This window comes from Rhodococcus sp. P4_E4 (assembly GCF_056401575.1).
Window position 1 is genome coordinate 1 of the sequence record NZ_JBFUJB010000008.1, and the last position, 54,966, is coordinate 54,966.

The following is a 54,966-nucleotide window of genomic DNA, read 5'->3' on the forward strand; positions in this document are numbered from 1 at the left end:
AGCCCACGACGACTGAGCCGACCACGACGRCTGAGCCCACGACGACTGAGCCCACGACGACGRCTGAGCCCACGACAACTGAGGCCTCGACCAACCCTTCGGCGTCGCAACGTCCGAGCAGCAGCGCTTCCCCTGCGACCAACGCAACTTCGCAGACTGAGAGTTCATCTAGCGAAGCAGCCTCCGAGACGACGCAGTCCCCTTCCGAGTCGCAGTCGAGTTCCGAGCCATCCTCGGAGGCCGCGGTTCCACCGGCTGGACCGTCTGATCCGCAGGGGCCGTCAGCAGGCGGCGGAGCACCTGCACCCTCTGCCGGTGGACCGGCGAACGCTGCGCCGGGCGCAGTCGCAGCACCGTCCGCGCCCGAGGTTCTGGCCGCACCGGCACCCGTAGCTCCCCAGGTACCGTCGAACGCTCCGAACGTCGCGAGTCCCAGTGAGAACCCGCAGGCATTCCCGACGGCGTTCACTCAAGGCCTTCCGCCGATTCTCAACGCTGCCGCCGTCGCAGGCGGTGTGGGCGGAATGGCAGTCGTAGCGGCGGGTGCGGGAGCAATGACTTTTCGCGGAGCATCGTTGCAGAAGGCACGTTTGGCTGCCGCACGTGCCGAATTCCTGGCACCCGGATCACAGGGAGGTGCGTGAGTCGTGCCGGACAGACGTTCACATCGCCGCGTTCTGGCCGCGGTGGATGCCGTATGTGACGCAGCAGCGTCGTCGGAGGCTGTGTCACTGCTTACGGTGGTACAGACAGTCGCCCGCGAGCGTGGGCGCCCGATCGAGATCGATCTGGAAACCCCGCTCGCCACCGGAGTGTGCGGTCAGCGCCGGGCCTACGACGACCACGACGTCATCGTTTTGGCTCCCGGACTACCCAATGTCGAGCGGACTCTGGCACATGAGTTGGGGCACATAGTGTTTCGTCACGAAGGTGCCGAGATCGCCGAGGCGACGCTCGAGGTCAGTGACGATTTGATTGCATACATGTTGAGTCAACGTTCTCTGCGGCGCAACGAACCCGTGCCGATGGATGACATCGCGGAGTGGGAAGCCGAGACGTTCGCGTCGATGTTGATCATGCGTCTGCGAACGATGAGTGGCCGTGGGACACCGCTGTCGGTGTTGCGGTACGACGAGGCGATCGGATGATCTTTTGGGCTGTGGCCCTTCTCGTCTGGGTTGCAGCCGGCGCGAGACTGGGTCGAGTTGTCGCGCGCACCGCGACGCCGTTGCGAATGTCGATGGTCTTCGCAGGCTTCTCGGTCGCATTGTCGTCGACGGTCATGGTGCCGGCGGTGTGGGACATCGTCGATCGAATTGCGCCGGAGCAACATGCCGCAGCGATGATCGTCATCGTCTTGTGGACCGCGTTGTCTGCGGCCAGCGCAGTCGGCGCCGTGTCTGCCTGGCCGGTGATGTCGCGTCCAGCCATGCGCGGTCTCGCCACGGTGCTGTACTCGGTGGGGCTGCTGGTGGCGATCGCGGTTTTCTTCGGATACCCAGCGCCGGCTCTGATCTTTATCATCGTCGCTCTGTCCCTTGTCATTTCGACGGGGCTACGGCACGTTGCCTGGGCGCCGTTGGGGCGCGGAATCGCATTGATCGTGACAGGTTCGTCGGTCTTGCTTGTCGTGGTCGTCGTGATGCTGGTCGAATCGATCGGTGGCACCAGCGCACTCGAATCGGATATCTGGACGGGCGCAGGGGTGTGGTTCATCGCTGCCTCGAGTGTTCTGATAGCGCTCGGCATCACGTGGGTGCTTCTCGAGACCTGGTTACGTGCCCGACGAGATCTGTACCGGCTGCGGCGGATGCACGCGCTTCTCGTCAAGCGATTCCCCGAGGTTGTCGACGCGGACAGTGCCGGAAGTACGTCAGTACTCCGGGCATCGGACATGATCGCTCAGATCATGGATGCGATGTACATACAGTCCGGCGCCGGGATGTTCGACGTCGGTGGTCAGGAACCGCCCCGGGCAGTTACCGCCCATGCAGGAATACTTGCGGGGTGGATCGCGGATCCATTGGCCTCGGATGTGTTGGACACCAGATGGATTGCGCCGCCGGAGCGGATGTCGGCGCGCCGATGGGTCCTACTGTTGGCGAAGGAACTCGATGAAACGACAAAAGTAGGTCGACGTTCGTAGTCGACCTACTCCATGTCAATTCAGTGCTTCAGCACATTTGCATCAGCGTGACGCGTCGGGCGGAACCTCTGGCAAACCCTCACTCGCACGCAGCTTTTCAGCCATCGTGGTGAGCAGATTCTGCGATTCTTCCGACAGGTCGAATGCGCGGCTCGAGAGGCGGCGAAGGCCGTAACCTTGGAGCTGCGAGAGCAGTTCGAGGTCGTGATCGATCTTGGCAGCGTAGATGTCGTTGAAGAAGTAGTCGGGCTTCACCTTGAAGAACCGGGCGAACGCAGCGACTGTCTCGTCCGAGGGGTTGGTGCGCTGTCCCGAGCGGAGCTGCGAGATGTACGGCTTGGAGATCTGATGGCCGTCTTCGATGAGCGCTGCCGCAACCTCGGCGTTGGTGTGGGGTTTGCGCCCCGGAGGATGAACACTGTCGAACAGTTTGTTCAATCGTTCTGCAAAGTCAGCCATTGTGAACCGCCCCGTAATCCTCTCTAGCTAGCAATTGTCCGTTCAGTGAATCCTACGGTATCACGCGGATAACCGATCGGTAGCTCACCGTAGTCTGTTTAGTGGACCAGTTGTCAAATGTGTCCGAGATTCGATTCGTTCGGCCATTGAGTGCTCAGCTATGTCTCAGCGCACATTGAGTATCGGCCGCACGAAGATTGTGCAGCTACGGTCGCGCTATTCGAACCTTCCATTACTTGGTTAATGTGCCCAGTATCAAACCTTTTACCCGTTTTGGCGATATTAGCTAAGCGTTAGCCTGGTTTTTCATATGTGTTCCGAAAGGAAAACCGCAGTTCAGTGACGGTGTGGAGTGATGCGGTTGCAATTATGGCGACTGTTCGCGATGTTGCTCGAATCACTTCGGGGTTGAACCTTGAACGGTTTGCCGGAATGCAATCTGCGCTAGCTAAACCCCCTGCGTAGGTGCAGAATTGTGATATGAAACACACGATGAGCGATGACGAACTGCGCCGCGCGATCCGTGAAATCCAGGATCGAGCCCACGACGCACGCAAGCGTGGGGACGATGTAGCGGCGGAAGAACTCGACCGTACGGTCAGGGGCTATCAAGAGCAGATGGCTCAGCGTCTGTAGCTGTCGGTGGGTTCGGCGGCTGCCGCCGAGGTCGTGGGTTCTGGCATGCTCACGGCCGCAATGCGTGTTTCGGGGCGGCCGCACAACGCGTGCGTAGACTTTCCCGCATGTCCACAGTACGAGTGCGGGGGAGTGTCGATCCATGTCAGTAAGGTCGCTCGAGGGTAAGAAATGCCTGATCACCGGCGCTGGTAGTGGGATAGGACGCGCAACTGCACTGCGGGCATCCGAGGCCGGAGCCGAATTGTTTCTCACTGATATCAACGACCGTGGATTGCAAGAGACTGCCGCAATGGTTGGTGCCGGAGGCGGCACGGTCAGTTTGGCCAAGGCACTCGATATCTCGGATTACGACGAGGTTGTGAAATTCGGTACCGAGATTCACACTCAATTCTCTCCGATGGATGTCGTCATGAATATCGCCGGCATTTCAGCGTGGGGAACTATCGAGAACCTCGAGCATCGGCACTGGAAGTCGATGGTTGACGTCAACCTGATGGGACCGATCCATGTCATGGAGACGTTCGTTCCGCCCATGATCCGCGCTGGCAAGGGTGGGCACCTGGTCAATGTGTCTTCGGCCGCTGGGCTCTTGGCACTGCCGTGGCATGCCGCTTACAGTGCGAGCAAGTTCGGCCTTCGTGGGGTCTCCGAGGTGCTGCGATTCGATCTGAAGCGGCACGGAATCGGCGTCAGTCTGGTTGTGCCTGGTGGGGTGAAGACGCCTTTGGTGGGAACCGTGGAGATCGCGGGTATCGACCGGGATGACCCGCGGGTCAAAAAGCTCACGCACCGGTTCGAGAAGCGCGCGGTCTCCCCGGAGAAGGTGGCCTCGTGCATTCTGCGGGGAATCGAGAAGAACACGTACCTCGTGTATACGTCCAATGACATTCGATTCGGATACTGGTGGGCCCGCAAATTCGCCCCGCCTTACGAGTTCGTGATGCAAAAAGCGAACGACCAGTTCAGTAAATTGCTCAAGCGATGAGCATTAACTCCGACGGGACTTTTATCTAGTCAAATAGGGACCAAAGTCATGCCGAAGAGTTTTCACTTCGATATCGAATTCAAATATCCGATCGACGACGTGCATCGAACTTTGACTGACCCGAGTTATTGGAAAGTCCGACTCGGAGACCTTTATGCCACCTCGGACATCGAAGTTGGAGACGGATCGATCGAAGTATCCGTGTCCGAGGAAATCGACTCTGCCTCCCTCCCGACCCTGGTCGCCAAGGTTGCGCCGAGTCGACTGGGTCTGACACGGGTCGACCACTGGGGGCCTCTGTCTGACGGGAAGGCCGCAGGGTCGGTCACCGGAATCGCGCACGGACTGCCGATACGAATCGAGACGACGCTGGACCTTACCGCCGCCGAGTCCTGCACGCGACTGGTCGTCGACGGGACGGCCGAAGTGAAGATGCCGATTATCGGCGGCCAGATCGAGAAGTTGCTGAAGAAGACCGTCGAGGACTTGCTGGGGCGCGATCGGGACGCTGTCGAGTCATTTCTCGCCTGAGTCGGCGCCGAAATCCACCTCCAGAACGCGTGCACCTGGGCCGGCGGCAGCGAGTTGATCGTGAGGGTTTGCGAGGGCGCATCCCTCCAGTGAGAGACACCCGCAACCTATGCAACCGGTGAGATTGTCGCGTAGTCGTTCCAGTTGCTCGATGCGGAGATCGAGGTGGCGCCGCCATCCGGTCGACAACCGTTCCCAATCTGCGCGGTTCGGGGTACGGCCTTCAGGAAGTGTGCCGAGGGCTTCCCGGATTTCCGACAGCGGAATGCCGACGCGTTGCGAGATTCTGATGAAGGCGACGCGTCGAAGCGTGTCTCGTTGGTATCGACGCTGGTTGCCGCTGGTCCGACGACTGACGATGAGGCCTTCTCGTTCGTAGAAATGCAGGGCCGAGACGGCGACACCGCTGCGCTCGGAGAGCTGGCCGGGCGTAAGTTCCTTGGCTTTCCACGACGGCATCTCCATGGCGACTACCGGTCCGTCGCCCGGTGGAGGGTGGCGTGGAGATGATGCGTCAGCGGGGTGTCACCGTGCGCCATCCACAAGTCGTAGGTCAGGGTGTCGCCTTGGACGCGCATGACTCGCCGGACGTCGTGAACCGGTTTTGCGTCGGGCGATGCTGCGAGCGTGAGACGGGTCAAGGCGAGAGTGCCTTCGGAGTCGACGGTGCCGCGATGGATCTCCACAAATCCGGTGGGCTGGCTGACCAGCAGTTCGAGCTCACCACCAGGTGTCGGGCGCAGGTATCCCGATTCCATGTGAAGTGGTCGGCCGTCGGGGAGCCCTCGAGTGCGCGACGAGTAGGTGACAAACGGTTTCGGAGTCGGAGCGAACTCGATCTCCTCGGAGTACTCGAAGTCGTCGATGGTGGGGAAATGTCCGGCTCCAGCGCCGACCCAGCGCCCGGTGAACCTGTCGATTCCGGCGCCGCCCAGCGCCGCCTGATCCGTGCTACTCATTGCGTGGTCCTCTCGCCTGCGTCGGATCAGACGTTACGCGGGAAGATATGGCAGCTGCTCATCCCTGCTGGGTGGGGCCTACGGGATTAGTGTTCACTCATGAACGCTTCTGGCTCCGTCCCCCTCGGTGTCGATTCCGAGGTGGGCCGATTGCGATCGGTCATTCTTCATCGTCCGGGCGACGAGTTGAAACGATTGACTCCGCGCAACAACGACGAGCTGCTGTTCGACGCGTTGCCGTGGGTGGACCGCGCGCAGGAAGAACACGATCAGTTTGCGACCGTCCTTCGTGAGCGCGGCGTCGAGGTACTGCTTTTGTCCGATCTCCTCACCGAGGCGCTCGAGGTCAGTGGCGCAGCGAGGATCCAGGGAATCGCGGCCGCCGTCGACGCACGCAAGATCGGCCACGCGCTCGGGCAACACCTGGCTGCGTACCTGCGAAAGGTAGAGCCGAAGGAGCTGTCGTCGATCCTTACTGCCGGAATGACGTTCGACGAGCTGCCGATCGACGCCGGCTCGACCTCGTTGGTGCGCAGGATGCATCACGGCGGTGACTTCGTGATCGACCCGCTGCCCAACTTGCTCTTCACCCGCGATTCGTCGTTCTGGGTCGGGCCACGGGTCATCATCACGTCCTTGGCGTTGTCAGCGCGAGCTCGCGAATCCTCGATCACGGATCTCGTCTACGCGCATCACCCCCGATTCAAAGGCGTGCGCCGCGCGTACGAGTCGCACACGGCTCCTGTCGAGGGAGGTGACGTGCTGCTTCTCGCGCCGGGGGTGATCGCGATCGGTGTCGGTGAACGTACATCACCCGCCGGCGCAGAAGCATTGGCGCGTAGCGTGTTCGACGACGGTCTCGCCCACAAGGTGTTGGTTGTTCCGATCGAGCAACGCCGAGCGTCTATGCATCTCGACACGGTCTGCACCATGGTCGAGGCCGACGCGGTCGTCATGTATCCGGCCATTCAGGACACATTGGCAGCGTTCACCCTTCGCAAGGAAGACGACGGGGTGAGTATTCGCGGTGCGACGCCGTTCCTCGAAGCGGCAGCCGACGCCATGGGAATCGGAAAACTTCGAGTGATCGACACCGGACTCGACACGGTCACTGCCGAGCGTGAGCAATGGGACGACGGCAACAACACGTTGGCCGTCGAACCGGGCGTCGTCGTCGCTTACGAGCGCAACGTCGAAACGAATGCCAGGCTGGAGGCCTCGGGTATCGAGGTTTTGCGAATCGCGGGTTCCGAACTGGGCTCCGGTCGCGGTGGACCTCGCTGCATGTCCTGCCCGATCGCCCGCGATCCGCTGTGAGCGGTAGACGTCAGAGAATCTCTTCCACCTTGGCTGCCGGACGCGCGAGCACCGTGCCCTTGTCAGTGACGACGAATGGGCGTTCGATCAGAATTGGGTGCTCGATCATCGCGTCGAGGATCTCGGATTCGGAAGCGTCGGCGAGTCCGAGGTCCTTGTACTGCGTTTCGCGCTTGCGAACCGCTTGACTGGGCTCGAGGCCGGCGTCGGCGATGAGTTTTTCCAGCTCGGATCGGGTAGGCGGAGTATCGAGGTACTTGACGATGGTGGGTTCGATGCCGGCTTCCCGGATGAGCCCGAGAACGGTCCGCGAGGTGTTGCACCGTTGATTGTGGAAGATGGTTGCAGATGCCATGTTCGTCATTCTGCCTCTGCGTCCGAACTCGTGGGACAAACAGGGGAACAACGGGCCGCTCCGGAGTGCTGCACTTGAAGTACCGACGTGTGAGGAGAAAACGATGACGGAACATCGAAGTGTGGACGAACGACGCGTGGTCATTGCCGGCGGGCACGGCAAGATCGCGCAGCACCTGACGTACCTGCTGGCAGGACATGGTGATCGGCCGGTAGCGCTGATCCGCAACTCCGCGCACGAGGGTGCGGTCCGCACACTCGGCGCGTTCCCCGTGGTGATCGATCTGGAATCCTCCACGGTCGAGGAAGTTGCGAAGGTACTCGACGGTGCCGACGTCGCGGTCTTCGCCGCGGGCGCCGGACCTGGTAGCTCGATCGAGCGCAAGGACTCCGTCGACCGAGCTGCGGCGGTGCTGTTGGCCGATGCCGCCGAGAAAGCGGGAGTGCGTCGGTTCATTCAGATCAGCGCCATGGGTGCTGGTGACGAAATACCGGAGAACACCGACGAGGTTTTTGCCGCCTACCTGCGGGCGAAGACGGCAGCGGAGGAAGACCTGAAGACAAGGTCTTCGCTGGATTGGACGATTCTTCGGCCAGGCCTTCTGACGGACGACGACCCGACCGGCGAAGTATTGCTTGCGCAGCCGCCCGTCGATCGAGGCTCTGTGCCTCGAGCCGATGTAGCCGCGGTCGTCGAAGCGCTCATCGATGCGCCGTCCAGCGTCGGCAAGACATTGGTTCTGACCTCCGGCCCGCATACGATCCGCGAGGCGATCGAGGGCTTGTGACCGAGAAGATACGACGAGGGTGACGATGAAGATCGCAATCGAACACGATTCCTCCACAGCTCCGTACGACCAACTGCGGCAACAGATTATCGAGCAGGTTCACGGTGGCGGATTGATCGCGGGAACCAAGATCCCGACGGTGCGAGCGTTGGCCTCGGAGCTGGGATTGGCGGCCAACACCGTCGCGAAGGCTTATCGCGCGCTCAGCGATCAGGGCATCATCGAAACGAGGGGAAAGCAAGGGACATTCATCGCTTCGGGGACCGATCCGGTGCAGGCGCAGGCCGAGCAGGCGGCGACCGCGTTTGCGCATAGGGTCCGCTCGCTCGGGTACTCCGACAGTGAGATCGTCGCCATGGTGGAGTCGGCATTGAGAGGTGCATGACACAATGTTTAAGTTGACGCTTCAACTTAAAGCTGTCAGTCTTGGCTCATGAATTCGTCGATTGCTCGTGACCTCGGACTCCTCATCGCCCGTGTCGGCCTCGGGATCATCTTCATCGCCCACGGTTGGCAGAAGTTCTTCACCTACAAGATCGCCGGAACGCAGGCCGCGTTTGAAGGGATGGGCGCCCCGCTCCCCAAGATTTCTGCGGTTGTGGCTGCATCCATCGAACTCGGCGGCGGAATCCTGCTCATCGCGGGTCTGTTGACCCCGCTCGTCGGCGCTCTGCTGTTCCTCGACATGGTCGGCGCGTTCTTCATCGTGCACGCGGACAAGGGTGTCTTCATCGACAACGGTGGCTACGAACTCGTCGTCGCACTCGGTGTCGGATCGCTCTTGATCGCTGTGATCGGCGCAGGACGCATCAGCATCGACGGATTGATCGGCAAGGGCAACGGTTGGGTTAAAACCCCAGCTTGATCGGGGTGAGAAGGCGGGTTCAACGGACGTTGAGCCCGCCTTCCGGCTTGCTTTTGGCCCATAAAGTGACGAACGTAGTCATCTATGGTGACGAAATCTGATCGATCCGAACAAGATTCCGGGGCCAACGAAGAGCGCCCGGAGACGGGCTTTACTCGAGTAGGCGTTCGGACCGACTACGTGGTGTTTTCCGTGGCGGCTGCCGCGGTGCTGGCTATTGTCGTGTGGGGCCTCGTAGCTCCCGACAACCTCGATTCGGTAACCGGAAGTGTTCTCGGCTGGTTGGTGACGAACATCGGCTGGCTCTTCGTACTCGCAGCTTCGGCTTTCGTGCTGTTTTCCATCTACCTCGCGGTCAGTCGATTCGGCGACATTCCGCTGGGCAAGGACGGTGAGAAGCCCGAGTTCCGAACCGTCAGCTGGATCGCGATGATGTTCAGCGCCGGCATGGGGATCGGCCTGATGTTCTTCGGTGTCGCGGAACCGCTTGCGCACTACGTGACTCCGCCTCCCGGCACCGACGGTGGCGTCGGAACTGCCATGGCCACCACCATGTTTCACTGGGGTCTTCATCCTTGGGCGATGTATGCCGTTGTGGGCCTTGCCATTGCATACGGGTCGTATCGCCGAGGACGCAAGCAACTGTTCAGTTCGGCCTTCATTCCGTTGCTCGGTCGCAAGGCCGAAGGGCCGATCGGCAAGGTCATCGACATCCTGGCGATCTTTGCCACACTTTTTGGTACCGCAGCATCTTTGGGGCTCGGCGCACTTCAGATCGGCTCCGGTTTCGAGGTAGTCGGCTGGATGGAAGAAGCCGGCGTATTCCTGCTCGTGGCCATCGTTGCGGTGCTGACCCTGGCATTCGTCGCTTCGGCAGTTTCCGGTGTGGCCAAGGGAATTCAGTGGCTCTCCAACATCAACATGGTGCTCGCGCTGATCTTGGCGCTGTTCGTGTTCGTTCTCGGGCCGACCGTGCTGATTCTCAATCTGCTCCCGACGACCATTGGCGCATACGTTTCCGACCTCGCCCAGATGTCCGCCCGCACGGGTGCGTCGTCGAATCCTGAAACGGGCGCGTGGCTTTCGTCGTGGACGATCTTCTACTGGGCATGGTGGGTGTCTTGGACGCCGTTCGTCGGCATGTTCCTGGCACGCATCAGCCGCGGCCGCACGATCCGCCAGTTCATCGTCGGCGTCATCGCCGTTCCCACGACTGTCAGCTTGCTCTGGTTCGCGATCTTCGGCGGCGCAGGCATCGGCGAGGAACGTGACGGAATCGGCTTGTCCGGCCGAGGCTCGGAAGAGGCTCAACTGTTCGGCATGCTCGACAATCTGCCGTTGGCCGGAGTGACGACTGTCCTCGTCATGCTGCTCGTGGCAGTGTTCTTCGTTTCCGGCGCAGACGCTGCGTCGATGGTGATGGGGACGCTCTCGCAGCGCGGAACGCTCGAACCGAGTCGCTGGGTTGTGGTCTTCTGGGGCATGTTGACCGGTGGCGTCGCAGCGCTTCTGCTGTGGACCGGTGGCTCCGAAGCGCTCGACGGCTTGCAGACCATGACGATCATCGCTGCGGCGCCGTTCGTGCTGGTCATGATCGGACTGTGCTTCTCGCTGTACAAGGATCTTTCGCACGACCCGATCATCATTGCGGCGAAGGAGCAGAAACGTGCTCTCCTACGCCCGAGGCGGGGACGTCGCGTCGGTAAGCCGACAGAGTAATCGTGAAACGAAGGAGGCACCGAACCAGGTTCGGTGCCTCCTTCGTCTGTCCCACTATTTCCAGCTAGGCAGCCACAGATGGTTCTGCCACGATTCCGGCGTGATCGGCATGGCGGTGAGTATCGGCCAGAGGTAGACGAAGTTGGCCACGACCAGACCGATGTACAGACTGACCGCAAGAAGTCCGGTGGTACGACGCTCGACGGACGCGCTCGCCTTGCCCAGAACATCGCCGAGGACCAGCGCAAATCCCATGACCATGAACGGGGCGAGTGCAACTGCGTAGAAGTAGTACATCTGGCGGTCGAGCGTCGCGAACCACGGAAGGTAAGCGGCACCGTAGCCCGTCAGGACCACGGCGTATCGCCAGTCCCTGCGCACGAACGTCTGCCAGATCGCCCACGCCAACATCGGTAGTGCCAGCCACCACATCGCCGGTGTGCCGATCAGCATCACGGCCTTGACGCAGCTGGCGGCCCCGCAACCGGTGACCTGCTCGCCGTCGGCGTAGTAGTAGAGCATCGGTCGTAGCCCCATCGGCCACGTCCACGGTTTCGACTCCCACGGGTGGTGGTTTCCGGCGGAGTTGGTCAGACCGGCATGGAACTGGAGAACGTTTCCGCTGTAGTACCAGAGTGAACGCAGTGCGGAGGGAATGAAGCTCCACGTGCCGCCCTCACCGATCTCGTTACCGACGGCGTGACGGTCCACGCCGGTCTCGCTGGTGAACCAGGCCCAGTAGCTCGCGAGGTACACACCGAGCGGAATGACCACCAGCGCATACAGAGCTGGACCGATGTCGCGAACTGCGGTGCCGACCCAGGGGCGCTGCACGCGGTATGCGCGGCGCGCTGACAGGTCGAAGGCAACACTGAGCAATCCGAAGAACAGAATGAAGTACATGCCGGACCACTTGGTTCCGCATGCCAGACCGAGCAGGATGCCGGCGCCGAACCGCCACCACCGGAAACCCAGCCGTGGACCCCAGGCGGAATCGCCGATTCGACCTTCCTCGTATACCTTCGCCATTCGTTCGCGGACTTGGTCGCGATCGACCACCAGGCATCCGAGCGCCGCAAGGACGAAGAATGCCAGGAAGATGTCGAGCATCCCGAGGCGTGAGGAGACGAAGGTGACGCCGTCCACGATGAGCAGGATTCCGGCAATCGCCCCGATCAGCGTGGACCGCGTCATGCGGCGGACGATCCGGATGATCAGCAGGACCATCAGCGTCCCGACCAGGGCTGACGAGAATCGCCACCCCCAACCGTTGTAACCGAAGAGTGCTTCGCCGATCGCGATCATCTGCTTACCGATCGGCGGGTGCACCACCAATCCGTAACCGGGATTGTCCTCGATGCCACCGCCGGTCAGAACTTGCCAGCCCTGCGGAACGTAGTGCTTCTCGTCGAATACAGGTGTGCCGGCGTCGGTCGGGTAGGCGAGCATCGTGAAGCGGGTGATCGCCGCGATGGCGGTGATGAAAGCGGTGACGATCCAGCCGCGCAATCTGTCGGTCGGGCCGAAATCAGGATCCGGTACCAGCGGGCCGGGACTACGCACTACCCGATCGCTCGTGGCGGGCGTTGGCCGCTCGTCCGTCTGCACAGTCACCTGGCAATCGTAGGCTGTCAGGTATGACTGGTCGTTTGGTACTCGCCGCAACACCCATGGGAGATGTCGGTGACGCGTCCCCGCGTCTTCGGTCTGCTCTCGCAACCGCCGACGTCGTCGCTGCGGAGGACACACGACGCACCAAGTCTCTGGCGTCCGCGCTCGACGTCACCATCACCGGGAAGATCGTCAGTTTCTACGACCAGGTCGAGATTTCGCGGCTGCCCGCGTTGGTCGCCGACGTGGCCGAAGGCAAGACCGTCCTGCTGGTCACCGATGCAGGCATGCCGTCGGTCAGTGACCCCGGATATCGCCTCGTTGCCGCCTGCGTAGCCGAGAATCTCGCCGTCACGTGTCTCCCGGGCCCGTCGGCGGTCACGACGGCGCTGGCACTCTCGGGTTTGCCGGTGGAGCGGTTCTGCTTCGACGGATTCCCGCCGCGAAAGCAGGGGCAGCGCAAGACCTGGCTTTCGGCCCTGGCAACCGAGCAGCGAGCGTGTGTGTTCTTCGAAGCACCCCATCGCCTTGCCGACTGCCTCGCAGATGCGGTGGAAGTTCTCGGGCCCGATCGCCGCGCGGCCGTGTGCCGGGAATTGACCAAGACCTACGAGGAAGTGAAGCGCGGCACTCTCGGAGAGTTAGCTACTTGGGCGGCCGAGGGCGTTCGCGGAGAGATCACGGTGGTGCTCGAAGGCGCAGTACTGGTGGCATCTGATCCTGCCGATCTGGTCGACGAGGTGGAAAGGCTGGTCGAGGGGGGAGCACGATTGAAGGACGCGTGTGCTCTGGTCGCAACGGCCGGAGTCTCCAAGCGTGAGTTGTACGAGACGGTACTGGCCGCTCGAAAGGACTAGCGGGAGCGGTTCACGGCGGGTGCGCCGGGACGCAGGTTGGCGTCGTCGGCTGCGGCCTGGCCGGCGTGCCAGCCTTCGGCGTCGACGGACCGTCCGCGAGTTTTGCGGGTTGTCGGGAACAATCGATCGAATTCGGCGTCGACGGCCTCGGAAGTGGTGGCCAGGATCGGCAGAAGATCCGCGACGTCCATCGATGCCGCGTCGGCCGCTTCGGCGGTGGCTTTGGTGCCGGCGTCACGCAGGCGGTGTCCGATGCGGCTGGCGAACCCGGCCAGGAATCCCTTGCGGAACGAGGTGGTGCGTGAGCCGCCACGATTGCTCGAGTCGGCGAATTGCATTGCACGGGTTGCCTGTACGAGCAAGGAAGTGAACAGCATATCGACTTGCTGAAGGTCGACCGGAGTGCCGACGACGGTCGCGAGTGCAATGTCGCTGAACCAGACAGTCCTGACTCGATTCGATTCGCCGATCTCGGTCAGGAGGTGAACCTTTTCCTTCACGTACGGGTTCTCGATGTGAATGCGTCGGGCATTCACGGATGTGTCGGTGACCCCGGCGCGAGAGTGGAGCAGCGCGGAATCGATGGCGTACCGGGTCATCAACTCCTGAGCCTTCGCGGTGAAAATCTCGGCTTCTTCCGCGAAGTTGGTGGCTTCCGCTTTGGCGAGTAATCCACGAATTCGCTTGAGTACCTTGGCGTCGACCTCGGTATCGCCGACGCCGGCATAGCTGGTGTCGGTCCGTTGCGACGGCCAGGTGGATGGTGGCGCGAGCAACACCGTCCACTGAGGTAGGCGCATCCAGGATCGCGCGACGTCGACGATCTGCGAAACAAGGAAGTAGGGATCCTGGAACAGAAGGCCGGCCGCGAGGGAGCGAAAAACGTCGTCGTCCACGGTGATTCGAGAAGCGATGTGCCGAGACTTCGGATACTGCTCGCCGATCGTCTGCAACTGCCCCACCCATTCGAGCGGTGCGCGATCGGAGGCGCGCGACGCTTTCGCATCGAACAGGATGGTGGTGGCGGCGAGATCGGCGTCGGACGCTTCTTTGCTTCGACGCGCCAGATGGATCAGATCCGCCGGCTGCCATCCGCGTTCGTACGCCGCGGACAGTTCGGAAACGAGATCTCGCACCGCGGAAACGGTTTGAGGGCTGACCTCCTGAGTGGACACCCGCGCTCCGTTCCATGGCAGTGTCTGCGCCGAAGCGCTGGTTCGAATGTATGTTCTATTCGTCGTCATGGCTGGAGTGTGCACGTGGGGTCCGACACATCCGCCTGTAACCGGATATCTCGGACGAGGATGCGTGACGCCGCGTCGGGCATCACCGGCTGAACGAGAAGCCCGACGATACGGACCACTTCGAGCGTCACGTACAGAACCGTCGCCATGCGTGCCGGATCGGTCTTACGCAGAACCCACGGTTCCTGCTTGGAGAAGTACCGGTTGGTCTCGCCGAGCACGCCCCAGATGGCTTCCAGCGCGAGGTGTAGAGCCTGCACGTCGAACTCGCTGCGGCACTTGGCAAGCAGGGCATCCGCCGATGCCAGCATCGCCAGGTCGTCCTCGGTGAACTCACCGGGGGTGGGTACCTGGGCGTCGCAGTTCTTCGCGACCATCGTCAGCGAACGCTGCGCGAGATTGCCGAGTTCGTTCGAGAGATCAGCATTCATGCGCGTCACGATCGCTTCGTGGCTGTAGCTGCCGTCCTGACCGTACGAGATCTCGCGGAGCAGGAAGAAACGGACGGCGTCGAGGCCGTACTGATCGACCATCGCGATGGGGTCGACGACGTTGCCGACGGACTTCGACATCTTCTCGCCCTTGTTGTACAAGAAGCCGTGGACGAACACCCGCTCCGGCAGTTCGATGCCGGCAGACATGAGGAATGCCGGCCAGTACACGGTGTGGAACCGCGTGATGTCCTTGCCGATGATGTGCAGGCTCGCGGGCCAGAACTTCTTGAACTCCTCCGAATCGACGTTCGGGTAACCCACACCGGTCAGATAGTTGGTGAGGGCGTCTACCCAGACGTACATGACGTGGTCCGGGTCGCCCGGGACCTTGACGCCCCAGTCGAACGTGGTGCGCGAGATCGAGATGTCCTTGAGGCCGCCCTTGACGAAGCTGACGATCTCGTTGCGGCGTGTTGTGGGGGCGATGAATTCGGGGTGCTCTTCGTACAGCGCGAGGAGACGCTCCCCGTACGCCGAGAGACGGAAGGTGTAGTTCGACTCCTCGGTCCACTCCACCGGGGTGCCGGTCTCGGTGGACTGACGGGTGCCGTCCTCCAGAAGCGTGGTCTCGGCTTCGGTGTAGAAGGCCTCGTCCCGAACCGAGTACCAACCCGAGTACGTGTCGAGGTAGATGTCGCCCGATGCGGCCATCTTCTCCCAGATCGCCTTGCTGGCGACCTGGTGATCAGCGTCCGTGGTGCGGATGAACCGGTCGTACGAGATGTTCAGGACCTTGTCGAGGTTCTGGAACACGTCGGAGTTTCGAGCCGCGAGTTCGCGTACGTCGATGCCCTCTTTGATCGCTGTCTGCTGCATCTTCAGACCGTGCTCGTCGGTACCGGTCATGAAGAACACTTCATGACCGTCCAAGCGCTTGAAGCGGGCGAGCGCGTCCGAAGAGATGTACTCGTACGCGTGGCCGATGTGCGGAGCGCCGTTGGGATACGCGATCGCAGTCGTGATGTAGAACGGCGATCGTTCCGCGCCTTCCGGGGCGGCGGAGTCCGGGCGCGGGGTCTGGGAGGGTGAGGCAGGCACAGTCATGGTGGGCTTACTCTATCGGGCGTGAGCAAAGACCGTCCCGCCCCCGATGCCCCTGAGCCCTTGTCGCCTCTGATCGACGCCCATACGCACCTCGACGCGTGCGGCGCCCACGACGCTGCGACCGTGGCCGAAATAGTCGATCGAGCCGAGGCCGTCGGCGTCGGACGGGTCGTCACGGTGGCCGACGACCTCGATGCTGCACGCTTTGCCGTCGACGCTGCGAACTGGGATTCGAGGGTTTACGCAGCCGTCGCAATCCATCCGACCAGGGCGAACGTCCTGGATGCCGACACCAGGGCCGAGATCGAACGGTTGGCGTCCGATCCGCGGGTCGTCGCGGTGGGGGAGACCGGGCTGGATCTCTACTGGCCAGGCAAGCTCGAAGGGTGCGCCACGATCGAGGAGCAGGTCGACGGTTTCCGGTGGCACATCGACCTCGCGAAGCGTCTCGGTAAGACGCTGATGATTCACAACCGCGAAGCCGACCAGGACTTGCTGCGGGTGCTGAACGAGGAAGGTGCGCCGGAGACAGTGGTGTTCCACTGCTTCTCCTCGGATTCGGAGATGGCGCGGGAGTGCATCGCCGCCGGGTACGTGTTGAGTTTTTCGGGAACCGTGAGTTTCAAGAATGCGAAGGCGCTGCGTGAGGCCGCGCTGTTGGTGCCGTCGGATCAGCTGATCGTCGAGACGGATGCGCCGTTCTTGACGCCGCACCCGTTCCGCGGTGCGCCTAACGAGTCGTACTGCCTGCCGTACACAGTGCGTGCACTCGCAGACATCCGCGGCGAGGATCCGCAGGCCCTGGCAGCGGCGTCCACGGCGACAGCGGAGCGCGTCTACAAGATCTGACGCTATTCTGGTTCGACAGGTAACTCCGCGCCCGGGATTGTCGTGTCCCGGTCCGTCTACTGCGCGGGGTATTTCAGATGAATGACTCCATCTATCCCTCCGACGTCTATCCCTCCGACGTCTATCCCGACGACGTCGAACACACAGCCGAACAGTCCTCTCGATCCGGCTCGAGCGCGGCGAATTTCTCGAATCCCGGGAGGGAATGAAGGCGCACAGCTTCACTGAGCCGACGCCGGTCGACTCTTCGGTCCAGAGCGTCAGCGTTCATGTCGACGCGGTCGAAGTCGAGTGCTGCGGGCCGTTTCCGGTGGTCGGTGAATCATGCTCGTGGACATTGGCACCGCGATCGCAGGACGACGCGTTCGACGGTTGGGTTCACGGCGGGATGCCTGCGTCTGGAGTCGTGACCACGGGTGTGGTGCTCGGGATTCTCGTGGTGACGACGACCTACGCAGAGGTCGGAAGTCCACGCATGTGGTTGCCCGTCGCAGGTAGTGAGAACTATCGAAGGGTCGAGGCCAGTCCTCGGTGGTTCCGAAGGTTCGGCGACTTCGACTTCGAGCCGCAGAATCGGATCGAGACCGGGCTGGTCGTCGAATTGGCCACCACCCGTGCGCCTTTCCGGTAGTCCCCACTACCAAAAAGGCGCACAGGGGGCTTGCCCCTACAGGACCTTCGCCAGGAAGTCCTGGGTGCGCTGCTGCTGGGGGTTGCCGAACAGGTTCTCCGGCTTGCCTTCTTCGACGATGTATCCATCGGCCATGAAGATGACTCGATCGGAAACCTCACGGGCGAAGCCCATTTCGTGGGTTACGACGACCATGGTCATGCCCTGTTTTGCGAGGTCACGAAGTACCTGCAGAACCTCTCCCACCATCTCCGGGTCGAGAGCGCTGGTGGCCTCGTCGAAGAGCATGATGTCCGGGCTCATCGCCAGTGCGCGGGCGATGGCCACACGTTGCTTCTGCCCACCGGACAGGCTGGCGGGCTTGGCATCTGCCTTCTCCGCGAGACCGACCTGGGCCAGCAGTTTGACGGCGATCTCGCGAGCCTGATCCTTGGTCGATCGCCCGGTCTGCACCGGGGCGAGCATCACGTTTTCGACGACGCTCATGTGTGGGAACAGGTTGAAGTGCTGGAACACCATCCCGATGTGCTGGCGCACCTTGTCGATGTCGACGTCCTTGTTCGTGAGGTCGAACTGGTCGACGCGCACGGAGCCGGCGGTGATGTCTTCGAGGCGGTTGAGGCAGCGAAGGAAGGTGGACTTACCCGAACCGGAAGGCCCGATGACGCAGACCACTTCACCGCTCTTGATGTCGACGTCGAGGCCTTTGAGGACCTCGTTGTCGCCGAACGACTTCTTCAGTCCCTTGACCGAAATCTTGACCTCGGTGTCGGACTTGCCCATGTTGACGGCTGTTTCGGTCACTTGTTGATCCTCTTCTCGAGGCGGTTCGACAGCTTGGTGAGCGCCATGATGATGATGAAGTACATGACGCCGATGATCAGCCACATGTTGAACGACTGGAAGTTGCGCGCGATGATGATGCGCCCTGTCTGAGTGAGCTCGGCGAGTCCGATGACCGACAGGATCGACGTGTCCTTGAGGGTGATGACGAACTGGTTGATGTACGACGGGATCATCGTGCGAATTGCCTGCGGCATGATGACTTTTCGCATCGACTTCATGTAGCTGATGCCCAGGCTTCGTGACGCCTCCATCTGTCCCTTGTCGACGGACAAGATGCCGCCGCGGACGATTTCAGCCATGTACGCGCCGGCGTTGAGCGAGAGCGTGATGATGCCTGCGGTGAAGGCGGACATCTGGAAATGCAGGGCTGCCGGGATGCCGAAGTAGATGAAGAACGCCTGCACCAACAGCGGTGTGCCGCGGAAGATGTCGACGTAGGTCGTGCCTATACCTCGGACGAACATGTTGGTGGACACGCGGCAGAGACCGAAGATCGCACCCAGGACCAGAGCGATCGCGATCGAGACGACCGAGAGAACGATCGTCAACCACAGGCCCTTGAGGAGCTGGGGATAGGTGCTCTTGATCAAGCCGATGATGGAGTTGTCCGACGTCGACGCGCCCTGACCGAGGTAGGTCGAGACGATTTCGTCGTACTGGCCGTCGTCGCGCAGGTTCTGCAGTCCAGCGTTGAACATCTGGAGCAGTTCGGCGTTCTGGCCCTTGTTGACGGCGAAGCCGTAGCTCGCGCCCACCTCTTTTTCGGTGACCGTCTTGAGGCCGTTGCCCTGGGTGATGCCGTAGGCGAGGACGGGGTAGTCGTCGAAGACTGCGACGGAGTTTCCGGTGCGGACCTCGTCGTACATGCTGGCGGAGTCGGCGAAATAGACTGTGGTGAAGCCGTATTGATCCTTGATGGACTCGGCGAAGCTGGCGCCCTCGGTGCCGTTCTTGACCGCGACGCGCTTGCCCTTCAGATCCTCGTACGACTTCACGTCGTTGTCGGTCTCGAGGACCGCCATCTGCACGCCCGACTCGAAGTACGGGTCGGAGAAGTCGAAAACCTGCTTGCGGGCGTCGGTGATGGACATGCCGGCGATGACGCCGTCGGCCTGCCCGGCCTGCACGGCCTGAAGCGCAGCGTCGAAGCCGAGCTGCTTGATGTCGACCTTGAAACCTTGGTCCTCGGCGATCGCGTTGAGGAGATCGATGTCGATGCCGACGAGTTTGCCGTCTTCGTTCTCGAATTCGAACGGGGCGAATGTCAGATCGGTGGCGATCGTGTAGGTGCGACCGGGTTGCGCGCTCGCGATTCCGGGGGCGAACAGCGCTGCGATCAGCGCCAGCAGGATGGCCAGGATCGGCCACCTGGCATTACGTGGTCTGTCGAATCTTCTTCGCACTATCGCCCAGCTTTCTTCTGTCGCGCCCGGGATCGCCGGACTGCTTTGAACCAGACGAGAACATACTGCGCCCAGAGCTGAATCGATACACGGGTATCGGAGCCGGAAAGTGCAGAACACACGACACGCCGTTGCCGTTCCGTGACAAAAGTCGCATTTCGTTGTGATTTGGTTGCCGATACAACGCTCGGTCGTTACCGTATTGTGATCGAACGTCGTCTGCCTTGGGATTTCCTGTGTCGCCTTTTGCCAAGATCAACTCCACGAAGTCACCACTTCTCTATTCAGTGGTGGGTGCGTTGCTTCTGACGCTCATCGTCGGAGGTGCGCTCGCCGTGGTTCGGCACAAGACGATCACCCTCGACGTCGACGGCGACATGATTTCGCTGTCCACGATGTCGAGCAGCGTCGGTACCGCTCTCGAGGACGCCGGATACCCGGTCGATCCCAAGGACGCGCTCGCTCCGAGCGCCGATTCCTCGCTGTCCGACGGCGATACCGTCGTACTGCGCCGTGCCCGTGAGTTGGCGCTGACCGTGGACGGTCAGCCGACGACCATCTGGACCACGGCATTGACGGTCGACGAGGCACTGAAGCAGGTAGATGTTTCCGACGACTTCGCAGTCTCGGCTTCGCGCTCGCATCGTCTGCCCCTCGAACGCACCGAGCTCGACGTCGTCAGCCCGAAGACCGTCAGCGTCAGCGACGGTGGTGCTCCGGCGGCCGAGATCAAGCTCGCCGCCGTAACCGTCGGTGATCTTCTCGCGGCCAAGAATGCGCCGCTCGAGCAGGCCGACTCGGTGGTTCCCACCGCTGACACACCCGTTACCAACGGCCTGACCATCCAGGTCACCCGCGACCGCACGGACACTCGCGTCGAGACGCAGCCGATCGCGCCGCCCGAGAACAAGGTCGAAGATCCCGAGCTCGAGAAGGACAAGACCGTCGTCGAAAACCCGGGTGTTGCCGGCGAGCGCACGGCCACCGTCGAGGTCAAGACCGTCAACGGCGTCGAGGCTGGGCGAACCGAACTGTCCGCGACCGTGATCAAGGAACCGGTCGCAGCAGTGGTGAAGGTCGGAACCAAGCAGACGTCCGCGCCCGCTGTGTCCAACGCGTCGACGTGGGACTCCATTGCTCAGTGCGAAGCGACCGGAAACTGGGCCATCAACACCGGCAACGGTTTCTACGGAGGACTTCAGTTCACCCAGAGCACCTGGGAAGCATTCGGCGGCGGTCAGTACGCAGCGCGCGCCGACCTCGCATCACGTGAACAGCAGATCGCGATCGGCGAGAAGGTCCGCGCCGGTCAGGGCTGGGGTGCGTGGCCGTCCTGCACCAGCAAATTGGGCCTGCGCTGACGCGCCCACACTCCACACAGAACTCAGGAACCCATGTCACCGTTCGCCAAGATCAACTCGACCAGGTCGCCGTTGTTGTACTCGGCGATCGCCGCTCTTCTCCTGACGGTTCTCGTGGGTGGCGTTCTGGCCGTCGTCCGGCACAAGACCATCACTCTCGACGTCGACGGTGAGCAGATTCACCTGAGCACCATGTCGACCAACGTCGACGGCGCTCTCGAGGACGCGGGTTACCCGATCGGTGACAAGGATGCGGTTGCTCCCGCGGCCGACGCTTCGCTGTCCGACGGCGACACCGTGGTGCTCCGTCGTGCTCGTGAGATCACGCTGACGGTCGACGGTCAGCCACAGAAGCTCTGGACCACCGCCTTGACCGTCGACGACGCGCTCAAGCAGTTGGATGTCTCAGCGGATGTGCACGTGTCGGCGTCGCGCTCGCAGCGTCTCCCGCTCGACGGTGCCGCGCTCGACGTCTTGACACCGGTCGTCGCAAAACTGGTCGACGGCGCAAACGCGGCGGCCGACGTGCGTATCGCGGCACCGACGGTGGGCGAGTTCCTTACGGCCAACGGCACTCCGCTCGAGCAGTCGGACACGGTGGTTCCCGCCGCCGACGCTCCGCTGACCGAGGGCCTCGAGGTCACGGTGACGCGCAACCGCACCGAGAACAAAGTCGAGACCTTGCCGCTCGATCCGCCGGATCAGCGCATCGAGGATCCGACGATGAACCAGAGTCGCACGATCGTCGAGAATCCGGGCGTTCCCGGCGTGCGTGACGTGACGTTCGCCGTGAATCTCGTCAACGGTGTCGAGGCCGGACGTACACAGGTATCGGAGACGATCACCACACCGGCGCAGCCGAAGGTCGTGCGCGTGGGAACGAAGCCGGGCACCGAGGTGCCGCCCGTGGAGAACGGTTCGACGTGGGACGCGCTCGCGCAGTGCGAGGCCACCGGCAACTGGGCTATCAACACCGGCAACGGTTTCTACGGCGGCGTGCAGTTCGACCAGAACACGTGGGAACGGCAGGGCGGGTTGAAGTATGCGCCTCGCGCCGACCTCGCAACCCGTGAAGAGCAGATCGCGATCGCGACGCAAACGCAGCGCACTCAGGGCTGGGGCGCATGGCCGTCGTGCTCGGGTCGCCTCGGACTGGGATAAGTTCTACTGGTGTCAGACGCCGAACAATCGAACGAACCCATCGCTACTCCGCGCGGGCAGGCAGCCCTGCTCGGTCCGGTCGAGGTGCGCGCTCTTGCCGAGGAATTCGGTGTCCGGCCCACGAAACAGTTGGGGCAGAACTTCGTTCACGACGCCAATACCGTGCGACGCATCGTCACCACGGCAGGCGTCACTCGTGACGATGTCGTTCTCGAGGTGGGGCCGGGTCTCGGTTCGCTGACGATGGCGCTGATGGACGTCGTCGATCGTGTGATCGCGGTCGAGATCGATCCCAACCTCGCGGCTCGCCTTCCCAAGACGGTCGCCGAGCGAGCGCCGGAGTTGGCCGATCGACTGACCGTCGTCGAAGCGGACGCGATGCGTGTGCTGCCTTCACAGATACCCGGCGAGCCGACCGCACTGGTTGCGAACCTGCCGTACAACGTCGCGGTGCCGGTGCTGTTGCATCTGTTCGCATCGCTCCCGAGTCTGCGGACCGCACTCGTGATGGTGCAAGCCGAGGTTGCCGATCGCCTGGCGGCTGATCCGGGAAGCAAGATCTACGGCGTTCCCAGCGTCAAGGCCAACTTCTTCGGCGAGGTTCGCCGCGCCGGTGCCGTCGGACGCAACGTGTTCTGGCCGGTGCCGAAGGTGGAATCAGGTCTGGTTCGTATCGACCGGTACGCGGAGCCGCCGTGGCCGATGGACGAGAAACACCGCAAGCAGGTTTTTGCTGCCATCGACGCCGCATTCGCGCAGCGCCGCAAGACTTTGCGTGCCGCGCTCAGTGGTTGGGCAGGTTCGCCTGCCGAGGCCGAGCGACGGCTCCTCGCTGCCGGCATCGAGCCACAGACGCGTGGCGAGATGCTCGACGCAGCAGCCTTCGTTCGGCTGGCTGGAGGCGAATAGCCCCGTGCGCGGTTAAGGAGTGCAGGGACTCCCTAACCGCGCACAGGGGCTTGCCCCCTTACTTGAACCGCCGCAACCTCAGGCTGTTGCTCACCACGAACACACTGCTGAATGCCATTGCGGCACCAGCGAGCATCGGGTTGAGCAGGCCGGCCGCAGCCAGCGGGATCGCTGCCGTGTTGTAGGCGAACGCCCAGAACAGGTTGCCCTTGATGGTCTTCAGCGTCTTGCGGGACAGTCGAATTGCATCGGCTGCCGACCGCAGGTCACCTCGAACCAGGGTGATGTCGCTGGCCTCGATCGCAACGTCGGTGCCCGTGCCCATCGCCAGACCGAGATCGGCCTGAGCCAGGGCCGCCGCGTCGTTCACGCCGTCGCCGACCATGGCTACGACGCGTCCTTCCGCCTGCAGCTTCTTGACGGCGTCGACCTTGTCCGCCGGCATGACCTCGGCGAAGACGGTGCTGATCCCGACCTGATCCGCCACGGTGCGGGCAACGGTGGCGTTGTCACCGGTCAGCAGAACCGGTTCGAGGCCGAGTGCCTTCAACTGCGCGATTGCTTCGGCGCTCGTGTCCTTGACCGCGTCGGCGATCACGAGGACGCCGTGCGCCTTGCCGTCCCAGCCCACCGCGATTGCGGTGCGCCCGGCCTTCTCTGCTTCAGCTTTCGCGTCACGGAGATTTTCCGGCAACGGCATCGACCAGTCGGCGAGCAGCGCGTCTCGGCCGGCAACAACGGCATGACCGTCGACCATTCCCTGCACGCCGCGACCGGCGACGTTCACGAAATCCTCGACCGCAGGCAATTCGCCCACTGCGTCGGTCGCACCCTTCGCGATCGCTGCGGCGATGGGGTGCTCGGAGCGATGTTCGAGGGCGCCGGCCAGCCGAAGCACCTCGTCGACGGTTGTTCCTTCGCCCACCACGGTGTCCAGCAATGTCATCTGACCGGTGGTGACGGTTCCCGTCTTGTCGAGCACGACGGTGTCGACTGCGCGCGTCGATTCGAGCACCTCGGGTCCCTTGATGAGGATTCCCATCTGGGCTCCGCGGCCGGTGCCCACCAACAGAGCTGTGGGCGTTGCCAATCCGAGAGCACACGGGCACGCGATGATCAGGACGGCGACCGCAGCGGTGAATGCCATCTCGATGGGGTTGCCGGTACCGAGCCAGTAGCCCAGTGTCGCAACGGCAATCGCGATGACGACCGGTACGAAGATACCGGCGATCCGATCGGCGAGGCGCTGAACTTCGGCCTTGCCGTTCTGGGCGTCTTCGACCAGTGCCGCCATCTGGGCGAGTTGGGTGTCGCTCCCGACGCGGGTGGCCTCGACGGTCAACGTTCCACCGACGTTGACGGTGGCGCCGACGACGGTGTCTCCGACACCGACCTCCTCCGGCACGGATTCGCCGGTCAACATGCTCATGTCGACGGCTGAGCGGCCTTCGGTGATGATGCCGTCGGTGGCGATCTTCTCGCCGGGCCGAACGATGAACGAGTCGCCCGCTGCCAGTTCTTCGGCGGGGATTCGTACTTCGACGCCGTTTCGCAGTACCGCGACGTCTTTTGCACCGAGTTCCATGAGCGCGCGTAGTGCGGCGCCGGACGTGCGCTTGGACTTGTGCTCGAAGTAGCGTCCGGCGAGCACGAACGTGATGACGCCCGTGGCAACCTCGAGGTAGATGTTGGCGCTGCCGTCCATCCGGTCGACCGTCAGTCTGAACGCGTGTTTCATTCCCGCTTCGCCCGCGGTGCCGAAGAACAGTGCGTAGAGCGACCAGACGAACGCTGCGATGGTGCCCAGAGAGATGAGCGTGTCCATCGTTGCGGCGCCGTGACGCAGGTTGACCCAGGCAGCCCGGTGGAAGGGAAGGGCTGCCCACACGATGACCGGTGCGGCCAGCGTGAGGGAGAGCCACTGCCAGTTGTCGAACTGCAACGCAGGAATCATCGCCATCGCGATGACCGGCACGGAGAGCAGAGTCGAGATGATCAGGCGGGTACGAAGCTCGCGCAGATCACGATCCTGCGGGGTTTCCGCATCCGGGTCGACGGTGTCTGGCGCGCTGGGCGGTTTCGGGAGCGCGGCAGCGTAACCGGCATTCTCGACGGCGGTGACCAAATCTTCGACGGGTACCCCGTCCGGGAAGGTGACCTTGGCTTTTTCCGTCGCGTAGTTGACCGTGGCTGTGACGCCGTCGATCTTGTTGAGCTTCTTCTCGATTCGTGACGCGCAGGAGGCGCAGGTCATTCCGGTGATCGCGAGTTCGACGCTGCTCGAGTTGGCAGCATTGTCGACCGCAGTCGGTGACGTCATCAGTGCCCTCCCTCGTGATTGTCTGGAACTGAAGCTGCGGAAGTGCCTGCATCAACAGTGAATTCGGCGGTGCGAACCACGCCCTCGTGCTGGAAGTCGAGGAACAGTCGGTATGTGCCTTCGCTCGGCGCCTGTGCGTGGAAGGAAACGTCAGGACCGGGAGAAGTGACGCCGTCGCCCGGTTCACCCTCGGGGTGAACGTGCAGGTAGGCGAGGTCGCCGGTGCGAAGCGCAACAAGATGACCGTAGGCACCGAGGTACGGATCGAGATCGGTGACCGGGGCTCCGTCGCGAGCAACGCTCAGCGTGATCGGGCCGCCGGCAGTGGTCAGATCACCGTCGAGAGTCACGGTGTATCCGTCGACGGTTGCGGTCGCGCTCTTCGCGGGCAGCGGCGCAGGAGTGAATTCGCCTGCCACGTCGAAGTTTCGGCCGAGCGTCAGTTGGGTGCCGTCGGCGGGATCGAAGTCCGCGAAGACTCGGTAGGTGCCGGCGACGGGCCAGGTCCAGTCGATCGACCAGGTGCCGTCTGCGGCGAGAGAAGGATGTACGTGGCGGAATTCGCTGGTGTCGTTTCGGACGACGATGAGGTGGAGCTTCTTCTCGTGCAGGAGGTCGAAATCGACGACGGGCTTGTTGGTGCTGTCGAGAATCCGGAAGGTCAAGGTTCCCGGCTCCCCAGCTCGACCGGGTGCGGTCACGTCGGTGAGTGTGTATCCGCCGGAAGAGACTTCGAGCCCTGCGGGTGTCGCCGAATCCATGCCTGGCATCGATTCAGCGGTTGATTCGTGGGTGCTGTGCTGGGTAGTGGACATGTCTATCGGGCTTCCGATTGCGGCCCCCACGCCGAGGGCGGCGCCGAAGACGGCGACCAACCCTACGGCGTAGGTGGCAAGTGTTGTCGAGGTGCGCACGGCTGACTCAGCTTGGTACGACTGCGTAGCCGGCTTCGTCGACTGCTGCGACGACGTCGGCTGCGGAGACGGGGGCATCGCTGGTGACAACGACGCGTCCGCTCGCCAATTCGACATCCACCGCGGTTACGCCCGCGATGTTGCCGATCTCTTCCTTGACGGATCCGACGCAGTGTCCGCAGGTCATTCCGGAAACGGTGTATTCGGCGGTGGTCATCGCAGATCCCTTCGCTTGTGTAAAACTCATTTTACGGATACCCGGTGTAGGTATCTCCCTGGGACTGAAGGTACCCCCAGGGGGTATGCCTGTCAACGGGTTGGGCAGTGACGAAGGCCTCAGGGAAGACAACAGGGCGGATGTGTGGTCTACTTGTGTTGGTCGTAAGTGTTTGTGTTTGTGTTTCCACGCTCGCAAATGGTTAGGTTGCGAGCGTTTGGACATCCTCCACGGATTTGTCTCAGAACGGTCGTAGTAAGTGACCCGGGCGGTCGAAGCGACTGCCTGTTGACACTGTGTTAGAGGAGATTTACATGGCAGAGGGCATCGTGAAGTGGTTCAACTCCGAGAAGGGGTTCGGCTTCATCGCTCCCGAAGACGGCAGTGCTGACGTCTTCGTTCACTACTCCGAGATCCAGAGTGGCGGCTTCCGCACTCTCGAGGAGAACCAGCGCGTGGCGTTCGAGATCGGTCAGGGCAACAAGGGCCCGCAGGCCACCGGCGTTACCATCGTCTAAGACGTCCATGTGAGTCGGGCAACCGACGCATGACGTACTGACAAGACCCCAACTCTTCGGAGTTGGGGTCTTGTTGCATTTTGGGTGAAAAGTGCTCTCACGCATCGAGATAACGCTGAGCGGCCACTGCGGTTTCGGCTGCGATCGCGCGGCATTCCTCGCGGAGTTCGGGTGGATTCACAACGGTGAAATCGACGTCGAAAGCCCTGAGCCACATTGCGATCGACCGTAGGGAAGTGCCCGAAAGCACAATGACGCAACGCCCTTCGTCGGTGGACTCCACTGATCCCCACTGCTCATTGACCATTGGTGCTATCTGCTCGATGGGTGCATGCAGTAGAACTGTTGCGCGCGTGGAGGAATAAGCCCGGGCGACGCCGCGCGAAACGAAGTCTGCCGCGCCACCGGCCGGTAGTTCCCGCGGCGTGAACCGCGGACCGGTGGGAATCTTGGGTTCCATCCGGTCGACGCGGAACGACCGCCAGTCTTCGCGAGATAGATCCCAAGCCACCAGATACCACCGAACACCCGACCGTACGAGCCTGTACGGTTCCACCTCGCGTCGGCTCTGGGTGCCGTCGTGAGTGCGGTAGTCGAATCTCAAACGCTCGTGGTTGTGGCATACGGACGCGATGGCGGACAGTACCGACGCATCGACTGCGCTCGCGGCGGGCTCGCGTGGCACGACGTCGATCGACAGCGACTCCAGACGGTGTCGCAGCCTCGACGGCATGATCTGCCGCAGCTTCGCCAGCGCGCGCATCGAAGCCTCGCCGATGCCGACCACAGAGCCGGTCGCTCCGGACTGCAAAGAGAGCGCCACCGCGAGCACTTCTTCGTCATCGAGCTGTAGCGGGGGCATCTCCGCGCCCGCTCCCAGGCGATATCCACCGCCGACGCCGACCGTCGCGTCGACTGGGTAGCCGAGATCGCGGAGGCGGTCCACGTCACGTCTGACTGTGCGCGGGGTGATCGCGAGCTTGTCTGCGAGTTCGGCACCGGACCAGTCTCGACGTGTCTGGAGCAGTGACAGCAACCGCAGTAGGCGAGCCGATGTCTCCTTCATGGCAAGAAGTCTGCCAAACATTTAGGACCCAATGCGTCCTCAATTGAATTTAGGTTGGTCCACATCCGACCAGTCGAGAAGAAATTGGGGCACATCATGAGTCGCATCAACAACGGCAGACCGATGATCGAGACGGAGGCGCTCACCAAGCACTTCGCCCAGGGCAAGAAACTCGTGGAAGCAGTCAAGGGCGTCACTCTCGACGTAGCGGAGGGCGAGTTGGTTGCCTTGCTTGGGCCGAACGGTGCCGGAAAATCGACGACGTTGCGCATGCTGACCACCTTGCTCGAGCCCACTTCCGGTACTGCGCGGATCGCAGGATTCGACATCGCTGCGGCACGAAACGAGGTGCGCTCCAGCCTCGGATACGTCGGACAGGGGAACGGAGCCGGCCACAACCAGCGGGTTCGCGACGAGTTGGTGACGCAGGGGTTGTGCTACGGAATGCCCAAGGGCGACTCGCAGGTCCGGGCCGACGAATTGCTGCGTGATCTCGAACTCACCGAGTTGGGTACTCGAAAGGTCAGTACGCTGTCCGGCGGGCAGCGACGGCGGCTCGATATCGCTCTGGGCCTGGTCCATCGCCCACCGCTCCTGTTCCTCGACGAGCCGACCACGGGCATGGACCCGCAAAGTCGAGCCAACCTCTGGGACCACATCCTGCGGTTGCGGCGCGAGATGGGCACCACGATCGTGCTGACCACGCACTACCTCGAAGAAGCGGATTCGATGGCAGAGCGGGTCATCGTCATCGACGAAGGCACTGTCATCGCGGACAACACCGCTGCCGCACTCAAGGCCGATCTTGCCGGAGATCATTTGTTGCTCACGTTCGACAACGCCGAAGCGGCCGCCATCGCGGCGTCGGTGGCCGAGCAACTTGTCACTGTGCGTGAGGTCACGGTCGAGGCAAGCTCGGTGAGTATCCGTGCCGGCGAGGGTGATTCGACGCTTCCGGTATTGCTGCGTGAAGCCGATGCCCGCGGCGCCCGCGCAGTCACTGCCGACATCACCAGGCCGACTCTCGACGACGTTTTCCTCACTCTCACCGGCCGCAGCCTGCGCGAGAGCGCCGCCGCGGTTGCTTCCTAGAACTACGACGAAGAACTACGACGAACAGGAATCCGCCATGACAATCACACTCGATACCCCACGTAGCGCGCACGGCAACATTGTTCGAGACAGCGCGATCGTGATGGGCCGTGAACTGCGGCCGATGTTGCGTGACCCGGTCAGCGTCATCTTCAGCCTCATCCAGCCGCTGATCCTGTTGGCCCTGTTCGGGCCTCTGCTCAAAGGGGTCCCGGGAACCGGCGACGGCGTATGGAATTGGTTCATCCCCGGTGTATTGGTGATGATCGCGATCTTCGGCACGACGATGACCGGTTCCAACCTTTTGATGGAGATGCAGCAGGGATCCCACGAGCGAATGTTGGTGACTCCGCTCAGACGCTCGTCGTTGTTGATCGGGAGAGCATGCAAGGAGATGGTTCCGCTTGCCGCGCAGGCGATTCTGATCATCCTTGTTGCGCTACCGCTCGGATTGGACGTCAATGCAGCGGGCGCTGCGCTCGGAATCGTCCTGCTGGGAGTGTTCGGCGTCGGACTCGGTGCGCTCTCGTACGCTCTCGCTCTGGCTGTGCGGGAGCAGGATTGGATGTTCTGGGTCGTTCAGCAGACGCTGATGTTCCCGCTCCTGATCCTGTCGGGAACCATGCTTCCGCTCGACGACGCACCAGGTTGGATGAAGGTCCTCGTGAATATCAATCCGCTCGGCTACGTCGTAGACGCCGAGCGGGCACTCTTTGCCGGTGACTTCGCGTCGGGCAGCGTTCTGGCAGGAATCTTCGCTGCCGTCAGCGTGGCTGTGGTCGGCCTGGGGATAGGCGTGCGCGCGGTGAAATAGCGTGGGTGTGCTTGCTGTCGGATGGGGTGCGGCGGTCGCAGGTTTTCGCCCAGGTGTTCGCAGCGCCTATTGTTGTTCCTTGTGCTCTCCGTCGTTCCTCGCCCCGTAGTTGTCCGGGCCCCGTCCAAGGTGAATCTCCACCTTGCCGTCGGGGACCTGCGAGACGACGGCTATCACGAACTGACGACCGTTTTTCAGGCATTGTCGCTGGCAGACACCGTCACGGTGGCGCCTGCGGACACCTTGACCGTGCGGGTGATCGGCGACGACGCCGCGGCCGTACCGACCGATCGCACCAATCTCGTGTGGCGTGCCGCCGAGATGCTGGCGGCCGAGGGTGGCGTGGCTTCGAATGTCGAGATCGTCATCGAGAAGGGCATTCCCGTCGCAGGCGGTATGGCCGGCGGGAGCGCCGACGCGGCAGCCGCGTTGGTTGCGCTCAATTCGTTGTGGAAACTCGACTTCTCGCGGCCTGATCTCGACGCCTTCGCGGCACGTCTCGGGAGTGACGTTCCGTTCTCGCTGCACGGTGGCACTGCCCTCGGGACCGGTCGCGGTGAACAACTTGTCCCCGTCTTGACGCGCCGCACCTTTCACTGGGTGTTGGCGCTGGCCAAGGGAGGCTTGAGCACGCCGGTTGTCTTCCGGGAACTCGACAAGCTTCGCGCCGAAGGCACACCGAATCGATTGGGTAACGCTGACGAGTTGATTCACGCGCTCACCACCGGTGACCCTCATGTGCTCGCCCCGCTGCTCGGAAACGATCTGCAGGCGGCAGCACTCTCACTCAACCCGGATCTACGACGGACGCTGCGAGCGGGTGTCGAAGCCGGAGCTTTGGCCGGCATCGTCTCCGGCTCCGGACCGACGTGCGCCTTTCTCTGCGCCGACGCACAGTCCGCGGTGGAAGTGAGCGCAGAACTTGCGGGAGCGGGGGTGTGCCGCACCGTTCGCGTGGCGAGCGGACCCGTTCCCGGAGCACGAATACTCGACAATGCGGCAAAGGGACAGCACTGATGGCGAATCTGATCAATCTGGAAAACGTGTCGAAGTCTTTCGGCGTCAAGCCGTTGCTCGACGGGGTCTCCCTGGGCGTGGAGGAAGGCGAGCGCATCGGTGTCGTCGGCCTCAACGGTGGCGGCAAGACGACCATGCTCGAAGTCCTCGCGGGTGTGGAGCAGCCGGATTCGGGACGCGTGAGCCGCGTCGGCGGATTGCGCATGGCCGTCGTGACGCAGCGCGGTGTGTTGCCTCCCGGCTCCACGGTCGGTGAAGTGGTCCTGGGGCCGCTCGGAGTGGCTCAGCACGAGTGGGCCGGCGACGCGCGCATTCGTTCGGTGCTCTCGGGTATCGGCATCGACAACTTGGGCGCCGGCGGCGAGCGGTCCGCATTGGACGCCAAGGTCGACGGCTTGTCCGGCGGTGAGCGTCGCCGCGTGGCTCTCGCTGCGGCTCTGGTTCAGGACCTCGATCTGCTGGTGCTCGACGAGCCGACCAACCACCTAGACGTCGAAGGTGTTCAGTGGTTGGCCGAGCACCTCGTCTCGCGTCGCAGCGCGCTTGTCGTCGTGACCCACGATCGCTGGTTCCTCGACACCGTCGCCACCCGCACCTGGGAGGTTGTCGGTGGCGGCGTCGAAAGCTACGAGGGTGGCTACAACGACTGGGTGTTCGCCCGCGCCGAGCGTTCGCGTCAGGCCGACGCTTCCGAAGAGCGTCGACGCAACCTTGCGCGCAAGGAACTCGCATGGCTGCGCCGCGGTGCGCCGGCCCGTACATCGAAGCCGAAGTACCGCATCGAGGCCGCGGAGGCCTTGATCGCTGACGTTCCGGCACCTCGTGACGCGGTGGCACTTGCGTCCTTCGCCCAGCGTCGACTCGGCAAGGTTGTCATCGAACTCGAAGACGCGCGTCTGGAGACCCCGGACGGCCGCGTACTCGTCGAGGATCTGACCTGGCGGCTCGCTCCGGGGGAGCGTGTAGGCCTGGTCGGTGTCAACGGCTCGGGCAAGACGACTCTGCTGCGGACGCTGGCCGGTGAACTCGAGCCGGCAGCAGGCAAGCGCATTCAGGGGCAGACCGTCCACATCGGTTGGCTCAAGCAGGAACTCGACGATCTGCCGACCGACATGCGTGTACTCGACGCGGTCAAGGACGTAGCCGAGCGAATCACGCTGGGGGACAAGGAAGTATCAGCCGGTCAGCTGGCTGAGCGGCTGGGCTTCACACCGGCGCGTCAGCGCACCCCCGTCGGCGATCTGTCCGGTGGTGAGCGCCGCCGTCTGCAGTTGACGCGTGTCCTCATGGCCGAGCCCAACGTTCTGCTTCTCGACGAGCCCACCAACGATCTCGACATCGACACGCTTCAGCAACTCGAGGATCTGCTCGACGGCTGGGCGGGCACCATGGTGGTCATCTCGCACGACCGGTACCTGATCGAGCGCATCTGTGACACCACCTGGGCTCTCTTCGGTGATCGCAAGCTCACCAACCTGCCGGGTGGTATCGAGGACTACCTGCGTCGACGCGCAGCGATGGGGGACGGCGACAACCCGTCGGTGGCCTCGACGGCGAGTGGTGCGTCGAAGAGCAAGCAGGTCCGCGACGGTGCCGCGGATCGCGCTGCACGCAAGGAGCTTTCGAAGCTCGAGCGGTCAATTGCGAAGTTCGACGACCGCGAGAAGAAGCTGCACGCTTCCCTCGCCGACGCAGCCACCGACCCGGACAAGCTGCAGAAGCTCGGGGCTGAACTCAAGCAGGTCATCGCGGACAAGGAAGCCGCCGAGGAGCAGTGGATGGAGCTGTTCGCCGAGCTGGACGGCTAGGGGAACTTCGCTCCGAATTTCTTGAAGATTCGCTCTGGATCCACGCTCTCCGGTGCTTGCTCGCGTAGCAGTGCGTCCAGAACGACCCCGTCCAGTGCTGCGACCAACTCCGTTGCATCGGACGAGGTCATGCCGCGTTCGACCAAGATGTCGACAAACCGATCCCGACCACGCACCAGTTCCACTGCGAGGTCGGGATCGTGGAATGACGCGATGATCAGTTCGTAACGCGCCCGGGTGCGGCCGGATTCAGGCCCCAGCCACCGGGACACTTGTTGCTTCGGTGTCTCGCCTGGGCGAGGAAGATCGCCGTCCAGAAGGTGTCGCACCACCTCGACTATCAGTCCACGTTGATTTGCGAAGTAGTGCCGTGCGCTGCCGTGTGGCACGCCTGCCTCGTCTTCGACGCCTCTCATCGACCAGGCCCGAAACCCAATCCGGCCCGTCTTCTTCGACATCCTGCTCGTGCTGTGTGTTGTTGCGATTGTGTGTTTTGCGGGGTATGTCTTCTATCGCGTGATATTGGACGACTAGGTGAATGTTGATGTACTTCAACAGGTCTCGAGTCTTCATGTTCCCGAAGTTGTCCGCTTTGTCTCTGGCTATCGAAAATATGTTCGATTAAACTTTCGGTATGGATAGTCGGGAAGCATGGCAGCTGGATGGTGAGGGCCTCAAGGGTGAGGTTCTGGATCTGGTGCGTGCCCGGCACGAGTTGCAGTCGCGGTTGGTGTTGCTGATCGTGGAGATGTTTTCCCGGGAGGTGCTCGGTGGGAAGGGTTTTCGGGCGATCGCGCAGTGGTTGCATGGTTCGACGAATCTGGAGATCGGTGAGTGCAGTCTGCTGGTCGGGTTGGCGCGGTTGTTGATGCTCGAACCTGTTGTGGGCGATGCGTTTCACCGGGGTGATGTCGATGCGTTGAAAGCGCGTCAGGTGGCGTCGTTTTGTCAGCATCCACCGAAGAACATGACCCTGGCGGATGTGGACAAGGCTCGCGGGATCTTGTTGGGGTTGGCGTCGAAGAACATCGCGGATTGTGATGCGGTGCGGGCGGCGATTCGGCGGATCGAGAAGCAGTACGGAAAACGCGAGGACGGTGTTCCGGTCGGCGAGGATTCCGAACGTAACGAGTTCTACGCCTCGAAAGGCCTGTACGGCAGAGTAACTGTGAAGGGCGACTTGGATGCTGTGAACGGGGCGCGTCTGATCACCTTGTTGTCGAGTCTGTCCGCTCCGACGCCGGAGAAGGACGGCGTGAAGGACACCCGCACGCCTGCATTACGGCGTGCGGACGGGTTTTGCGAACTGTTGCGCCGGTACGAGCGAGCGGGGTTGGGCCCGATCGAAGGCGGAGTGAAACCACACATCACGGTCACCGCCAGCGCGAAAGACATGACGGACCTGCAAGCTTTGAAAGACCTCCTGCCGTCCACTGAGGAACTCGGGTTTGCGTGGACGGATTGGGTGGGCCCGATCAGCATCGACACTGCCCGGATGCTGGCGTGCGACTGCACCGTCACCCGAATCCTCCTGGATGAGAATGGTGTTCCGCTCGACTGCGGTAAGGAAGCGAGAACAGCAACGGTGCCGCAGAGGCGGGCGTTGGCGGTTCGTGATGGTGGGTGTGCGTTTCCGGGGTGTGGGACGCCGTCGGGGTGGTGCGATGCTCATCATATTGTTCACTGGAATGATGGTGGTCCAACGGATCTCGACAATCTGATCTTGTTGTGCGGTCATCATCATCGGACGTTGCATCATACGGAGTGGCGGGTGGAGATCGGCCCGGATCGGAAGTCGGTGTTCTACCCACCGATGTCGGTTGATCCGCACCAGCATCCGATCGGCGGGAACAGTCCGCCCACCGCGGCGTGAATCGCGACAACTGAAGACGTGAGCGCCGGGGCACAAACATGCCCCGGTGCTCACGGCTGTCGACCGTCAGAACGTGAGCGTGAGCTTCCCGTTCTCGTCGCTGATATGAACGGTCCGCCCGATCGCCGCCGGGTTGTCACCGCGAAGCTGGGTCAGTTCGGCGGCATTCTCGGGACCGGTGTGACCGGCGACGCGGCCGCCGTCCGGCGTTGTTGCAATCACGAACCCGATCTCAGGTTCGCCAGTGCGACCGTATTCGACAGAGGCAGTGACGATTTCCGCAGTGCCCTGGTAATCGGTGATCAGTTCCGGAGCTTCCGCGGTCAAAGCACGTGCGTCGGGGTCACCGACGTACCCGTCGGCATGAGCGGCGGCCGACAGCAGTACGCAGTGCTGGTATGTGAGGAATCCACCGTTGGCGTGGACGAGGGCAAGGTTCGCGCCGTCGCGAATTCGCCTGGTGACTTCAGCGACGGAATGCAGGGTGTAGCTGTTGAGCGGTCCGCCGAAGAACGAGTGACCTCCGGTGACGCTTGGGATCGCAGTATCGGGAAGTCCGAGTTCGCGGATCAACAGCTTGGGCACGATCGGGAAGCAGCTGTAGGCATCTACGATGTCGAGTACGTCGGCGCCGACTCCGGCACCATCGAGTGTGCGATGTACGGCGTCATGCATCGCGGCCGAGCTGTCGAAGCTGTTGCGGCTGAGGATGTCCAACGGATCACTCGCACCAGCGCCGCCCCAGAGGTACACCAGTTTGCTTTCATCGATCCCGAACTCGCGGGCGGTCGACAACGAGCAGACGACAACGGCCGCAGCCTGATTGACGAAGGGCATGGCGTTGAGCATCAGCGGGTACGGCTCGGAGACCATCCGATTGCCAGGTCCGACGGTGCCGATCTCGTCTGCCGATCGGATCTCCGACGTCCAGGAGGCTGGATTCTTCGATGCCAGTTCCGAGAAGGCGGCGTACATCTTCGCGGACCAGGCGAGCGATTCGCGGGCGCCGTGGCCCTCGGCAGCACTGAAACAGTTCTCGAAGAGCGGGTAGACGCGCGTCGGCACGATGAAACCGGCGCGCTGCATTTCAGGGCTTCCCAGGTCGGCCGGATCGAATCCGGGAGGCCCACCGGGCGCAGCGGTCCACCCGATCGAGTCGGGAGCGACTCCGGACTTTCGCAGCGCGGTGCTGCTGGCGTGCGATTCGCCGCCCACGAGCAGAGCAGCCGAGGATTCACCGCGAGCGATGGCCGCGCCGATCCGATCGAGGAGTGCCGCCGGCCAGTGGCCACCGATCGGCGAGGTAGAGGTGACAGTGGGGGTCGCGCCTAATCGTGAGGCAAGCAGCCCGGGGAGATCGTCGTACGACCAGCTGACTGTCTTGATCGCGAACACGGAATCGATCTGTGTTCCCAGTTCAGCGTGTCCACTGTCGTTCAACGCGGCGACGGTGGCGTCGTGAATCAAGTCAAGAGGTTCGCGGTGCCCGTCGGCAGGATTCCAGCGCAGATCGCCGACGCCGACGATGACCGGGATTCGTGATGCGTCAACCATCATGTACCTCTCGTTGCCGACCCGTAGCCGGGAGTTGCAGTCACGATATCGGGGACCCCGGTATGTGTAACTCCGGGGTCACAGTCAACAATTTTCGGGTTCCTATTTAGGTATGCCTAACGAAAGTCCTATACTCGTCTTCATGACAGCTGTGGCAGAGAGAATTTCGGTGCCCGTGGGGCCGCGTTCCATCGATCACCCCTACTCGATGACAACGGTGACTCTGAAGCTCTCTCATCAGCGGCAGTGGGCCCCGCATCGTCATCCTGAACATGAGCTGATCTGGGGAAACTCCGGTGGAATGCTCACGGTTGTCGCTGACGGCATCACCTGGGAGGTGCCGCCTTCGGCCGGACTGTGGCTGCCTGCCGGGGCGTTGCATGCCGTGAAGGCGGGCCCAGGTACCGAGTTCTTCTGCACGTACTTCCGGCCTGAGGCGCACGCCGCGCCGTCGGGTGTTCCGGGCTTGTTCGGTGTCAGCGCTCTCCTGCGTGAGGTACTCCTGCACATGCATCGGCGGAACATGCCCGACGAGGCGCGCAGTCGCGCCGAGCGGGTGGCCTTCGACATGTTGCAGCCGCTCGAAGTTGCTGCGGTGGAGGTTCCGATGCCGACCGATCCGCGAGCGTTGTTCGTCGCCGAAGCGTTGGTCGCCAATCCGGCAGACCAGCGGTCGCTGTCCGAATGGGCGCTGACGGCCGGCGGTAGCGTCCGTACGCTGACGCGTGTATTCGCTCAGGGCACGGGAATGACCTTTGCACAGTGGCGAATTCAGGTTCGTGTCCGCGCAGCACTGACGTACCTGGCTGCTGGCGTGCCGGTTTCGGTTGTCAGTAGGCGGGTCGGATACGAAACTCCGAGTGCTTTTGTCGCAGTGTTCCGCCGGGTCACCGGCCGGACACCCGGCAGCATGATGAACAAGGGGAGCGTGGCTCCCGAATCGGTGCCGTATCTCCTGCACGCTTGAGTTGGGTTGCACCGGGCGGAAGTGCCCGGTGCAACCGTCGCGGTCAACGCCGCGGCGCGGACCACGCTTCCCACAGTTCCGCGTACCGACCCCCGAGGTTGACCAACTCGTCGTGAGAGCCGTGCTCGACGACGCGGCCGTCGTCCATCACCAGGATCTGATCGGCGTCGACGGCCTGTGAGAGTCGGTGTGCCACTGTGACAGCAGTGCGACCCCGGGTCAGGGCGAGAGCGGCATCGTCGAGGACCTTGGCTCCGGCGCTGCCCGCTTCGGCGGTCGCCTCGTCGAGAATCAGCAGCGGCGGATCCAGTAATTCGATTCTTGCCAACGCAAGTTGTTGGGCCTGTGTTGCGGTCAGCCGGTGTCCACCGTCTCCGACGACGGTTTCGAGTCCGTCCGGGAGTGCCCGCAGCCAATCGGAGGCGCCGACGGTATCGAGCGCTGCGATGATGTCGCTGTCGGTTGCCGACGGGTCGGCCAGCCGCAGATCCTCGGCCAACGTGCCGGCAAAGACGTGGACCTCCTGAGTCACGAGGGCCACCGCGCTCCGAGAGGTCGACGGTGGCAGTTCGTTCCGGGGCACCGTCCCGATCTTCACGACGCCTTCGGTCGGTTCGTAGGTCCCCGCGACCAGTTTTGCGACTGTCGATTTTCCGGCTCCGGTAGCGCCCACCAGCGCCGTGACGGTTCCTGCCGGAAGGGTGATGTGGATGTCTCGCAGAACAGGAGCGTCGCCGCTTCGGTACGAGAAGGTGACGCGTTCCAAAGACGCCGAGCTGTCGACAGGTTCCTGCGGATCGGTCGGTGCGGATGGCAGGGGCGCAAGGGTGACTCCGACCAGGCGAGCCAACGCGATTGTGCCTTCCTGCAATTCGTCGAACACGCTGAGAACCGCGCCCACCGGATCGAAGAGGCGGTGGAAGAACAGGGCTGCGGCGGTGGCGGCACCGATGCTGATCTGACCGTCCTTCACCAGCCAGAAGCCGGTGATCAGCACAGCGGACAGGCCGATGAACTCCGCGATGTTGAGCCGGCCGAAGAACCTGGTGCGTAGACGCGTGGTCAACAAGCTCAGGCGGACGGCGGCCATCGATCGAGATTCGATCTGTTCGAGATGTGGCTGGGCCAGGCGAAGCGATCCGACGGTGTCGGAGTTGCTCAGCGAGTCCAGGAGCTGTTGCGCACGTGCACCTTCTGCCTCCCTCTCCTCGCGGTAGACCGGTGCCGACCTCGAGAGGTACCAGCGCAGCGCCTGGATCTGGATGGGTGCCGCGATCACCGCGGCGACAGCCAATCGCCAATCGAGGCTACCCAATCCGATCAGCGTCAACACGATGGTCAGTGCCGCGGTGGCAAAAACCGGAAGGGCTTCGGATACGGCCCGAGTCACCAACCGCACGTCGCCGGTGATGCGGGAGACCAGGTCTCCGCGCCCGGCGCGTTCGACGTCGCTCTGGGGAAGATCGAGAACCCGGACGACAACTTCTTCGCGCAGGTCGGCGACAACACGTTCACCGACACCGGCAAGCAGGTAGTTGCTCACTCCGACGAGAAGGGACGAGGTAACCGCGATGCCGACCAACGCGAGAGTCAGTGTGCCGATGCGAGAGACAGCGTCGCCGTCTCCGTCGGTCACGGCGTCGACCATGGCGCCGAGGACCAGCGGTGTGAGCAGACCTATCGCGGTCGCGGCGGTCAGGGTGACGACTGCTGCGATCGCGGAGATCCGGTGGGGTCCCATCAACCGAAGTGCCGCGCGGCGCGCTTGTTTCGGTGTTGCGGTGGGGAGTAGTTCGTTCACAGCTCGATCACCCGATCGCAGATATCGAGCAGCACGGGGCTGCTGGTCAGAAGTATTGTGGCGTGCGCCCCGCGTACCTCGGCGATCCCGCGAGCAATGCGCGCTTCGGTGACGGAGTCGACGGCAGTGGTGGGATCGTGCAGCACCAGGACGGGCGCTTCGCTCGCCAGTGCCCTCGCCAACGCGATGCGCTGACGCTGTCCGCCGGACAAAGAATTCCCTTGCTCGGTGACTCGGGTGGCGAGGCCGAGCGGCAGTGCCGAGATCACTTGATCTGCGGCGGCAGCGGCGATGGCCTCGTCGTTGCGGCGACCGATCGGTGCGAGGGCGTCGATGTTGTCGCCGACTGTGCCGATGAACAGTGTCGCGTCGTGCGGTGCTGCCAGAACGTGAGTGCGAAGTTCGTCGATGTGCAGCTCGTGAATGGCGTTGTCGCCGAGATGAATTGTTCCGCTCGAAGGCTCGATTCGACGCGCCAGTGCGTCGACCAACGCATCCGCCCAAGCTGCATTCTCGGTGACGATGCCGATGATCTCGCCGCGTTTGACGTCGAGATCGACTGGTGATGCTCCGGCCAACACGACGTCACGCAGCGTCAGGAACTCCGAGTGATTCAGGGGCACAGGTTCACCCGCGGGAGTCACAGCCTCGGTGGTCCCGAGAAGTGCTGCGACGCGGTTGGCGGAAGCACGCGCCCGTGCCAGGCCGGCGCCGAAGTAGATGATGTCGATCAACGGACCGCGAAGGAACTGTGCCAGACCAACCACGGCAACGAATTCACCGACCGAGATGCTCCCGGACGCTGCCATCCGTCCACCCACGTACGCGATGACGGCGAGGAAAGCGCCGGCGATCGCAACATTGGCGGCGGAGTACATCGCTTGGTATCTCTGTGCGCGAAGGGTTGCTTCCAACGAAGTCCGGCTGGCTCCCCGATACCGCTGCGCTGCAGCATCTCCGGCGCCGATGCCGGAGAGGATTCGAAGTCCGGAAAGTAGATCTGCGGCCAGGGCACCGGCCTTGGCGCCCTGCCATTGATCGGTCTCGGCTCGGCGTTCGAGCGGTCGACTGACCACCTGCATGAGAGCCAGCACCGGGGGCGTACCGAGAATGACGAGCAGGCCGAGTGGCACCGAAATCACCAGCAGCGAGATCGCTGCGGTCAGTACTCCGCAAGCCGCGGCGAGCTTGGTGCTCAGCGTGTGGGTGAATCCGGCCACCGAACCCGCGTCGGACGTCGCGATCGAATAGACCTCGCCAGGCATGCGCCGCGGCGACATGCCGTGCGGATCGAGGCCTCGGCGCGCGATGTCCATCCGCAAGCGATGTGCACCGTGCTCGGTGACGGAATCGGAGATGCGTGCCGCGAAGCGCCAACTGAGCAACAAGCCGGTGAAGAGAATTCCGAGAACGAGGATCCACTTTCCGAGTGCGGCGGCATCGCTGGTCGCGACAGCACGGTCGATCACCGCACCGATCACCACCGGCACCAACGCTTCCGCGACCTGGTGGCCGGTGAAGCCGACGGACGCCGCCGCCAACTTGGCTCCGCGACCTTCGGAAGCGATCGCGCGTGTGATTACCTGGCGCGGCGTGATCGCCGGGCCGGTTGGGGGACCGTTTGTCTCGGCCGAAAGAAGTGGTGTCGAAGGCACTGGGTCCACGCTAGGGATCGTGGGCGGTAGTCAGAAGTCACACCGGTGCCAATACTTGTCGTGAACAGGCCATATGTATTGCGTTGGCCGAATTGCGATAGTAGTTGGCCCCGTTGCAGCGGAGAAGGCATCGACTCATCGACAACACTGCAATAAATTAAGGTCTACCTTACTTAGCGCGGGTTAACTATGTCCGGAAGTCGGATTTGATCCTTGTGTTCGGGTCCGGTTCATGTTCCATCGATGTTGGAGATTGTTGTGAGTCTTGTGTTCGGCGAGGTACTTCACAAGGAGTACGTGACCCCGGGAATGGTTCGTGTCGTGTTCGGAGGGGAGGAACTGACCGCCTTCGAAACCACCGGTACCGGTGACGAATACCTGCGCCTCCACTTCCCGGTCCCGGCTACAGGCGAGTTCGTTCTACCTGCGGAAGATCCGGACGCACCGCGCGGTTGGCGGTACCCGGAGGGCGAGGAACCGTCCCCGTGCCAGCCGTACACCGTGCGACGGTTCGATGCCGAAACCAGCCGAATGACAATCGACTTCGTCGTTCACGAGGGCGGAATCGCCAGCGACTGGGCGCAGAAAGCCGAGATCGGTGACAAGTTGGCGATCGGCGAGTCTCGTGGCCTCTACGAGCCGCCGGCCGACGCACGCTGGCAGGTGTTCGTCGCCGACGCAACCGGACTCCCCGCACTCGGTCGTCTGATCGAACAGTTGCCGGCCGGCATGTCGGCCAAGGCGATCGTCGAGGTGGTGGACGAGTCGCACAAGCAGCAGATCACCTCGGACGCCGACGTCGAGTTCATCTGGCTGGTCGGCAGTGGCAACGGTGTTGCACCGTCGAAGCTGCCGGACGCGGTTCGCGCGATGAACCTGCCCACCGAACTCGGATACGTGTGGGTGGCAGGCGAGAGCACGATGCTCCGTGACATCCGCAAGTACCTTCGCCACGAACTCAAGTTGCCGGGTGAGCAGTACAAGGTCATCGGCTACTGGACGTACAAGGCCGAGGTCTGGAACGCGAAGTACGAGGCCCTCGACGAGAGTGTCCGCGCGGCACTCGATGCGGCCTGGGAATCGGACCGCGACGAGGAAGAGATCCGCGACGAGGTCGAGAAGACTCTAGAGAGCGCCGGCTTGTGACCGTTGGATTAGACAAGAGTGCCGTCGACCAGAGTGCGGCTGACGAGAAAGCCGTCGACAAACACACCGAAGAACTGATCGACGAGTCGCTGCAAGAGAAGCAGAAGCAACCGGACGGCCTGGTATCGACCAACTCTCGTCGTATGGCGGGTCTTCTGGTGTGCCTGGTGGTGCTCGCCGCCGTGCTCCTTCTGAGTATCGCGGTGGGATCGAAGACCATTCCGTTCGGGACCGTGATCGACGCGCTGGTGAACTACGACGATTCCAATGATCACGTGATCATCCGTGACCTGCGACTACCGCGTACTCTGCTCGGTCTCATAGTCGGCATGGCGCTCGGCGTGGCCGGTGGCCTCATCCAGGCGATGACACGAAATCCCTTGGCTGATCCCGGAATTCTCGGTGTCAATGCCGGAGCAGGCTTTGCGATGGTTGTCGCCGTCGCGGTCTTCGGCCTGACCAGCATCTGGTCGTACATCTGGTTCGCGTTCCTCGGAGCGGTGATAGCCACGGCGATCGTCTACACGCTGGGCTCGATCGGCCGAGGTGGTGCGACGCCCATTCGGCTGACGCTGGCCGGTGTTGCCATCGGCTCCGTGCTCGGCGGCATCTCGTCCGGCATCACCTTGCTCAACCCGACCGCCTTCGACCAGATGCGCCAGTGGAATGCCGGCTCACTCAGCGGACGTTCGTTGGAAATCGTTCTGGCTGTTGCCCCCTTCATTCTCATCGGGCTCTTCCTGGCGCTCGCGTTGGCGCGCCAACTCAACGCCGTGGCCTTGGGTGACGATCTGGCACGTTCGCTCGGTGCCAACATCACTCGTACTCGTATCCTCGGCGTCATCGCGGTGACCTTGCTGTGTGGCGCAGCGACAGCTGCGGCCGGCCCGATCGGATTTGTCGGTTTGATGGTTCCGCACGTCGCGAGATGGTTCGTCGGACCGGATCAGCGATGGATTCTCCCGTACACGTTGGTGTGCTCGCCGATTCTTCTTCTCTTCTCCGACGTCGTCGGCCGAATCGTGCTGCGCCCGGGTGAACTTCAGGTCGGCATCGTCACGGCATTCATCGGAGCTCCGGTGCTGATCATGCTGGTGCGTCGAAGCAAGGTGAGCGGTCTGTGAGCATCGATTTCGGGCGCCCCACCACGGTGGTGCGCTCACCCAAAGAAGGGTGGTCCGCGCGGATCGACGTCCGCACGGTCACGGTCTGCCTCATCCTCGTTGCGCTTGCACTGGCGATCGGTGTCATCGCCCTCGGTAGTGGTGACTACCAGGTGCCGATCGGGGACGTCCTCGGCGCACTGTTCGGCGAGGCTCCCGCGCGTATCCACATGGTTGTCGTGGAATGGCGTCTGCCCCGAGTTCTGTTGGCGCTGATGCTCGGTGCGGCACTCGGCATGAGCGGTGCGATCTTCCAATCGCTCACCAGGAACCCGTTGGGTAGCCCAGACATCATCGGCTTCAACTCCGGTGCGTACACGGGCGCCCTTGTGGTCATCCTCCTCATCGGTGGTACTTACTACGAGATCGCAGTCGGTGCTCTGGTGGGCGGAATCGCGACCGCAGCAGTGGTTTACCTCCTTGCGTACAAGCGTGGTGTGCAGGGATTCCGGTTGATCATCGTCGGTATCGCCATCAGTGCGATGTTGGGCTCGGTCAACACCTGGATGATTCTCAAGGCGAAACTTGACGACGCCATGGCCGCGGCAGTGTGGGGTGCCGGTTCGTTGAACGGTCTCGGCTGGACTCAGGTGTGGCCGGTGGTCGTCGTGCTGGCCATCCTCGTTCCGCTGATCCTGGTGTTGGGCAGGCGGATGCAGATGCTCGAGATGGGCGACGACGCCGCCAAGGCGCTCGGCGTCCGGGCCGAACCCACGCGGCTTTCCCTGGTTGTTCTGGGTGTCGCTCTGACGGCCATGGTGACAGCAGCGGCCGGACCGATCGGATTCGTCTCGCTGGCGGCTCCGCAATTGGTGAGGCGATTGACCGGTAGTGCCGGAGTGACCCTGCTGCCGTCGGCAGCAATGGGTGGCGCGTTGCTGATGGTCAGCGACTGGGTGGCGCAGCGAGCTTTTGCACCGACACAGTTGCCGGTCGGCGTCGTCACGGTCTCCATCGGTGGCATCTATTTTGTATGGCTTCTCGCGCGAGAGGCCCGTAAGCAGTGATCGGTGAAGGAACGAGGAACAGCGTGAACGAGGCAAGTGCGGCGGGCGTCGTGGCTGAGAAGACGAATCGGCTTCGCGCCGAGGACGTCACGATCGGGTACGACAAGCGCGTCATCTCGGAGCACCTCGACGTCGAGATCCCCGACGGTGGCTTCACCGTCATCGTCGGTCCCAACGCCTGCGGCAAGTCGACACTTCTGCGTGCGTTGTCCCGGTTGCTCAAGCCGACCACCGGCAAGGTTCTTCTCGACGGCAAAGCGATCACGTCGTACCCGGCCAAGGAAGTTGCGAGGCGGCTCGGGCTTCTGCCGCAGACGTCGATCGCCCCGGACGGTATCAAGGTCGCCGATCTGGTTGCGCGAGGACGTTATCCGCATCAGAAGCTGATCCGTCAGTGGTCGCGAGAGGACGAGGCCGCCGTCATCAAGGCGATGGAGGCAACCAAGGTCACGGATCTGTCGGCAAGGCCGGTCGACGAACTGTCCGGTGGTCAGCGCCAACGTGTCTGGGTCGCTATGGTTCTCGCGCAGCAGACTCCGTTGGTGCTGCTGGACGAGCCGACGACGTTCCTCGACATCGCGCATCAGATCGAGCTGCTGGAGCTGTGCCGCGATCTGAACGAGAACGACGGACACACGCTGGTGGCGGTGCTTCACGATCTCAATCACGCGTGCCGCTACGGAACTCACATCATCGCGATGAAGGACGGCGCCGTGGTCGCCGAAGGCCCGCCCGCGGAGATCATCACCGAAGAACTGGTGCAGGAGGTGTTCGGCATGGCGTGCCGCATCATCGACGATCCGGTTTCCCATACACCGCTTGTCATTCCGCTGGGACGCGAGCGTCAGCGAAACATCGAAGGAGCAAACGTATGACACTCGTCCTGGATACGCAGGTCACCGACACGGAGTGGGCTCAGATCGTCGACCGCATTTCACGGCGCCGATTCTTCGGTGGCGCAGCCGGTGTGGCTGCAGCACTGGCGCTGAGTGCGTGTGGAACTTCGGATGCCGAGTCGGACTCGGCCAGTGACACTCTCCCGTACACGTGGGGCGAGTTCAGCGGCGACGTTCCCCGCGACCCCAAGCGCGTTGTGGTGCTGGACGGACGCGTCGACCTCGAATTCGCGATGATGATGGACTACCCGATCGTCGGTTCGGGGAACTTCTGGTTCCCCGATGCCAAGGCAGGATTCCAGTTTCCCGGCCGCACCATCGAGGACGCGAGCTTCGTCAACGTCGCGGGCGACTTCTCCACCAATTTCGAGGCTCTGCTCGCTCTCGAGCCTGATCTGATCGTCATCACTGCGATCGGCTACACGAGTGACTGGTACGGCACCGAGCGCTTGTCTTCCATCGCGCCACTGTTGGTCGTCGGCGACGACGTCGAACCGATCGCCGGACACCCGGTCGACTGGCGAGGTGCGCTGATGGCGCAGGCGAGCCAACTCGACCGTGTGGCAATCGCCGAGGCTTCCATCGCGGAGTACGACGACAAGCTCGCGAGACTGCGACCCATGTTGCAGGAGAAGCTGGGCGGAAAGAAGATCGTGTTCGGCGTTCAGACGCCGACCGGATTCCTTGTGCATCAGCGGAATCTGCGGATCAGTGTTGCAATCGATGCCGGCCTGAACGTGCTTTTCCGTGACGACGACAATGCAGAGAACTCGTTCGAGTTGTCGTTCGAGCAACTCGACACCTTGGCTCCGGCGGATGTGATCATCGCCCAAGCTCGCGATCAGGAAGCACTCGACGCGATCAAGACGCAGCCGACGTGGCAGCGGTTGCCTGCAGTTCAAGCGGGCAACGTGTTGACCAGCGACGCGCGATACAACCAAGGATTTGCGCTCACCGCGGCCATCTTCCTCGACGTTCTCGAGGAAGCGGCCGGGCGAATCACTGCTGGGCAGTAATTCAGGCGACGTTGCGGGCCTGGTCGAGTAGTTGTGCAACCTGCTCGAACCAGGCGCCGTAATTGGCGTAGGTGTTGGGACGCTTGTCGTCGAAGTCGATCACCTGGTTCGCGGTTACCGCGGGCAGCTTGACGAACACGGGTGATGCTGCGAATGCTTCTGCCGACTTCGCGAACTGGAACACGATGTCCGCCGGGTAATCCGGGACCTGCTCCCAGCTGAGATCGGCCCAGCCTTTGTCGCCTCCCGGTCCAGTGAACTTCACGCCGAGTTCCTTCAGATAACCGAACTGGGCGAGCGCCGTTGTGCCTGCGTACAACTCGGAGCTGTCACCGTTCAGGGCGAGGACTTCGATGTCGTCGACCTTGGCCGCGGCAGTTCGGATGCGCTCTGCACCGGATTCGAATGCTTCCTTGCCCTCGCGTGCTGCGGCTGTGTCGGTGTTCCCGTCGAGAGCTTCGGCGAGTGAGGCGTATTCGCTCAACACGTCCGGTGTCGAGGCTCCGGAGAACTTGACACCGACAAACGGTGCAACATTGTTGACGGTGTTGCCCATCGGCTCGTCCCACCAAGTCCAGCGTGTCGGGTCGTCACTGTTGCCGTACCCGATGACGAGGTCGGGGTCCAGTGCCGCAAGTGCTTCCGCGCTGAGTTCGCCTTCACGGCCGACGACCGTCATGGTCGACTCGTCGGTATGATCGGTGACGTCGGGATTGCCGACGCCGTAACCGAAGATGCCGACCGGCCGAATACCGTAGTCCCACAGCGCAGCAGCGGAATACGCGTCGACGACGATCCGCTCCGGGGCGTGATCGAGGGTGATCGTGTTTCCGTATCCCGTTGTGTAACTCCAGGACTGGTCGGCGGACCTGGTCTCGGTAGAAGGTGATGCGTCGCTACTTCCGCAACCGGTGAGTAGGAGTGCGGCGACGGCGGGTAGTGCGGCGAATCCGGCGAACCGGCGGGTGAGTTTCATGAAAACCTTCCGAACATGGCGAACTAAGCTAGGTAAGCCTAACCTGATGTTCCGTTCGGGTGTTCTCCGGGTCAGGTGCCCTGCCACATCTGAAGCCATTCGCTCCAGGATGGGGGAGTGATCGACGGTTGAGGTGTTCCGCCACGAAGTCCGTCGAGCATGAAATCGAGATAACGCGTGTGTATTTCGGTGGCTCGATCGCCCTCGATCGGCAGAGTCGGCCGCAGATGCACTGTCATGAGCATGACGTCTGCAGCAGTGAAGCCGGGCGGGACTTCGTGAGCGTCGATGCAGACGTCGACCATGGATTGCAGTGCGTCCTCCAATTCTTCGGCGGCACGAGTGACTTCGGCGTGTTCAGGCAACCTGCCGCCGAGGACCGGAATGAGCGGTCCCATCGATTCGGTGAGATATCGCGAGAAGAACGTCTTCAATACGGCTTCATCGGTTTTCGCGGTGCTCACGCACTCTCGGGCAAGGGTGGCGAGGTGATCGATCGCCCAGACGCGCAGGGATTGCGCCAGTTCCTCCTTGCCTCGGTATCGGCGATAGATGCTGCCGACGCCCACTCCGGCCCGTGCGGCAATCGCCGATACCGGTGCATTCCAACCCTGTTCGGCAAAAATTTCGCGCGCCGCTCGCAGCACGGTGACGTCGTTGTCTGCGGCTTCTCGGGCGCGTCCGGGGAGGCTCGCATTCTCTTTCGCCATTCCCACAGGCTAGCAATGCATGGTTTACTCAATCGGAACGGAGTGTTCCGTTCCGATTCGATTCATGATTGGAGGAAGGTGTCGATGACGACCTTGGCAGAGGCGCCCACGCGATCCGGGAGCCGGGTGATCGCAGCCCTGGCTGGAGCGGTACTCGTCTACTCGCTCATGCAGACGATGCTGGTACCGGCGTTGCCGGTGTTGGGTGAGCATTTCGACACGTCCGTGGCGGTGACCGGGTGGATTCTTACGTCCTATCTGTTGGCGGCCGCGGTGATGGCTCCGATCGTCGGGGCAATGGGTGACCGGTTCGGCGACAAGCGAGTTCTGGTGATCGTTCTGATCATCTTTGCCCTCGCCACATTCGCCGCCGCGGCAGCGCCGAACATCGGGGTGCTGCTCGTCGTTCGGGCCGTCCAGGGAGTGAGTATGGCGAGCTTCCCGCTCGCGATGGCGGTGCTGCGGAGAACGGTAGTGGGCCCCGAGTTGTCTTCGGGGATAGGTTGGCTCGCTGGGACTTTGGGAATCGGTGCCGGAAGTGCACTGGTGATCGGCGGTGTCATTCTCGAGTATCTCAGTTGGCAGTGGTTGTTCGTGATCACCGGGATCTTGATCGTGCTCGCATTGGTCGCGGTGGTGGCCGTGGTTCCGGGTTCGCATCGCCGGCCGGGTATGCCGACGGACTGGGTCGGTGCCGGAGCACTCGCGTTCGGGTTGGTGAGCCTGCTCCTGGCGATCACCAAAGCCTCCGACTGGGGAGTTCTGTCGCTCGGATTCTGGGGTCTGGTTGTGATCGCGTTCGTTTCGTTCGCGACACTGATTGCCGTCGATTCCCGCCACGACGCGCCGATTGTCGACATGCGAGTCTTTCGGGACAAACCGATGATGATCACCAGCGCACTCACTCTGGTGTTCGGATTCGTGCCGTACATCTTTTACCTCTGCCTGCCGCGGATCCTCCAGGCGCCGGACACGTCCACGTACGGAAGCGGATTCACTGTCGTGCAGACCGGGTTGGCGATCTTGCCTGCCGCTGTACTCGTCTTTCTCGGCGGGCGTTTGACGCCGGCTCTCGCGCGGCGATACGGGCCGCGAGTACCGGCGGTGACAGCGCTGGCACTCATGGCGACGGGCGCGATCGGACTTGCAATCTGGCCGAGTTCGGTGGTTGCGATCGTGCTGTTCTTCTCCCTCGTCGGGTTGGGGAACGGCGTGGGGTTCGCGGTCTGTGCTCTGTTGGTTGCTTCGATCGTGCCGCCACCGGAGATGGCAGCGGCCAGTGGTGTCAACAGCGTGATCAGGACCGTGGGATCGGCGGTGGGTGCGCCGGTGACCACAGCAGTCCTGGCGATCGGTATTTCCGGTGATTCGTTCGGGGCGGCGTTCGTGATGGGCGCAGTCATCAGTGTTGTCGCGTGTCTGCCGGCGTTTGCACTTCCGGTGACGAGGGCTGCACAAACGGCCTGAGTTATTGTAGGCTCCCCTAATCGAGACAGTGTGTAACTAAAGCGGGGAGAGAAGGATGCGGCAGCAGTGGGGCGCACTGGACGAGTTCGCAGCACTCAACGCGCTCACACTTGGGGTCAAGCCCGATACGGTCTTTGCCACCCTGCAATCACAGGCGGCGAAGGAGATCTTGCAGAGCGAGGGCATAGAGGTCGTCGACAAACCGACGTTCTTCGAGTCACCCGACGTCGAACAGATCGCAGCAATCGATCCTGACAGAATCCTGCTCAGTGACGTCGGGTCGCTGACGTCGATCACGGCTCAGGCCAACGAGATTGCCCCGACGACGGTGCTCGCCTATGCGGCGCCGTGGCGCGAAGTTCTGAATACCGCGGCGACTGCACTGGGTCGAGAGTCCGAAGCTCGCGAAATCGTGTCGAGGCTCGAGACCAAATTTGCCGAAGGATCCGGAACGGTCGAGGCGCAACCGCAGACGTTGTCCGTGCTGGTGGGATTCTCCGGCGGCATCTACACCGTCATCCCACAGTCGCCGATGTCCTCGATCATCGAGGAAGCCGGTTTCAGGCGTCCACAAGCCGAACTCGACGCGAAGATCGGACCGAACACAGGTGTCGCCACGTCTTCGGTGTCGGGAGAGGAGGTCGGGCAGCACGCGGCGGACGCGATGGTCGTGACCTCGGGAAACATCTACGGCGGCGCACTGGTACACGCAAATCCGTTGTTCAACGAGATCCCTGCGGTGCAGGCCGGGCGCACGGCAGACGTCAGCGGCGAACTCTGGTTCGGCAGTTATCCCTTCGCGGTCTACTGGATCCTCGAAGACCTCGAGGCACTTGCCGATCGCACACTCACCGGCGCGGAGCTCCAAGGACGCATCGCATCCGACGCCGACGCAGTTACCCGATGGAAGGCGTTCTCGAAATGACGACGACACAGGCCACGAAAGCAGACATTTCATCTGAAGAGGCCGACGTATCACAAGGAGCGGCGGCCGAAGCCTCGCAAGCCAAAGCTGAAGCGGCGGAGCACAAGAGCGCGCTTCGCGAACTCCTTGCTCCAGTGCGCACGCGGACCACCATCGCGATGGTGATGCAGGTGATCGCCGCGGTCGCCGCCATCGTGCCGTACGTGGCCATCGCCGAACTGGGTAAGACGCTGATCGTGGGCGGTGACGTCGACTCGTCCCGTGTCTGGACGATCGTGTGGGTGGTCGTCTTCGGTCTGGGTATGCGTGCGTTCTTCGGAGGCGGTGCGTTGATCGTGACGCACTTCGCCGATGTGAATCTGCAGGCGGTGCTGCGGCGTCGAATCGCAGCGACTCTCGGTCGACTTCCCCTGGGCTGGTTCACCTCCCACTCGTCCGGAACCGTGCGCAAAGCCGCGCAGAACGACATCTCCGATCTCCATTACCTGGTTGCGCACAGCGCCGTCGAGACCACCGGAGCCATCGCAGTGCCGCTCGTCGGACTCGGCTACGTGATCTCGATCGACTGGCGTCTGGGATTGGTCGCGATTGCCACGCTCCCGATCTACATGATCGCCTACGCGACGATGACCAAGGACATGGCCGTCAAGATGAGCCGGATGAATGAGGGCATCGCGGCCATCAGCAACACCATCGTCGAGTTCGTCACCGGTATCGCAGTGGTCAAGACCTTCGGTCAGGACAAGCAGTCACACTCCCGGTACCGCGACGCCGCCAAGGCAATTGCACTCTCGTACGAGGGCTGGGTTCGCCCGATGCTCCGGACCGAGGCGCTGGCCTCGATTGCATTGAGCGCACCGGTAGTGCTGGTGGTCAACCTTGGCCTCGGCTCGTGGTTCGTCCACTCCGGATGGGTGTCACCCATCGATGTGCTGACCAGTTCTCTTGTCGCGATGGTGATTCCGGTGTCGGTGACGACCATCGGTTTCGGTATGCAGGCTCGCCGAGAGGCAGCCGCCGCTGCGGCGCGACTGATTGCGCTGTTCTCGACCGAGGCGCTGCCGGAAACCGATCATCCGAAAAGTCCCGCGGGGAATGAAGTTCGATTCTCCGGAGTTTCTTTCGCCTACGACGACGGCGCCGACGTTCTGACCGACATCGATCTGACGCTGCCGGAGGGCACGGTGACGGCGTTGGTCGGACCTTCGGGTTCGGGTAAGTCGACGCTGGCAACGCTGGTTCCGAGGTTCCACGACGTGCGTGCCGGATCCGTGGCCATCGGTGGTGCCGACGTCAGGGACGTGGCGACCGACGAGCTGTACCGCCACGTCGGATTCGTTCTGCAGGACGTGCAGCTGGTCGAAGCGACCGTGCTCGACAACATTCGGCTTGCCCGACCGCAGGCGACTTCGGCTGAGGTGAAGGCCGCTGCCGCAGCCGCGCAGATCGACAACCGAATCGAAGCGCTCCCGAGAGGCTACGACTCCGTGGTCGGGGTCGACGCCAGATTCTCGGGTGGTGAAGCCCAAAGGGTCTCCATTGCGCGTGCGATTCTCGCGGACACTCCTGTTCTCGTGCTCGACGAAGCAACCGCTTTCGCCGATCCGGAGTCCGAAGCCGATATCCAGGAGGCGTTGTCGCGCTTGACGGTGGGGCGCACCGTGCTGGTGATCGCGCACCGGTTGGTTTCGATCGTGAGCGCCGATCAGATCGTGGTTCTCGATGCCGGACGGATCGTGGAGAAGGGCACACACGATCAGCTTGTGGCGAGTGGTTCAACCTATGCCCGGATGTGGGCGAGTCACAGTCGGGCCGACTCGATTGAACACAGTCGGGCCGACTCGATTGAACACAGTCGGGCCGACTCGATTGAACACAGTCGGGCCGACAGCATCGCTGGTATGTCTGACGCAGCAGGAAAGGCCAACTCATGATTCGCGACCTCTTCCGGATACTCGGCCCGCAGAATCAGGGCCGTTATCGCGAGTTCCTGGTGTGGGCAGTGTTGTACGGCGTGATGCAAGGTTTGGCAGTGGCGCTACTGGTCCCGGCGGTGCAGGCACTGTTCGATCAGGACTGGGGCAGTTTCCTTCGGTGGCTCGCCGCAATGGCCGTGTGCGCCGTGATCAGTTCGATTGCGCATTACCTGCAGGCGATGAAGGGATTCGAGTCGGCCCTCACGCTGCTGAGGACTATGCATCTGCGCCTGGGAGATCATCTCGTCACTCTGCCGCTCGGCTGGTTCGGTGCCGGCCGACTCGGCCAGGTATCGCAGGTTGCCAGCAAGGGCACCATCTCGGTGATGGGGGCGGCTGCGCACCTCATGACACCGATCATCTCCGGAATCGCCAGCCCGGCAACCATTGTCGTGTGCATGTTGTTCTTCGACTGGCGGCTCGGGCTGGCACTGATGGTCAGCGTTCCGATTCTGTTCGCGGCAGCCAGATTTGCCTCGACGATGACTGCCAAGGCCGACGATCGGGCACATGCCGCAGCCGTCGAATCGAACAATCGAGTGCTCGAATACGCTCGTTGCCAACCGGTCCTGCGTGCTTTCGGACGCACACACGGGGTGTACGAACCGCTCGACGACGCGATCGAAGCGCAACACACTGCGGGTCGTTCACAACTGTGGTTCGTGGTGATCGGGTCCGTGGTCAACGGGATCGCCCTGCAATTCGTCTTCTCTGCCGTGATCATCCTGGGTGCATTCCTCGCGCTCGGCGGCGACATCGACCCTGTCACGTTGATCGCGCTACTCGGCCTGACCGCACGGTTCATCCAGCCGCTGGGTGAGATCGGCGAGTTCGGCGGTGCAATCAGAATGGCACGCAACGAAATCCGTCGGATGTCCGAGATCCTCGAAGTGGAACCACTGGTAGAACCCGATACCAGCGGGCAGCCGACGGGGGAGACAGCCGTGCAGTTCGACGCCGTCGACTTCGGCTACGCGGACGGTGGGCAGGTGCTGCGGGACATCTCCTTCGAGGTGCCGCGGAAGTCGCTGACGGCGTTGGTCGGTCCGTCAGGGTCTGGCAAAACCACCGTCACCCGGCTGATCTCGCGCTTCTACGACGTCGACTCGGGGGTGGTGCGTGTCGGCGGCGTCGATGTGCGGGACCTCACGAGTGCCGATCTGATGTCACAATTGTCCTTGGTTTTCCAGGACGTGTACCTCTTCGACGACACGTTGATCGCGAACATCCGCCTCGGTCGCCCCGAAGCCACGGACGATGACGTCTTCGACGTGGCTAGGATCGCGGGCGTCGCGGAAATCGTCGAGCGACTTCCGCGGGGTTGGGACACCCGCGTCGGTGAGGGCGGGACGGCACTGTCCGGTGGAGAGCGGCAGCGGGTCTCCATCGCGCGCGCACTCCTCAAACGCGCACCTATCGTTCTGCTCGACGAGGCGACGGCCGCGCTCGATCCCGAGAACGAGGCCCATGTACAGCGTGCGATGCAGGAACTCGCCAGTGAAAGCACACTGCTCGTGATCGCGCACAAGCTGTCGACTGTCGTGGCCGCAGACCAGATCATCGTGCTCGGTGACGACGGATCGATCGTCGAAGTGGGAACCCACGAAGTTCTGCTCGCAGCCGGTGGGAACTACGCCGCGTTCTGGAACCAGCGCCACCGTGCGTCGGGATGGCGGTTGGTAGCGGGCTGAGCAGGTGGCAGGCTGAGCAGAATGCAAACCGGAAAGAAGACGGGGCGGCCGCCGACGTTGTCGACAGTGGACATCGTCGAGGCCGCCCTGGCTGGTGATCTGAGTGAATTGACCATGCCGAGTGTGGCAAAACGTCTGGGCGTCAGCCATTCTGCACTTTATCGCTACTTCGCGGACCGTGAAGCGCTGCTGCGGGCTTGTGCGGATCACGTTGTGCGTCAGACTGTATGGCCGGACACGGATCGTCCGTGGCGTGAGTTTCTGACGGATTTGTGCGACGTTCTGTGGTCCTCGTTCGAGCGCTATCCAGGTCTAGCCCAGGTCGGTCTCGCAGTTCCGGGCACGCCACCGGCGATAATCGAGATCGTGGAGAAACTGGTCGGTTCGTTGACTGCGCAGGGTTTCACACCACATGACGCGGTCCTGGCCGTGGACTTCATCTCCGAGGTGACCATGACGCAGTTCGCAATGATGGCGGCGATGGACAAGACCGTGAGCTCCGCGGATTCGCGTTCTGCGCGCCAGGCGTATCAGGAGAGTTGGAATGCGTCGGAGTCGTTGGTCGAGGGGATCGGCGACGAATCGACGTGGCACGGGCGAGGTTGGTTGGACGAGAAGATCACGATCATGCTCGACGGCCTGGAAAAGCGTGTTATCGGCTGACATTTCTACTAGCTTTGAGAGTAATGCCCGTTTCGGCGTGATACAGGCTAATGTGCACACATAGGACGGGTGGTTGCTGCACCGGGAGGCGGGGATCATGGATCTCGAAGCGATTGTTCTCATCCAAAGACTCAAGTACCGATACGCACGCGCCTTGGACACCAAATCGTGGGTCGAATTTGCCGACACTCTGACCGTCGACGCCACCGCGATCTACGGAGAACAACTCAGTTTCGATTCCCGAGATTCGTTCGTCTCCTTCCTCGAGAACACCCTCGGATCACACGTCATCACTGAACATCAGTGCGGGCAACCCGAGATCGACGTCGACGGAGACACCGCAACCGGGATCTGGTGCCTCGCGGACACTGTGGTGATCCCCGAAGACGGCATGCTTCTTCGCGGATCGGCCTTCTATCACGACAGATACACCCGCTGCAGCGACGGTGAATGGCGAATCTCCCACACGAGCTACGAGCGGACCTGGGAATCGGTGGTGGCGCTCGCCGACATGCCGAGTTTCCGATTGACGTCCAACAAGT

The 54,966-nt window shown here is 62.6% G+C and carries 55 protein-coding genes (1 of these 55 only partly in view); 36 read left to right on the forward strand and 19 right to left on the reverse strand.

Annotated elements, in window-relative coordinates:
- From AC1DVN_RS11305 to AC1DVN_RS11315, 3 genes are all read left to right on the forward strand, one after another.
- On the forward strand, positions 1-644 hold a 644-nt coding region (locus AC1DVN_RS11305), incomplete at its 5' end, for a hypothetical protein (protein WP_477993801.1).
- 3 nt (positions 645-647) lie between these two features.
- Positions 648-1,148: an ImmA/IrrE family metallo-endopeptidase gene (locus tag AC1DVN_RS11310; RefSeq protein WP_003946241.1), complete on the forward strand. Its 501-nt coding sequence runs from the start codon at positions 648-650 to the stop codon at positions 1,146-1,148.
- Complete coding sequence (locus AC1DVN_RS11315; RefSeq protein WP_092763132.1) at positions 1,145-2,146, forward strand: hypothetical protein; 1,002 nt, start codon at positions 1,145-1,147, stop codon at positions 2,144-2,146. Before AC1DVN_RS11310 ends, AC1DVN_RS11315 begins: the two co-directional genes overlap by 4 nt.
- A 42-nt stretch (positions 2,147-2,188) precedes the next feature.
- On the opposite strand, the gene AC1DVN_RS11320 is transcribed toward AC1DVN_RS11315, so the two are convergent.
- Positions 2,189-2,605, reverse strand: coding sequence for a helix-turn-helix domain-containing protein (locus tag AC1DVN_RS11320; RefSeq protein WP_003946231.1), 417 nt, complete (start codon positions 2,603-2,605; stop codon positions 2,189-2,191).
- A gap of 492 nt (positions 2,606-3,097) precedes the next feature.
- Between AC1DVN_RS11320 and AC1DVN_RS11325 the strand changes: the two genes are divergently transcribed.
- The 3 genes from AC1DVN_RS11325 (at position 3,098) to AC1DVN_RS11335 (ending at position 4,760) form a co-directional block, all read left to right on the forward strand.
- Entirely contained in the window at positions 3,098-3,241 is a 144-nt protein-coding gene (locus AC1DVN_RS11325; RefSeq protein ID WP_162267916.1) for a hypothetical protein, read from the forward strand.
- A 142-nt stretch (positions 3,242-3,383) separates the two neighbouring features.
- Positions 3,384-4,229: an SDR family oxidoreductase gene (locus tag AC1DVN_RS11330; protein ID WP_019744717.1), complete on the forward strand. Its 846-nt coding sequence runs from the start codon at positions 3,384-3,386 to the stop codon at positions 4,227-4,229.
- A gap of 48 nt (positions 4,230-4,277) precedes the next feature.
- Positions 4,278-4,760, forward strand: coding sequence for a DUF2505 domain-containing protein (locus AC1DVN_RS11335; protein ID WP_029255916.1), 483 nt, complete (start codon positions 4,278-4,280; stop codon positions 4,758-4,760).
- On the opposite strand, the gene soxR is transcribed toward AC1DVN_RS11335, so the two are convergent.
- Both soxR and AC1DVN_RS11345 read right to left on the reverse strand, forming a co-directional pair.
- Positions 4,746-5,225 (reverse strand): redox-sensitive transcriptional activator SoxR, encoded by a 480-nt coding sequence (soxR, locus tag AC1DVN_RS11340; RefSeq protein ID WP_019744715.1) that lies wholly within the window; start codon positions 5,223-5,225, stop codon positions 4,746-4,748. The two genes, AC1DVN_RS11335 and soxR, sit on opposite strands and share 15 nt — an antisense overlap.
- A 5-nt stretch (positions 5,226-5,230) precedes the next feature.
- On the reverse strand, positions 5,231-5,719 hold the full coding sequence (locus AC1DVN_RS11345; protein ID WP_020970333.1) for a heme-binding beta-barrel domain-containing protein: 489 nt from the start codon (positions 5,717-5,719) through the stop codon (positions 5,231-5,233).
- A 99-nt stretch (positions 5,720-5,818) separates the two neighbouring features.
- On the opposite strand from AC1DVN_RS11345, the gene arcA reads away from it, so the two are divergent.
- Positions 5,819-7,036, forward strand: a complete 1,218-nt coding sequence (gene arcA / locus AC1DVN_RS11350) for an arginine deiminase (RefSeq protein ID WP_477993802.1) — start codon at positions 5,819-5,821, stop codon at positions 7,034-7,036.
- Between the two features lie 10 nt (positions 7,037-7,046).
- Here the strand turns inward: arcA and arsC are convergent, their stop codons facing one another.
- A complete protein-coding gene (gene arsC / locus AC1DVN_RS11355) occupies positions 7,047-7,400 on the reverse strand; it encodes an arsenate reductase (glutaredoxin) (RefSeq protein ID WP_020970331.1) in 354 nt (117 codons plus the stop codon).
- A 94-nt stretch (positions 7,401-7,494) separates the two neighbouring features.
- Here arsC and AC1DVN_RS11360 point away from each other — a divergent pair, with 94 nt between their 5' ends.
- The 4 genes from AC1DVN_RS11360 to AC1DVN_RS11375 all read left to right on the forward strand — a co-directional run bounded on the left by AC1DVN_RS11360 (position 7,495) and on the right by AC1DVN_RS11375 (position 10,762).
- On the forward strand, positions 7,495-8,178 hold the full coding sequence (locus AC1DVN_RS11360) for an SDR family oxidoreductase (protein WP_020970330.1): 684 nt from the start codon (positions 7,495-7,497) through the stop codon (positions 8,176-8,178).
- A 25-nt stretch (positions 8,179-8,203) separates the two neighbouring features.
- Complete coding sequence (locus AC1DVN_RS11365; protein ID WP_097388142.1) at positions 8,204-8,563, forward strand: GntR family transcriptional regulator; 360 nt, start codon at positions 8,204-8,206, stop codon at positions 8,561-8,563.
- A gap of 48 nt (positions 8,564-8,611) precedes the next feature.
- On the forward strand, positions 8,612-9,043 hold the full coding sequence (locus AC1DVN_RS11370) for a DoxX family protein (protein ID WP_020908616.1): 432 nt from the start codon (positions 8,612-8,614) through the stop codon (positions 9,041-9,043).
- An 84-nt stretch (positions 9,044-9,127) separates the two neighbouring features.
- Positions 9,128-10,762 (forward strand): BCCT family transporter, encoded by a 1,635-nt coding sequence (locus AC1DVN_RS11375; RefSeq protein WP_019744709.1) that lies wholly within the window; start codon positions 9,128-9,130, stop codon positions 10,760-10,762.
- Between the two features lie 54 nt (positions 10,763-10,816).
- On the opposite strand, the gene AC1DVN_RS11380 is transcribed toward AC1DVN_RS11375, so the two are convergent.
- Complete coding sequence (locus AC1DVN_RS11380; RefSeq protein WP_024487795.1) at positions 10,817-12,376, reverse strand: dolichyl-phosphate-mannose--protein mannosyltransferase; 1,560 nt, start codon at positions 12,374-12,376, stop codon at positions 10,817-10,819.
- A gap of 23 nt (positions 12,377-12,399) precedes the next feature.
- Between AC1DVN_RS11380 and rsmI the strand changes: the two genes are divergently transcribed.
- Positions 12,400-13,230, forward strand: coding sequence for a 16S rRNA (cytidine(1402)-2'-O)-methyltransferase (rsmI, locus tag AC1DVN_RS11385; protein ID WP_019744707.1), 831 nt, complete (start codon positions 12,400-12,402; stop codon positions 13,228-13,230).
- Here rsmI and AC1DVN_RS11390 read toward each other — a convergent pair.
- Together AC1DVN_RS11390 and metG are read right to left on the reverse strand one after the other, a co-directional pair.
- Complete coding sequence (locus tag AC1DVN_RS11390; protein WP_477846241.1) at positions 13,227-14,474, reverse strand: DUF2786 domain-containing protein; 1,248 nt, start codon at positions 14,472-14,474, stop codon at positions 13,227-13,229. The genes rsmI and AC1DVN_RS11390 overlap by 4 nt on opposite strands.
- Positions 14,471-16,012, reverse strand: coding sequence for a methionine--tRNA ligase (metG, locus tag AC1DVN_RS11395; RefSeq protein ID WP_477993803.1), 1,542 nt, complete (start codon positions 16,010-16,012; stop codon positions 14,471-14,473). Before metG ends, AC1DVN_RS11390 begins: the two co-directional genes overlap by 4 nt.
- 21 nt (positions 16,013-16,033) lie before the next feature.
- On the opposite strand from metG, the gene AC1DVN_RS11400 reads away from it, so the two are divergent.
- The 3 genes from AC1DVN_RS11400 to AC1DVN_RS11410 all read left to right on the forward strand — a co-directional run bounded on the left by AC1DVN_RS11400 (position 16,034) and on the right by AC1DVN_RS11410 (position 17,492).
- Complete coding sequence (locus AC1DVN_RS11400; protein WP_046378972.1) at positions 16,034-16,861, forward strand: TatD family hydrolase; 828 nt, start codon at positions 16,034-16,036, stop codon at positions 16,859-16,861.
- Between the two features lie 77 nt (positions 16,862-16,938).
- On the forward strand, positions 16,939-17,070 hold the full coding sequence (locus AC1DVN_RS11405; protein WP_477916612.1) for a hypothetical protein: 132 nt from the start codon (positions 16,939-16,941) through the stop codon (positions 17,068-17,070).
- Positions 17,067-17,492, forward strand: coding sequence for a DUF6578 domain-containing protein (locus AC1DVN_RS11410; RefSeq protein WP_477993804.1), 426 nt, complete (start codon positions 17,067-17,069; stop codon positions 17,490-17,492). Before AC1DVN_RS11405 ends, AC1DVN_RS11410 begins: the two co-directional genes overlap by 4 nt.
- Positions 17,493-17,528: 36 nt before the next feature.
- Here AC1DVN_RS11410 and AC1DVN_RS11415 read toward each other — a convergent pair whose 3' ends face one another.
- Together AC1DVN_RS11415 and AC1DVN_RS11420 are read right to left on the reverse strand one after the other, a co-directional pair.
- Positions 17,529-18,296, reverse strand: coding sequence for an amino acid ABC transporter ATP-binding protein (locus tag AC1DVN_RS11415; RefSeq protein ID WP_322742130.1), 768 nt, complete (start codon positions 18,294-18,296; stop codon positions 17,529-17,531).
- Positions 18,293-19,741 (reverse strand): amino acid ABC transporter substrate-binding protein/permease, encoded by a 1,449-nt coding sequence (locus AC1DVN_RS11420; protein ID WP_020908609.1) that lies wholly within the window; start codon positions 19,739-19,741, stop codon positions 18,293-18,295. The genes AC1DVN_RS11415 and AC1DVN_RS11420 overlap by 4 nt, the downstream gene beginning before the upstream one ends.
- 236 nt (positions 19,742-19,977) lie before the next feature.
- On the opposite strand from AC1DVN_RS11420, the gene AC1DVN_RS11425 reads away from it, so the two are divergent.
- From AC1DVN_RS11425 to rsmA, 3 genes are read left to right on the forward strand one after another with little or no spacing between them, the layout of a single operon-like run.
- Entirely contained in the window at positions 19,978-21,102 is a 1,125-nt protein-coding gene (locus AC1DVN_RS11425) for a resuscitation-promoting factor (RefSeq protein ID WP_019744700.1), read from the forward strand.
- Positions 21,103-21,135: 33 nt separating this feature from the next.
- Complete coding sequence (locus AC1DVN_RS11430; protein ID WP_020908607.1) at positions 21,136-22,263, forward strand: transglycosylase family protein; 1,128 nt, start codon at positions 21,136-21,138, stop codon at positions 22,261-22,263.
- A gap of 9 nt (positions 22,264-22,272) precedes the next feature.
- Positions 22,273-23,172: a 16S rRNA (adenine(1518)-N(6)/adenine(1519)-N(6))-dimethyltransferase RsmA gene (gene rsmA, locus AC1DVN_RS11435; RefSeq protein WP_003946263.1), complete on the forward strand. Its 900-nt coding sequence runs from the start codon at positions 22,273-22,275 to the stop codon at positions 23,170-23,172.
- A gap of 58 nt (positions 23,173-23,230) precedes the next feature.
- Here rsmA and AC1DVN_RS11440 read toward each other — a convergent pair whose 3' ends face one another.
- From AC1DVN_RS11440 to AC1DVN_RS11450, 3 genes are read right to left on the reverse strand one after another with little or no spacing between them, the layout of a single operon-like run.
- On the reverse strand, positions 23,231-25,492 hold the full coding sequence (locus tag AC1DVN_RS11440; protein ID WP_477993805.1) for a heavy metal translocating P-type ATPase: 2,262 nt from the start codon (positions 25,490-25,492) through the stop codon (positions 23,231-23,233).
- Complete coding sequence (locus tag AC1DVN_RS11445) at positions 25,492-26,406, reverse strand: hypothetical protein (protein WP_060939746.1); 915 nt, start codon at positions 26,404-26,406, stop codon at positions 25,492-25,494. Before AC1DVN_RS11445 ends, AC1DVN_RS11440 begins: the two co-directional genes overlap by 1 nt.
- Before the next feature lie 7 nt (positions 26,407-26,413).
- The gene (locus AC1DVN_RS11450; protein WP_003946267.1) at positions 26,414-26,623 is read right to left on the reverse strand and encodes a heavy-metal-associated domain-containing protein; all 210 of its coding nucleotides are present in this window, start codon (positions 26,621-26,623) and stop codon (positions 26,414-26,416) included.
- Between the two features lie 314 nt (positions 26,624-26,937).
- Between AC1DVN_RS11450 and AC1DVN_RS11455 the strand changes: the two genes are divergently transcribed.
- Positions 26,938-27,141 carry a cold-shock protein gene (locus AC1DVN_RS11455; protein WP_003946232.1) on the forward strand — a complete coding sequence of 68 codons (204 nt, stop codon included), beginning with the start codon at positions 26,938-26,940 and terminating at the stop codon, positions 27,139-27,141.
- 97 nt (positions 27,142-27,238) lie between these two features.
- On the opposite strand, the gene AC1DVN_RS11460 is transcribed toward AC1DVN_RS11455, so the two are convergent.
- Positions 27,239-28,207 (reverse strand): helix-turn-helix transcriptional regulator, encoded by a 969-nt coding sequence (locus AC1DVN_RS11460; protein ID WP_019744696.1) that lies wholly within the window; start codon positions 28,205-28,207, stop codon positions 27,239-27,241.
- A 96-nt stretch (positions 28,208-28,303) separates the two neighbouring features.
- Between AC1DVN_RS11460 and AC1DVN_RS11465 the strand changes: the two genes are divergently transcribed.
- From AC1DVN_RS11465 to AC1DVN_RS11480, 4 genes are all read left to right on the forward strand, one after another.
- On the forward strand, positions 28,304-29,299 hold the full coding sequence (locus AC1DVN_RS11465) for an ABC transporter ATP-binding protein (RefSeq protein ID WP_019744695.1): 996 nt from the start codon (positions 28,304-28,306) through the stop codon (positions 29,297-29,299).
- A 37-nt stretch (positions 29,300-29,336) separates the two neighbouring features.
- A complete protein-coding gene (locus AC1DVN_RS11470) occupies positions 29,337-30,113 on the forward strand; it encodes an ABC transporter permease (RefSeq protein WP_019744694.1) in 777 nt (258 codons plus the stop codon).
- 81 nt (positions 30,114-30,194) lie between these two features.
- The gene (locus tag AC1DVN_RS11475; RefSeq protein WP_047888461.1) at positions 30,195-31,130 is read left to right on the forward strand and encodes a 4-(cytidine 5'-diphospho)-2-C-methyl-D-erythritol kinase; all 936 of its coding nucleotides are present in this window, start codon (positions 30,195-30,197) and stop codon (positions 31,128-31,130) included.
- On the forward strand, positions 31,130-32,938 hold the full coding sequence (locus AC1DVN_RS11480; RefSeq protein WP_003946255.1) for an ABC-F family ATP-binding cassette domain-containing protein: 1,809 nt from the start codon (positions 31,130-31,132) through the stop codon (positions 32,936-32,938). The genes AC1DVN_RS11475 and AC1DVN_RS11480 overlap by 1 nt, the downstream gene beginning before the upstream one ends.
- Here the strand turns inward: AC1DVN_RS11480 and AC1DVN_RS11485 are convergent.
- Entirely contained in the window at positions 32,935-33,354 is a 420-nt protein-coding gene (locus tag AC1DVN_RS11485) for a TetR/AcrR family transcriptional regulator (RefSeq protein ID WP_050768616.1), read from the reverse strand. The genes AC1DVN_RS11480 and AC1DVN_RS11485 overlap by 4 nt on opposite strands.
- A 218-nt stretch (positions 33,355-33,572) precedes the next feature.
- Here AC1DVN_RS11485 and AC1DVN_RS11490 point away from each other — a divergent pair, with 218 nt between their 5' ends.
- A complete protein-coding gene (locus tag AC1DVN_RS11490) occupies positions 33,573-34,811 on the forward strand; it encodes an HNH endonuclease signature motif containing protein (RefSeq protein ID WP_477846235.1) in 1,239 nt (412 codons plus the stop codon).
- Between the two features lie 66 nt (positions 34,812-34,877).
- Here the strand turns inward: AC1DVN_RS11490 and AC1DVN_RS11495 are convergent, their stop codons facing one another.
- Positions 34,878-36,368 carry an acetyl-CoA acetyltransferase gene (locus tag AC1DVN_RS11495; protein WP_070795925.1) on the reverse strand — a complete coding sequence of 497 codons (1,491 nt, stop codon included), beginning with the start codon at positions 36,366-36,368 and terminating at the stop codon, positions 34,878-34,880.
- A gap of 139 nt (positions 36,369-36,507) precedes the next feature.
- Here AC1DVN_RS11495 and AC1DVN_RS11500 point away from each other — a divergent pair, with 139 nt between their 5' ends.
- Positions 36,508-37,332 (forward strand): helix-turn-helix domain-containing protein, encoded by an 825-nt coding sequence (locus tag AC1DVN_RS11500; RefSeq protein WP_003946247.1) that lies wholly within the window; start codon positions 36,508-36,510, stop codon positions 37,330-37,332.
- A gap of 43 nt (positions 37,333-37,375) precedes the next feature.
- On the opposite strand, the gene AC1DVN_RS11505 is transcribed toward AC1DVN_RS11500, so the two are convergent.
- Both AC1DVN_RS11505 and AC1DVN_RS11510 read right to left on the reverse strand, forming a co-directional pair.
- Positions 37,376-39,133, reverse strand: coding sequence for an ABC transporter ATP-binding protein (locus AC1DVN_RS11505; RefSeq protein ID WP_477846234.1), 1,758 nt, complete (start codon positions 39,131-39,133; stop codon positions 37,376-37,378).
- Positions 39,130-40,788, reverse strand: a complete 1,659-nt coding sequence (locus tag AC1DVN_RS11510) for an ABC transporter ATP-binding protein (RefSeq protein ID WP_477846233.1) — start codon at positions 40,786-40,788, stop codon at positions 39,130-39,132. The genes AC1DVN_RS11505 and AC1DVN_RS11510 overlap by 4 nt, the downstream gene beginning before the upstream one ends.
- Positions 40,789-41,046: 258 nt before the next feature.
- Here AC1DVN_RS11510 and AC1DVN_RS11515 point away from each other — a divergent pair, with 258 nt between their 5' ends.
- Genes AC1DVN_RS11515 through AC1DVN_RS11535 form a run of 5 tightly spaced genes read left to right on the forward strand, consistent with a single transcriptional unit; the run spans position 41,047 to position 46,016 of the window.
- The gene (locus AC1DVN_RS11515) at positions 41,047-41,934 is read left to right on the forward strand and encodes a siderophore-interacting protein (RefSeq protein WP_445387140.1); all 888 of its coding nucleotides are present in this window, start codon (positions 41,047-41,049) and stop codon (positions 41,932-41,934) included.
- Positions 41,931-43,058 carry a Fe(3+)-siderophore ABC transporter permease gene (locus AC1DVN_RS11520; protein WP_428690815.1) on the forward strand — a complete coding sequence of 376 codons (1,128 nt, stop codon included), beginning with the start codon at positions 41,931-41,933 and terminating at the stop codon, positions 43,056-43,058. Before AC1DVN_RS11515 ends, AC1DVN_RS11520 begins: the two co-directional genes overlap by 4 nt.
- A complete protein-coding gene (fepG, locus tag AC1DVN_RS11525; protein ID WP_019744683.1) occupies positions 43,055-44,104 on the forward strand; it encodes an iron-enterobactin ABC transporter permease in 1,050 nt (349 codons plus the stop codon). The genes AC1DVN_RS11520 and fepG overlap by 4 nt, the downstream gene beginning before the upstream one ends.
- A gap of 23 nt (positions 44,105-44,127) precedes the next feature.
- Complete coding sequence (locus AC1DVN_RS11530) at positions 44,128-44,979, forward strand: ABC transporter ATP-binding protein (protein WP_438472257.1); 852 nt, start codon at positions 44,128-44,130, stop codon at positions 44,977-44,979.
- Positions 44,976-46,016 carry an ABC transporter substrate-binding protein gene (locus tag AC1DVN_RS11535; RefSeq protein WP_477846232.1) on the forward strand — a complete coding sequence of 347 codons (1,041 nt, stop codon included), beginning with the start codon at positions 44,976-44,978 and terminating at the stop codon, positions 46,014-46,016. The genes AC1DVN_RS11530 and AC1DVN_RS11535 overlap by 4 nt, the downstream gene beginning before the upstream one ends.
- 1 nt (position 46,017) lies before the next feature.
- Here AC1DVN_RS11535 and AC1DVN_RS11540 read toward each other — a convergent pair whose 3' ends face one another.
- Positions 46,018-46,992, reverse strand: coding sequence for an ABC transporter substrate-binding protein (locus AC1DVN_RS11540; protein ID WP_477846231.1), 975 nt, complete (start codon positions 46,990-46,992; stop codon positions 46,018-46,020).
- A 71-nt stretch (positions 46,993-47,063) separates the two neighbouring features.
- Positions 47,064-47,702 carry a TetR/AcrR family transcriptional regulator gene (locus AC1DVN_RS11545; RefSeq protein WP_477846230.1) on the reverse strand — a complete coding sequence of 213 codons (639 nt, stop codon included), beginning with the start codon at positions 47,700-47,702 and terminating at the stop codon, positions 47,064-47,066.
- 84 nt (positions 47,703-47,786) lie between these two features.
- Here AC1DVN_RS11545 and AC1DVN_RS11550 point away from each other — a divergent pair, with 84 nt between their 5' ends.
- The 6 genes from AC1DVN_RS11550 to AC1DVN_RS11575 all read left to right on the forward strand — a co-directional run.
- The gene (locus AC1DVN_RS11550) at positions 47,787-49,169 is read left to right on the forward strand and encodes an MFS transporter (protein WP_477993806.1); all 1,383 of its coding nucleotides are present in this window, start codon (positions 47,787-47,789) and stop codon (positions 49,167-49,169) included.
- Between the two features lie 55 nt (positions 49,170-49,224).
- The gene (locus AC1DVN_RS11555) at positions 49,225-50,094 is read left to right on the forward strand and encodes an ABC transporter substrate-binding protein (RefSeq protein ID WP_060939779.1); all 870 of its coding nucleotides are present in this window, start codon (positions 49,225-49,227) and stop codon (positions 50,092-50,094) included.
- Positions 50,091-52,028 (forward strand): ABC transporter ATP-binding protein, encoded by a 1,938-nt coding sequence (locus AC1DVN_RS11560; RefSeq protein ID WP_477993807.1) that lies wholly within the window; start codon positions 50,091-50,093, stop codon positions 52,026-52,028. The genes AC1DVN_RS11555 and AC1DVN_RS11560 overlap by 4 nt, the downstream gene beginning before the upstream one ends.
- On the forward strand, positions 52,025-53,761 hold the full coding sequence (locus tag AC1DVN_RS11565; RefSeq protein WP_259121022.1) for an ABC transporter ATP-binding protein: 1,737 nt from the start codon (positions 52,025-52,027) through the stop codon (positions 53,759-53,761). The genes AC1DVN_RS11560 and AC1DVN_RS11565 overlap by 4 nt, the downstream gene beginning before the upstream one ends.
- A 21-nt stretch (positions 53,762-53,782) precedes the next feature.
- The gene (locus AC1DVN_RS11570; protein WP_019744674.1) at positions 53,783-54,424 is read left to right on the forward strand and encodes a TetR/AcrR family transcriptional regulator; all 642 of its coding nucleotides are present in this window, start codon (positions 53,783-53,785) and stop codon (positions 54,422-54,424) included.
- 97 nt (positions 54,425-54,521) lie between these two features.
- Positions 54,522-54,966, forward strand: the 5' portion of a protein-coding gene (locus AC1DVN_RS11575; protein ID WP_020970307.1) for a nuclear transport factor 2 family protein. It continues 56 nt past the right edge of the window; 445 of the gene's 501 nt are visible here — the first part of the coding sequence; its start codon is at positions 54,522-54,524; its stop codon lies off the right edge, out of view.

Excerpts from the sequence above, each read along its gene's own strand:
- AC1DVN_RS11315 (WP_092763132.1), top strand. The coding sequence starts at position 1,145 with ATGATCTTTTGGGCTGTGGCCCTTCTCGTCTGGGTTGCAGCCGGCGCG.
- AC1DVN_RS11320 (WP_003946231.1), bottom strand. The coding sequence starts at position 2,605 with ATGGCTGACTTTGCAGAACGATTGAACAAACTGTTCGACAGTGTTCAT.
- AC1DVN_RS11325 (WP_162267916.1), top strand. The coding sequence starts at position 3,098 with ATGAGCGATGACGAACTGCGCCGCGCGATCCGTGAAATCCAGGATCGA.
- AC1DVN_RS11330 (WP_019744717.1), top strand. The coding sequence starts at position 3,384 with ATGTCAGTAAGGTCGCTCGAGGGTAAGAAATGCCTGATCACCGGCGCT.
- AC1DVN_RS11335 (WP_029255916.1), top strand. The coding sequence starts at position 4,278 with ATGCCGAAGAGTTTTCACTTCGATATCGAATTCAAATATCCGATCGAC.
- soxR (WP_019744715.1), bottom strand. The coding sequence starts at position 5,225 with ATGGAGATGCCGTCGTGGAAAGCCAAGGAACTTACGCCCGGCCAGCTC.
- AC1DVN_RS11345 (WP_020970333.1), bottom strand. The coding sequence starts at position 5,719 with ATGAGTAGCACGGATCAGGCGGCGCTGGGCGGCGCCGGAATCGACAGG.
- arcA (WP_477993802.1), top strand. The coding sequence starts at position 5,819 with ATGAACGCTTCTGGCTCCGTCCCCCTCGGTGTCGATTCCGAGGTGGGC.
- arsC (WP_020970331.1), bottom strand. The coding sequence starts at position 7,400 with ATGACGAACATGGCATCTGCAACCATCTTCCACAATCAACGGTGCAAC.
- AC1DVN_RS11360 (WP_020970330.1), top strand. The coding sequence starts at position 7,495 with ATGACGGAACATCGAAGTGTGGACGAACGACGCGTGGTCATTGCCGGC.
- AC1DVN_RS11365 (WP_097388142.1), top strand. The coding sequence starts at position 8,204 with ATGAAGATCGCAATCGAACACGATTCCTCCACAGCTCCGTACGACCAA.
- AC1DVN_RS11370 (WP_020908616.1), top strand. The coding sequence starts at position 8,612 with ATGAATTCGTCGATTGCTCGTGACCTCGGACTCCTCATCGCCCGTGTC.
- AC1DVN_RS11375 (WP_019744709.1), top strand. The coding sequence starts at position 9,128 with ATGGTGACGAAATCTGATCGATCCGAACAAGATTCCGGGGCCAACGAA.
- rsmI (WP_019744707.1), top strand. The coding sequence starts at position 12,400 with ATGACTGGTCGTTTGGTACTCGCCGCAACACCCATGGGAGATGTCGGT.
- AC1DVN_RS11390 (WP_477846241.1), bottom strand. The coding sequence starts at position 14,474 with ATGACGACGAATAGAACATACATTCGAACCAGCGCTTCGGCGCAGACA.
- metG (WP_477993803.1), bottom strand. The coding sequence starts at position 16,012 with ATGACTGTGCCTGCCTCACCCTCCCAGACCCCGCGCCCGGACTCCGCC.
- AC1DVN_RS11405 (WP_477916612.1), top strand. The coding sequence starts at position 16,939 with ATGAATGACTCCATCTATCCCTCCGACGTCTATCCCTCCGACGTCTAT.
- AC1DVN_RS11410 (WP_477993804.1), top strand. The coding sequence starts at position 17,067 with ATGAAGGCGCACAGCTTCACTGAGCCGACGCCGGTCGACTCTTCGGTC.
- AC1DVN_RS11430 (WP_020908607.1), top strand. The coding sequence starts at position 21,136 with ATGTCACCGTTCGCCAAGATCAACTCGACCAGGTCGCCGTTGTTGTAC.
- AC1DVN_RS11440 (WP_477993805.1), bottom strand. The coding sequence starts at position 25,492 with ATGACGTCACCGACTGCGGTCGACAATGCTGCCAACTCGAGCAGCGTC.
- AC1DVN_RS11450 (WP_003946267.1), bottom strand. The coding sequence starts at position 26,623 with ATGACCACCGCCGAATACACCGTTTCCGGAATGACCTGCGGACACTGC.
- AC1DVN_RS11455 (WP_003946232.1), top strand. The coding sequence starts at position 26,938 with ATGGCAGAGGGCATCGTGAAGTGGTTCAACTCCGAGAAGGGGTTCGGC.
- AC1DVN_RS11460 (WP_019744696.1), bottom strand. The coding sequence starts at position 28,207 with ATGAAGGAGACATCGGCTCGCCTACTGCGGTTGCTGTCACTGCTCCAG.
- AC1DVN_RS11465 (WP_019744695.1), top strand. The coding sequence starts at position 28,304 with ATGAGTCGCATCAACAACGGCAGACCGATGATCGAGACGGAGGCGCTC.
- AC1DVN_RS11470 (WP_019744694.1), top strand. The coding sequence starts at position 29,337 with ATGACAATCACACTCGATACCCCACGTAGCGCGCACGGCAACATTGTT.
- AC1DVN_RS11480 (WP_003946255.1), top strand. The coding sequence starts at position 31,130 with ATGGCGAATCTGATCAATCTGGAAAACGTGTCGAAGTCTTTCGGCGTC.
- AC1DVN_RS11485 (WP_050768616.1), bottom strand. The coding sequence starts at position 33,354 with ATGAGAGGCGTCGAAGACGAGGCAGGCGTGCCACACGGCAGCGCACGG.
- AC1DVN_RS11490 (WP_477846235.1), top strand. The coding sequence starts at position 33,573 with ATGGATAGTCGGGAAGCATGGCAGCTGGATGGTGAGGGCCTCAAGGGT.
- AC1DVN_RS11495 (WP_070795925.1), bottom strand. The coding sequence starts at position 36,368 with ATGATGGTTGACGCATCACGAATCCCGGTCATCGTCGGCGTCGGCGAT.
- AC1DVN_RS11500 (WP_003946247.1), top strand. The coding sequence starts at position 36,508 with ATGACAGCTGTGGCAGAGAGAATTTCGGTGCCCGTGGGGCCGCGTTCC.
- AC1DVN_RS11535 (WP_477846232.1), top strand. The coding sequence starts at position 44,976 with ATGACACTCGTCCTGGATACGCAGGTCACCGACACGGAGTGGGCTCAG.
- AC1DVN_RS11540 (WP_477846231.1), bottom strand. The coding sequence starts at position 46,992 with ATGAAACTCACCCGCCGGTTCGCCGGATTCGCCGCACTACCCGCCGTC.
- AC1DVN_RS11545 (WP_477846230.1), bottom strand. The coding sequence starts at position 47,702 with ATGGCGAAAGAGAATGCGAGCCTCCCCGGACGCGCCCGAGAAGCCGCA.
- AC1DVN_RS11550 (WP_477993806.1), top strand. The coding sequence starts at position 47,787 with ATGACGACCTTGGCAGAGGCGCCCACGCGATCCGGGAGCCGGGTGATC.
- AC1DVN_RS11555 (WP_060939779.1), top strand. The coding sequence starts at position 49,225 with ATGCGGCAGCAGTGGGGCGCACTGGACGAGTTCGCAGCACTCAACGCG.
- AC1DVN_RS11560 (WP_477993807.1), top strand. The coding sequence starts at position 50,091 with ATGACGACGACACAGGCCACGAAAGCAGACATTTCATCTGAAGAGGCC.
- AC1DVN_RS11565 (WP_259121022.1), top strand. The coding sequence starts at position 52,025 with ATGATTCGCGACCTCTTCCGGATACTCGGCCCGCAGAATCAGGGCCGT.
- AC1DVN_RS11570 (WP_019744674.1), top strand. The coding sequence starts at position 53,783 with ATGCAAACCGGAAAGAAGACGGGGCGGCCGCCGACGTTGTCGACAGTG.